This is a genomic window from Thalassospiraceae bacterium LMO-JJ14 (genome assembly GCA_021555105.2).
Classification (GTDB): domain Bacteria; phylum Pseudomonadota; class Alphaproteobacteria; order Rhodospirillales; family Casp-alpha2; genus UBA4479.
Map to the genome: position 1 here is coordinate 1,438,368 of CP134604.1, position 57,671 is coordinate 1,496,038.

Consider the following 57,671-nt stretch of genomic DNA (forward strand, 5'->3'; position numbering starts at 1 on the left):
GTTCGGATACGGGCGGTTCGGTGTCGAATACCGCCCGATAACGGTTGATTGCATTCCGTAGCGCCCCCTTGATCCGGGTTTGCGTGGCTTCCAGGCCGGCAAGCTGGCTTTTTGCCTGCAAAACGTCGGTCGCCAGCCCTGAGCCGCGTTGCACGCGCGCGTCTTCTAGCTGCATCTGACGTTTGACGTTGGCGATCGAGCCCTGATTGAAGCGCAGCAACTTGCGCTGGCGCAGAACGTTCAGATGCGCGTTCAGCGCTTCCAGCGAAAGACCCTGCCGCGTTGATTCCAGCGTATGTGTTGCCTGCGTCACCTCAACGCGGCTGCGGTCGATGGCCGCTTCAGTGGCGCCGAAATCGTAAATCAGCTGGGTCAGTGAAAGTTCAAGAACGCGGGGCGGCATCGCCGTGTCATCGGTGCCCTTGCCTTTATTCTGTTCTTCATAGCCGTAAGACGTGGTCGCGTCCAAAGTTGGATACCAGTCGCCCACGGCTGTTTTCGAACGTTGCTTTGCAGCTTCCAGGTCAGCCGCAGCGGCTGCGATCCGCTTGTGATCGTTCAAAAGTTGCTCAATCGTCGGTTTTAGCTCCGCAGCATGAGTGAACTGCGGCGAAGAAACCAAAGCGGCGATCAAAGCAGCACTGGCAGTTAATCGGAACATTCTAACAGGCCCCCAATTTCTCTGCCCCGCCAAAGAATGTAAAAGCGATTGGAATCGCAATTTTATACTACTGTAGTATGTACAAAATATCACCATCCAAGGCAATACACTAAAGGTTGCATGCGCTGCTTGCGGCACCAAGCGGCCGGCATCAAATATTTGATTCAAGGAAAGCCCGCGATCCAAGGTTACAGCTTTCTTTTAAGTTGGGACGGCGACCCTGACCAATATCCAATGGCTGCAAACGGCTAGAAGCTGACCGGCTAGAGGCCGCGGCATCGCGTTTGTTTATGGTCTTTAAGCAGGCCTTTGGCGAGCGCCGACAAATTGGCAGCCAAGTGCTTGTCGGAGATACTGCCACCACTGCTTGTCACGCCGGAATCCCGGCCTTCCTCAAACCAGAGGGGGAAACCTTCAAGCCTTCTGCTAACCTGATTTTCCGGCCGCGATCAGCAGTGCCGTCATCTCGAACAGAACCAGATTGGCCAGATAACAGGTCAGGTCACGGACGTCATAGGGGGGCGAGACCTCGGTCAGGTCACAGCCGACAATATCGAGTCCCTTCAGGGCGCTGAAGCACGCGAGGGCTTCTGCACTGGTCGGCCCACAGGGTTCCGGGCTGCCCGTTCCCGGCGCATGGGCCTGATCGACGAAGTCCATGTCGAAGGTCACGTATACTTTATAACCTTCCAGGCGTCTTAACTGTTCGCTTAAGCCTGTGGGGCCCATTTCCTGCAAGTCTTCGACGCTGATGACCTGGATGCCGTGTTTGTCCTGAAAATCGAAATCCGTTCGGCTATACGTCTTGCGGATGCCGATCTGAACGAACTTATCCGGATGAATGAGCCCTTCTTCGACGGCATGGCGAAACATCGTGCCATGGGTATAACCGCCTTCAAGGGTGTCTGAATGGGCATCGAAATGCACCACCGCAACTTTTCCGTGGACCCGGTGCATGGCATGCAGGATCGGGTAGGTGATGCCGTGATCGCCACCGACGGCAACAGGGGTAATCCCTGCCGCCAGAAGATCCGTAATTTCGTTGTCGATGGTCTGCAGAGCATCGGATACGCGCATCGGCGAAATCAGCATGTCACCGCAGTCGACAACCGAATTCTGCTCGGACAAGGCAACGTCGAGGTCCGGATGGTATTCGGGCGAACGCCAGCAGGCATTGCGGATACCCCGCGGACCGAAGCGTGTGCCCGGTGTGCGTGCAACCCCGCCATCATAAGGAACGCCGACAATACCGATCGTGGGCTTCTCGACGCTATCGATCAACGGCAGGCGTAAAAATGTCGGAATGCCGACAAACCGTCGCAGATCGTTCGTGGTCACAAGGCCACGTTTTCTATATCGGCCCAGACTGTGGGGGGTATTCAGGTCGCCTGATTTGTCGTCCGAGTACATGGAAATTGCCCCCTGCCTTCGCTGGGGACATCAATCCAAGCTCAGGTTTCCCCAATTAAGATGGATGATGACATTAACAGCGACGCAGATACCCGTCATCCAGATTTCGTCCGCACTATCGACGGGTGTGCGGCCATGCTCAATGTCTGCACATGGCTAGAAGCAGACAAAATCCGCAGTCGTCAAGAACGTCCGCTTGTAGCCATGAGCGGAAACTAAGGTAAAGATTACGAAAACTATTGGTGGCCAAAAAAAGAGTAGGAAAAAGTTCGTTTCCCGCTCTTTCTGGTTCCTATGTTTTAATTGTCAAGCGGTTCGGTGAATGTGACCAGGGTCTCGCTTGGCAAATTGATCCTTCAGATGTTCGGCTACGGCCACTGGATGCGTAATCGGCAGCATGTGTCCGGCATTGGCAATCGTGCGGTGTCGGGCGCACTTCAATTTCTCATTGAGAATTCGACTTATGCACCGGACCGATTTTGGAGACCGCGTGCCCGCGATTATCAAGGTCGGAATATCGATATCCTCAACCGACGTCACAAACGGCGGTTCGGCGCCCAATGCCCCAAACTCCATCGCGACTTTCGTCATGGCAGCGCAAGTTGATTTCTGACGCTCAGTCGGCATTGCATCGAAGGTGCCGGTGCCGTTCCAATAGTCGATAAAGCGTTGTGCCGCTGCGCGGTACAGCCGTGCTTCGACGGCTTCGGTGACGTCTTGGGCAAGGGCAAGTATCTCACTGTGATACTTGTTGTCATCTGCCGTCCCGCTAGCAAGAACGTTAAATGCGCTAGGCTCAATCAGCGTTAAAGTTTGCAGCAAACAAGGATTCGACTTGGCAATATGCATAGCCACGGCACCACCGAAGGAATGTCCCACCAAGTGCGCGCGAATGCCAAGGCGATTGATCAACGCGATAACGTTGCGAGCTTCGTCAGCAATCCGCATGTGACCGGGACCGCTCCATGCAGAGCTGAAGCCATAACCCAATAAATTGGGTGCTATAACGCGATAGGTGTCTGGCAGGTGCTTGAAAACACCGTTCCATTGACCGGCGTTGCTGGCGGAACTGTGCAGAAAGACAATGGGCTCACCTTGTCCATGGTCATACACAGATATGATGGAATTGTTGATGTTAAAATGTCTCATGGCGGCAATCCTCTTTTCTAGTGTCGGTAAAGCAGCCCGGCGCGTCAGGCTCTTCGTTGCTGATGGCGATTGAAATTGCGGGCAAGCAGACGATTTCCTGGATCGGTTCGATATCCCCGGAACCGCTAACAGGCTGCCGGGGATATCTACGGGTATGATGTCGGGTTGCAGAGGCAACCACGCCCATGACCCTGGTGATGTCCGATATCGCCGCCTGTATTAGCTCTCGATCCGTTCGATGACCACGGGAACCGGTCGGCAAACGGTGTTGCAGACCGGCGAATGCTGCTTGGCATAGTTGAGAAGCTCATCAAGCTCCTGATCCGAACAGTTAGCCTGAACATGCAGGCGGATATTAATCTGCTCATATCCAGCCGGCACGGTTTCATCCAGTCCGAGAAGGCCCTGCAGGTCCATGTCACCTTCAAGTTCCGTTGACAATTCTTCGATTTCGATGCCACGGGCCATTGCGTGCAGGATGAAAGTCGTCGTTACGCAACCCGCGAGGGCATGGAGCAGAAATTCCACTGGATTGGCACCCTCATTGTTGCCGAGCAAAACGGGCGGTTCACCGTTGGTGAACTCAAATGGAACGGTGCGCGAGGTGTCTTCTTGCCCGGCACCATAGAAATCGCGGATCGAAGATCGATTCTGCCCACCGTTGATCCAGGTGTTGCGGGCGCGGAACTGAAATTTTGCAAGGCTGGGATCAGCCTTCAGTGCATTGATCGTGTCAGTGGCGGCTTGAATGTCTAAACCGTTCAAATGGGTCGCCTGTTGGGCGAGCGCGTTCTGTGTCGTCATTGTCTTGACTCCGTCTCTTGGGGTGATACTGGGCCGCTGGTCGACCCGGCTAATGGCGAGCAAGCTAAGGGCTGGAGGTGCATAATGTTAGTGTTCTATTTGCCAAAAAAGATCCATTTGTGCCAAAATCGTATTTATGAACAAATTGCTTGAACCGAAGCCCATTGAGGCGGTGATCCTGGCCCTTCCCGAAACGGCTGGTTCGGCTCTATACGGCATGGTCGATGTGCTGGCTTCAACCGGCACGCTCTGGCGGGAACTGGTCGGCGAGGACCCCGGTCCTCGCATGATTGAACCTCGAATTGTCTCGCGTGACCGCAAAACGTTCAAATGCGGGAATGGAATTCCGGTCACCCCCGATTTGACTATTGAGGAGATTCTAGCGCCTAAAATCCTGATCCTGCCGGAATTATGGTTGTTGCCTACGGATGATATGAGGGATCGCTACGCTGACCTGAAAGAGTGGATTCGCGGCTGTTATGAGAACGGCAGCATGATTTATACTGCGTGTTCAGGCTCCGTTCTTCTCGCCGCTACGGGATTGCTGGACGGTCGCGAAGCGACATCGCACTGGGGCTATCAGGATTTGTTCCTCAAGAGTTTTCCTGAAGTCCATTTCAATCCAGTCCCAAACTTAGTTATTGCTGACCAAACGGCGCGGATAGTGACAGCCGGCGGCACGACTTCGTGGCACGATCTGGCACTCCATATAATCGCCCGTCATTGCAGCCCAGGGGAAGCCTTGCGGATCGCTAAGGTTTACCTGCTCAAGTGGCATAGCGAAGGACAGTTGCCATTCCAAAGTCTGATCCGCCATCAGCCTCATGCAGACTCTATTGTGCGCAGTGCAGAAAATTGGCTCGCCGCCAATTTCCGTGAGCCCGATACTGTCTCAAAGGCAATTGCCGCCTTGTCGGTCCCGGAGCGTAGTCTGAAACGCCGTTTCAAAGTTGCGACCGGCTCTACTTTGATTGAACGGGTGCAAAACTTACGTGTTGAGGAAGCAAAGCGTTTGCTCGAAACCTGCAGCATTCCGGTGGACGATGTCGCCGCTGAGGTGGGATACGAAAATCAGGCGTTCTTCCGCCGCATCTTTAAGCGCTCCACTGGGCTGACACCAGCCGCCTACCGTAGAATGTTCAGCCTCCATGAAGGTGCTGAATAGGTACGCTGTATGAGCTCGATAATAGGCAATATTTTAATCTACACTCTTACAGCTAAGACCGCTCTGGGTCAGCAGCGGATAGTTTGCGTAACCAGCCAACTTGTCCGCTTTTGGGGACAAATCAGATGTATTGGGCGAACTCGTCTCGGTTTGCTGGCAGATCCGGCGCGTACGCTATCTGAGATGGCAGGAAACTTGATGCCCCGGTGCGACCTCTTTGAGCTGAGGCACATCTATTTTGCATGAGGCCTTCGCGACCGGGCAACGAGTGTGAAACATGCATCCGGGCGGTGGTGACATAGGGCTGGGTATGTCGCCCTTGAGGATTGTCCTTTGAACTTTCTTTATGCTCGGGTCAGGGACGGGAACGGCAGAAAGCAGCGCTTGCGTATACGGATGCTGTGGGTTCGTAAACAGACTCTTACGGTCAGCAATTTCAACGATGCGACCCAGATACATGACGGCGACTCGGTGGCTTAAGCGTTCGACGACGGAGAGGTCGTGGGCAATGAAAAGGAACGCAATACCAAATTCGTCCTGAAGGTCCATCAACAGGTTAATCACCTGCGCTTGGATCGAGACATCGAGAGCAGATACAGGTTCGTCTGCTATGATGAGCTTCGGTCCCAGGGCGAGCGCCCGGGCGATGCCGATCCTCTGGCGTTGACCGCCAGAAAATTCATGCGGGTATCTGTTGATCTGGTCCTTGCGCAAGCCGACGCGCTCGAATAAATCCGCGACACGGTCCCTGATCTCGGAGCCATTGGCGATGTTATGCACGCGTAACGGCTCGCCGACGATCTGGCCCGCAGTCATGCGCGGGTTGAGCGAGGAATAGGGGTCTTGGAAAATAATCTGCATTTGACGCCGAAACGATCGCAGATCTGCGCGGGGGGCGGCTGAAATATCTTGATTGTCTATAATGATCTGCCCTGCGGTTGGCTCTATGAGGCGCAGAATCGTGCGCCCCACAGTCGATTTCCCACAGCCGGACTCGCCAACGACCCCGAGCGTTTCACCGGTTTCAACATGAAAAGAAACGTCATCGACGGCGTAAACGTAGTCTTTACTGCTGGGCAGAACACCGTTTTTGACCGCGAAATATTTCTTCAAGCCCCTAACATCGAGCAACGGTGTTCTGGACTTGGCTTCGGCCACGGGTGCGGTTGAATCATGCTGTTCCATGCGAATCAACTCCGACCATTGGATGTAGTGTCCGTACTTGTATTCCAGCACGCGGCGCGGTGGCCTGCGGCCTTTTGCTCGAGTGGCGGGCGCTCTGCTTCACACCGTGCTGTTGCGGCGGCGCAACGGGGGCGGAATGCGCAACCGCTCGGCAGGTCCGACAAGGCGGGGACAGTGCCGGGAATGGTGCTCAGCCGTGAGCGGGCCTGACCGGGCAATTCCGCTTCGCCGAGGCGGGGCACTGCTTTCAGCAGGCCTTGAGTATAGGGGTGAAGGGGCGAGCTGAAAATCTCGTGAACCGGGGCTTCCTCGACGATCCGACCGGCATACATGACGACGACCCTGTCGGCCATCTCGGCGATAACCCCCAGATCGTGCGTGATCATGATGATCGCCGCCCCAAGAAGCCGCCGCATTTCCTGCAAAAGATCCATGATCTGCGCCTGGATGGTCACGTCGAGAGCCGTCGTCGGTTCGTCTGCAATCAAAATCTTCGGGTCACATGAAAGCGCCATTGCGATCATGATCCGCTGGCGCATGCCGCCGGACAATTCGTGCGGATAAGTGTCGATGCGTTTTTCCGGGGCAGGAATGTTGACGAGTTTCAACATTTCAAGGGCCCGTGCGCGGGCTTCGTCCTTCGGCAGTTTCTGGTGGATGCGGATAGTTTCAATGATCTGATCCCCAACCGTCATTACGGGGTTCAAGGCTGTCATCGGCTCCTGAAAGATCATGGAAATCTCATTGCCGCGAATATCGCGCAATTCCTTCTCCCCCAGATTGAGCAAATCAACGTTGCCGTATTTGACCGATCCGCCGACGACCTTGCCCGCCCGGGGGGGGATTAGGCGAAGAATGGACAGTGAGGTAACGCTTTTGCCACAACCCGATTCACCGACAAGACCGAGGATCTCACCCCGGCGCAATTCGAAAGAAACGCCGTCGACGGCAGGAAGCGTACCCTGCTGGGTAAAAAAATGTGTCTGTAGATTGTCGACGGTCAGCACAATTTCGTCGGACGAAGGCTGCCGTTCCAATTGTTCGGAATTGTCGGATGACTTGGAAGAATCCATCGGCCTCTGTTTCCTATCGGACGGCGTTTATTTTTTAATTATCAGCGCGGAGGTCATGCCTAGCCGAGCAATATTTACGCATCTTTGTCATTTCAGTTTTCACATCATGATGACAAAGATTGACAGCATCAAGCAAATTGTCACACAATTACCTCGAATAACGGTATCAATATATGGTTCCATTAACTCAATGCCCGGTCACATTTAAGAATGATCGGGCGAACCTTTTGGGAGGTAACATGGTTATGCAGATGCTCAGAGCGGCGTCTGGCATCCTCGTGGTCGCAATATGCGCGTTCGCGAGCGTTGGCCAGGCAGCTGACAAAAATGAAATTGTGGTCGCACAACCGGTTCTGCGTCAGCAATTCGATCCGACGGCTCTTGTCGCAACAACCGACTTTATGCCCCAAGACATGATATATGACGGTCTGTTCAATCTGACCGAAGAGGGCATTACACCCGCGCTCGCCCTTAGTTGGGTCATATCCGATGAGGGTAAGCAGATCGACTTCACCCTTCGCGAGGGAGTCACGTTCCATAATGGCGATCCGTTTACGGCGGAAGACGTCAAATTCACCCTGGATCGTGTGCGGGCAAGTGACAGCAAGCACGCGTATCGCAAGCCGTTCCAGGATGCGATCAAGGACATCGTCGTATTGGCGCCGAACAAGGTCCGCTTTATTCTGACCGGCCCGTGGCCTGGCTACTTCACCGGCGTGCGAAACGCGACTGTCGGCATGGCGCCGAAAAGCTACTACGAAAAAGTTGGTCCCGAAGGTTTCCAGAAAGCTCCGATCGGCACCGGCCCGTTCAAGTTGAAAGGCTCGAAAGCAGGTGAGTGGACGGAGTTTAGTGCATTCGACAATTATTGGGGCGGCCGTCCTAACGTCGACTTGGTCAAGAAGCTCCTCGTCAAGGAAGAGTTCACCCGCTACGCAATGCTGACTCGCGACGAAGCGGATATCGTGATGGGTATTTCCGGTCCGCTGTTGAATAAAATTCGTACCGATAACAAGGCACGGATCATATTCTCGAAGTACAGCGGCACGTCGGGATTTTACTTCAACAAGACGTCATTCCCGGAATCGCAAGATCCCCGGGTGCGCTTGGCTATCGGTCATGCCATAGACCTGAAAGCCATTGCGAATGATATTTTGGGCGGCGTCTGTGAGCCCGCCTCGGGCATTTTCACCCCGGCCACATTCGGCCATCTGCCCGGTCTCGATATTATTTCCTACGACCCGGCCAAGTCGAAGAAGCTTCTTGCCGAAGCAGGCATCAAACCCGGGATGGAACTCTCCGATGCCATTCACACCGCATCCTTCGGATCGCTGCCGAATGCTCCGGCCGTTCAAGAAGCCATCGCCGGTTATCTTGAGGCCGTCGGCTTTAAGATCAAGCGCGAGCCCTATGACACTGGTGCCTGGTTGAAGATGATGCGTGCCGGCAAACAACCGGACGTCTTCTACGGCCCGTCTTCAATTCCAGATGACGGTTCTGCAACGATGGAAAGCTGGTTCCTGAGTACGTCTCCATGGTCTTCGGGAAACATCAGTATTCCTAAGTATGATGAGATCTTCAAAAAGCAGCTGGTTGAAACCGATGTCGAGAAGCGCCGTGCGCTTCTGCAGGAGTTCGCGCGTGACGAACACGAGCGTCATGCCGGTCTGCCTCTATTCTGGTGCAATACGCCGTTTGCTATTGGCCCGCGTGTAAAGGAATGGTCTACCAGTCTTGGCAGCGGTTACCAGATGAACCTCGACAAGTTGACACTCAAATAAGTGTCGACATTAAGCAGAACGAATTGTTGGAAGCGTAATCATTATGTCTAGTCGTTTCTTCTATCAGCGGTTTATTCAAACCGTTCTGACATTGGTTCTGCTAAGTATGGTTGTTTTCGGGTTGGCGCGATTATCAGGTGATCCTGTCCTGATAATGGCGCCCCCGGAGGCGACAGAAGCCCAACTCGAACAAATGCGGGCGGATTATGGATTAGACCGTCCATTGCCGGTCCAGTATTGGCGGTTTGTTTCTCGTGTCGCTCAGGGTGATTTCGGGATGTCGATCAAGTGGAATGTACCGGCCGTCGATATCGTCATTGAGCGGTTCCCCGCGACATTGCTGTTAGCCACGACATCCATGATCTTCGGACTTCTTCTGGCATTGCCGGTCGGCATAATATCCGCGGTCAAACGGGATACATGGGTTGATAATTTCGGCAAGATTGTCGCATTAACCGGACAAAGCATGCCGACATTCTGGTTCGGTATTCTGCTTATTCTTGTATTCGCGGTGTATGCCCGGATGCTGCCGACATCCGGATATGGAACGATTTACCATCTTATATTGCCAAGCATCACATTGGGGGGATTCGTCGCGGCGTCCATCATGCGTGTCACGCGGTCCGCCATGCTTGATGCGCTGGAATCGGATTATATTCGCACAGCTCGCAGCAAGGGTGTCGCCGAATGGCGGGTAATCATGGTGCACGCTTTTAAAAACGGTGCCATCCCGATTCTCACCATCACGGCCTTGCAGGCGGCGACTATTTTGCGCGGCGCTGTCGTAACAGAGACCGTTTTTGTCTGGCCGGGTATCGGAAAGATCGCCGTCGATGCCGTCTATGCGCGGGATTTCCCGCTGGTTCAGGCGTCCGTTCTTGCGATGGGCGGCGTGTTCCTCGTGATCAATCTGCTCGTGGATTTCATCTACGTCTACCTTGATCCTCGTATCAGCTATTTGAAGAAATAATCGGGCAGAAGTCGATCATGAACCTTAAGTCTATTCGTTCGTCCCGGTTGCTGGAATGGCGTGTTGCCGTTCCTGGGTTTTTCTTATTGACGGTTTTGTTCTGTGCGTTGTTCGCGGACTTTATTGCCCCGTATCACCCGACAAAACAGAATCTCAGCATGTTCCTGACGCCGCCGAATGCGGATTACTGGCTTGGTACCGATGCTTTCGGGCGCGATATCCTGACGAGAATTCTGTATGGCGGGCGAGTTTCCTTGCTGGTGGGCATCAGTTCGGTTTCCCTGGCGATGGTAATCGGCGTCCTTCTGGGCATTACCTCGGCGATGATGGAAGGTTGGGTCGGTGAGGCGATTATGCGGCTAACGGATTTGTTCCTGTCGCTGCCCGCGGTTCTCATCGCATTGGCCGTTGCGGCGACGATCGGCCCGAGCCTGCTGAATGTCATCTTTATCATCGGCTTACTGTATTGGGCGCCTTTTGCCCGGATGGTGCGCGCGGAAGCGCTGTCGATCCGTGAACTCGACTATGTGCAAGCGGCGTATGCCATCGGCTGCAATCCGTTCCGGGTTCTTTTCCTGCATATCCTGCCGAATATCATTAATACGGTCATCGTCCTGGCGACCCTGCAAATCGCAGCCGCTATCCTTCTGGAATCCACGCTGTCGTTCCTTGGCGTCGGGGTGCCGCCGCCAACACCGACGTGGGGTATTATGGTGGCAGATGGACGGCAGTATGTTGAGCTTGGATGGTGGACCGTTACCTTCCCAGGTATGGCGATCATGTTGACGGTGTTGTCCATCAATCTGCTCGGCGATGCGCTTCGCGATTTTTTGGATCCGAAGTTTTCCAAGCGCTGATCGGGGGTGGTGCAGATGGCCGCACGCTCTTCCTCATCCCCGCTTGCGCTTGAACTGCGTGAAGGGACACTTCCAAAAACCCTGATGTGGGCGGCATCCAGATACGCACCACAGGTTGCCGTCGTTGATGGTGACAGATCGCTGACGTATGCGGCGTTGCAGCAACGTGTGGCGCGGTTTGCGCATGGTCTGCGGTCGTTAGGTGTTCGGCACGGCGATCACGTTGCGCTGTGGATGACCGATTGCCTCGAATGGATGGTGGCCAGATGGGCCGTGCCGGCGATTGGCGCTATTTTGGTGCCGATCAACACCCGGCTGCGGGCTGAAGATATCAGTTACCTGCTGTCACAGTCGGATACGTCCGTGCTGATCATGGCATCGACCTTCGAATCCGTCAGTTATCTCGATACACTAGAAAAACTGATCCCTGATTATCTGTCGCAGGATCGTCATGCCTGGAGAGCGAAGGACTTTCCCCATCTTAGGAATGTGGTGATTTCCACCGCGGCCCAAGTGCCTGCGTCGATGCATGACTTTGCCGTGATCGAGGATACGGCTGCCCAAGCGGGGATCAACGGTGATGATTTGGCGACACTCAGCGCGGACGTCGGACCGGAAGATGTCGCACAACTGGTCTACACGTCGGGTACGACGTCGTTACCCAAGGGGGCCATGGTCTGCCACGGGGCGCTGGTGGAAAATAACTTCAATGCCGGCGAGATGACTGGGCTGACCCCCGACGACGCATTTCTGCTGACCGTCCCGTCCTTCAGCGCTTCGGGTGTAGCGGCGCATTGCCAGGGACTGACCCATGGATCGAAGCTTGTGCTGATGCCGCGGTTTGATGCGGAGGCCTTCTGCCGTGCCGTTCAAAAAGAACGCATATCGTCGGCGTTTTTTGCGGATTCCATTGTTTACGACCTTCGGCATTTTCCGGACCGGGGCAAGTATGACCTGAGCTCGCTCAGAACCGGTTCAGGTGCGCCACTTTCCGAGGCATCATTCGATTTTCTGTTGAACGAAATGGCCGTGCCGCAGATCGTTCACAGTTATGGTATGTCCGAGACGACAAATGTCGTTTCACGTACCAGTTATCTGGAGCCCATGGAGGTGCGGCGACGCGCTACCGGAAGGCCGCTTCCGGGCGTACAGGTGTCCATTGTTTCGCCGGAGAGCGAAGAGGACCTGCCGGACGGTGAGGCCGGCGAGATCCGGGTTAGTGGCTACACGGTGATGCGGGGCTACTACAACAAACCAGATGAAACGGCTGCTGTCTTCGATGCTGCCGGGCGGTTCCGCACCGGGGATTTGGGATATCTGAACGAATTTGGCGAATTGGTCTATACGGGACGCATCAAGGAGATGCTGAAAGTCGGCGGGTTCAATGTCGCGCCTAGTGAGATTGAATCTTATCTTGCAACTCATGATGGAGTCTTGCGGGCTGCCGTTGTCGGGGTTTCCGATCCGCGTTTGGGCGAAGTGCCGTTCGCATACGTCGTCTGCCGCTCGGGCGAGCGGATACGTGCCGAAGACCTCGTTGGGCACTTCAAAACCGGGATCGCCGGTTACAAGCTACCAAAATATGTGTCATTCGACGGTGACTGGCCAATGACGGGCACACAAAAAGTTCAGAAAAAAAAGCTGCAGGAGCGCGCTCAGGCACTTGTAGATACGGGCGCTGTGCCGCGCCTCGATTGATTGATAGTGTATGACTTGATTGTTTGGGATACAATTTGTATCTCTTATTGTAATAAATAATGTAACAATATGATCCTTAAAAAAGGGGCAAGAAATGGCGCTGGATCCAGATACCTTTAAACAACTGATCGATACGATCAGGCGTTTCGTGGAAACCACCCTGATGCCGGCAGAAGCCTCCGTCGACGAGAACGACGAAGTCCCGGAACACATCATGGAGGGCATGCGCCAGCTTGGCATGTTCGGTCTGACGATCCCCGTCGAATATGGCGGGCTTGGCTTGAACTCCGAGGAAGAAGTTCAGGTCTGGTTTGAATTCAGCCGTGCCGCACCGGCGTTTCGGAGTGTCTGCAGCAGTAACAACGGCATTGGCAGCCAGGGGATTATCATCGATGGTTCCGAAGAACAGAAAAAACGCTATTTGCCGCTGATGGCGACAGGTGAGGTCGTCGGCAGTTTCTGCCTGACCGAACCCGGTTCCGGATCGGATGCGAAGTCCCTGCGGACGATCGCGCGTCGCGATGGCGGCGATTATGTGATCAACGGCTCAAAACGCTTCATCTCGAACGCGCCGTTTGCAAAAGTATTTACCGTCATGGCGCGGACGAACGCCGATGACGGCAGCGATGCCGGCGTTTCCGCCTTTTTTATAGATGCCGATACGCCGGGGATCACCCTCGGCGAACCGTATCGGAAAATGGGCCAAAGGGGCGCCAAGGCATGTGACGTATACTTCGATGACGTTCGCGTACCGGCCAGCACGTTGATTGGCGGGATCGAGGGGAGGGGCTTCAAGACCGCGATGAAGGTTCTCGATCGCGGTCGTCTTGGTATGGCTGCCGGGTGCGTCGGTGTGGCGCAGCGTCTGATTGAGGAATCGGTTCGCTACGCGACCGCAAGAAAACAATTCGGCAGCCCTATTGCTGATTTTCAACTGATCCAGGCGATGATTGCGGATTCCGTGACGGATCAATACGCGGCGCATTCGATGATCATGTCGGCGGCGGCGGCCCGGGATGCGGGGCAGCGGGTCACGAAGCAGGCCTCAATGTGTAAGTACTTCGCGTCGGAAATGGTTGGCAGGATTGCCGATCGCGCCGTGCAGATACACGGCGGGGCGGGATATATCAGCGAAAGCGCAGTGGAGCGCCTGTACAGGGATGTCCGCGTATTTCGTCTCTATGAAGGCACTTCGCAAATCCAGCAGTTGGTAATCGCCCGCGACACCTTGCGTGAAATGGTGGAATACTAAAGCGCGGCAGGGCCACAGGCGTTGCGGTTGCGGCCCGGAAGTTTGGGCAGACTCAGACGAAGATGTCTGGTTCGGAGTGTGATTGAAGCAGATTTTTCAGTCTTGTAAGGCTGGTACGCAGCACACTTTGATCGATGGCGCCATCGGTCACAACCCGCACCGCATTTTCCATTTTAGTCTTGCCAACACGGAAATAATCGCCGTCATTGACCAAGACACCGGCATTCATGGCTGAAGAAACGAACCTATCGGATGACCAGTTCGCCGGTAGTTTTAACCAGCCGAAAAACGATCCCGGCCGCGTGCATAACTCGCTCTCGGTGAAATATTCCTGTGCGATATTGTTGCGAATATTCGTTTCTTCCAGTGTCATCCGGACAATCCGGTCCGCTTCGCCCGATGTGATCAGGACCGACATTATGTCCGGAATGAATGCCGGCGGACACAGAGCCAGGGACTGCAAGGCCCGTTCGACTCGCCCCAGATAAGGTTGCTGTGCAGCGATATACCCCAGCCTGAGAGCGGGACTGATGCACTTCGAGACACTGTTCAAATACACCGTGTTTCTTGGCGCCAAAGAGGCAATGGGCGGCAGCCTGTCATGGATCATCCCGGCGGCGATATCGTCCTCGATGATCACCAGATCATATTTCTCGGCCATTTTCGCGATTTCCATCCGCCGTTCCAGCGGCATGCTCGATGCCGTCGGATTCTGGAGCGTCGGCTGGAGAACGATGATCTGCGAGATGCCCTTGCGCAGCGCCTCATCGAGGGCATCGGGGATGATACCGTGTTCGTCGGTTTCTATCCCCAGCAAGGAAACCCCCTGGCTCATGCCGAGCGCGCGTAATCCCGCATAAGTCAGATCCTCGGTCATCAAAACGCCGTCATCCGGGACGAGGGCCTGTACGATGGCGTTCAGCGCAAGCTGTCCACTGCCGCAAACGAGAACGTTTGCCCCCGCAACTTCGAGTTGATAACGAGACAGCCATTCCGCGCCTTCTTTCCTGTGCGAAAGCAGACCCGCGGTTGGCCGGAATTTTTGCAACGAGAAAACGGCGCCCCGGTTGACGACTTCCGCCGCGGCGTCGCTGATGATCTTGTCTACGCCATTCACCGGGATGCGGAAACAGGCGAGATTGGTCTTGTGGCTATAGGCGTTACGGGTTTCTTCGCGTCCTGTCGCTGGTGTTGATGGATTATTTAAGGCGCGGACGAAGGTTCCCCGGCCCACGGTACTGTCGACCAATTGCCTTTTTTTCAGAAGGTCATAGGCACGATTGATCGTGCCAACGGTCACGCCAAGACGTCGCGCGAGTTCCCGCTGCGGCAGCAACTGCGTGTAGGCCGGCGTTTCTCCGCTTTCGATCAGTTCGGCGAATGCATTGGCAATTGCCAGATAGATCGGCCCATCGACATTCTTCAGGTCAATGTCTAGCGCTACGTCCATTCTCAAGCCCCCTTATCTTTGAACATGCACTCAAAAAGGCGATGACATAAAGCCCTTTGGATTCACTGCAGAGCGGGACGCCATGATCTGGCGTTCTGTCCAGGATTTCCAATTGCAACGGCGGTTCTGTATGCGGCAAGTTCCAGGGTTGGGGCGTTGAGAATATATCATTGTTTTAAAAGCGTTTTTAAGAATTTTCCAGGGTTTGCAGATACCCTGCGCCGCCGGACAGATACCTGCCGCCATCGACGGGAATGACCGTGCCTGTGACGAATGCGCATAATTCTGACGAAAGCGTCAGCGCCATGTTGGCAACATCCTGTTTTGTGCCGAATCGGCCCATGGGAATAACCGAAAGCATGTGTGATTTTGCCTCGGCTGTCGGCGCTATCCGTTCGAGTCCCTCCGTGCCTTCTATCGGCCCCGGCATGATTGAATTCACTCGAAGCCCTTCAGCGCCCCATTCAATTGCCAAAACCCGGGTCAACATATCGACTCCGGCTTTCGCGGCGCAGACATGCGCCTGGTGACTGGTCGGGTTCACTGACTGAGGGGCGGAAACGTTGATGACCGAAGCACCGGGGCGGCGTAAGAAACGATGCGCGAGCCGCAGAACATTGAAGCTGCCGATCAGGTCAATGTCGACAACAGCCTTGAAGGCATTAGTAGACATTCCGGTTGCGGTGGCAAAGAAGTTGCCCGCTGCACCCGATACAAGCACATCGATGTCGCCAAATTCTTTGTGGCTTGCTTGGAGAGCGGCCTCCACTGCCGCTGCATCGCGCACGTCGGCCGCCACGCCGAACGCTTTTCCGCCATGCACCTGAAGTGCGTTGACGGCAGCATCAACCCGATCCTTGTTGCGGCTGATAAGGGCAACGTCGGCACCGCACTTCGCGAACGCCTCGGCGATTCCGAAGTTAATTCCGGTGCTTCCTCCGGAAACAAAAACATGCCGCCCGGTAAAATCGAACAGCTCCTCGGCCGGTTCAGTGATCCTGTTCATTTCATTAATGTCTCCAGATACTTAGTGGCGGAGTACACATTTCAGGTGCCAAATGGCAAATAATGAATACTAGCACTCGGTTCAAAATGTATCACGATATAATATATCAAATTGATACTGTATATTGGCTTTCTACGAAATGCCGATCTTGCAGGGATAGTACTCAGAATTCCTTGTCCAGGTGTCTATAAACAAGAAATATCCGGCTTAATAGCCAAATTGGAGGGGGAAACAGCTAAATTCATGTTCTGTAAAATTGTTCATTAAGCTACAGTACATTAATAATAAATTGATACCATTCGGAGGAAGCAAATGATTGATCCGGTAGACGCGCTCAACAGCGATGAAATTCAAGAATTACACCAGATCGCGGTGCAGGAGTTCCGTCCCCGTGGCAGGGCGTATGATGAAAATGCGGATATGCCGATGGAGAATTTGCAAACCTTGTTTGAGCGGGGCTGGCTGATGGCCGTGGTACCCGAAGAACTGGGCGGCAGGGGCATGAATCTGACTACGGACGACCCTTCGACGTTTCTGCAAGCCGTTCGGGTTGTCGCCCGCGGCTGCAGCGGCACGGCGCATTGTTTTCAATTGCAAAATCATGCGCTGTGGCAGGTCGTTGAATTCGGCACACCCGACCAGATTGATCGATATGTCAGGCCGGGTAAGGACAAGATGATGCTGGTTTCCGCGGTCGGGTCCGAAGCAAAGCGCAGGCACATGTATATGATGAACACGACAGCCAGAAAGGTCGATGGCGGTTTCATCGTGCATGGGGAAAAGAACTACGCGACCAATGGCCCGACCATGTCCTACGCCATTATCTATGCCGCGCTAGAGGGGGTCGATGATTACCTGAAAAACCATCAGATGTTCTTGATCGAACCCGACATGGAAGGGGTGAGCGTCGATCTGGATTGGTATCGTCCGGCTGGCATGCGTTGCGCTTCCAGCCCGATCATTACACTCGATAATGTCTTTATCGAAGACCGCAACGTGCTTGGGGCGCCGGGAGATTATCCGAAGTCCCGGTTGCAGGGAAAATTCCATCTGGGTTTCGCCGCCAATTATCTGGGTACGGCGGAGGGGATGTATCAGTGGTATCTGGAATACGTCGGCGGGCGCGGCAAGGGTAAGGACGGCATTATCCAGATGCGCACAGGGGAAATGGCTATTTCTCTAATGGCGGCTGAGTCGCTGTTCCACGATGCTATCCGTGCGTGGAAAACCAAATCAGTCGCTGAAGCCGAGTTGATCTCCATTGCGGCCAAGTCCATGGCGGCACAAGTGGCATTTGAAATTTCACACAAAATTATCCACGCATCGGGATCGACGGCGATGTTCGACGAGTATCCCTTGAACCGATACATTCGCGATTTGGAAACACATGTTCTGCATGCTGGCCACGACCGTTCCGCACAAATCATCGGTCAGGCTGAATTTGGTGAGTCTTTCGACTCGACGCTACAACGATGACTCGTTGGGACCGACTTATGCCACGAGATGGTACGATACTGGTGGAAACGGTTCGGTCCTGTTCTCGCGACGAAACATCGGGATCGCAAGGCGGCGCTGATGTTTTTGAAGCGCGCTATGAAGCGTTGTTGAAATAAAAAAGATGGAGGTTCGCTGCATATCCGACCAAAGAGCGCTGCTTGGCGAAAGCCCAGTTTGGTCTGCTGCTGATAATGCTGTTTATTGGATTGATATTGTTTGCAAACGCCTTCACCGCACCACTTTTGAGAACGCAGAAACCTCTACATGGGAATTGCCGAGTCACCCAGGAATGATTGCTATGCGCCGTAAGGGCGGGTTGGTAATAGCGCTTGAGGATGGCCTATATGAATTTTCCCCAGAATCCGGGGAATGCCGGCTGATTGTCTCCATTGAGGCCAATATAGACGGCAATCGTCCAAATGACGGAAAATGTGACGTCGCCGGCAGGCTGTGGCTTGGGACCATGAATAAAGTGGATCCAAATCTTGAAACTGGAAGCTTATATCGGATTGATCCAGACTTAACGGTGACCAAAATCGCATCTCAATATCGGGTACCAAACGGCATAGCATGGTCGCCAAATAATGAGATTATGTATCATGCCGACACAAGAAAGAATGTGGTTTGGGCGTATGACTTTGATTTGCGATCGGGCCGGTTGTTAATGCAAAGGGTCCTCTTTCATTTCGACCGGGATTCAGAGGGTGGCGTCGATGGAGCGGCGATTGACAAGGAAGGGGGGTATTGGGCGGCAATGTATGGCGGGGGGCGGGTTATTCGTAGGTTGCCCAACGGAAAAGCTGTACAGGTTATTCATTTGCCAGTTACTCAGCCGACTATGCCCGCATTTGGTGGCCCAGATATGACGACATTATTCATAACTTCGGCACGCCAGAAACTCAGCGATCAAGTGTTATCCGAGCAACCTATGGCAGGGGGTTTGCTGGCCGTTTCGACAGGCATCAAGGGAAGCCCCGTGTATTCTTTCGGCGGCTAATTATAGTCTGCTCAGGGTCATAAGCGGAAAAGTACGGATGGCCAAAGGTTCGGCTAGTTTTCGCGAGAAAGCGGACATTTCCCGAGAACCGTGAGACGAGTTCTCATTTGTTTGCCAGCACTGCCATTTTAACGGCGTCTACTGAACTAGCGTGAAGAACGCGAAGCCATATACAATAAACGCCCAGCCAGTCGCCAGTTGTACCAGCTTCAACCCACGTTGTGACAAGATTTGACGGTGGAACAGTCGGACTATCACAACGATTATCATGTGGGCTAGATAACATAATACTGAAAATGTAAGCCCCATGACGGAGACTTGAGGCAGCATTGGTATGCCAGGGTCCAAGAACGGTGGAAATAGCGCGGCTACCCGACTAGCGTCCCCGGTATTACGGTTAACAGACTTTGCGGTTCCGGTCTCGATGCGGTTGCGACGGCCGCTCGCGGGATTGCTGCCGAGGCCGTGGATCTTGTGATCGCCGGCGGGGTCGAGAGCATGTCGCGCGCACCGTTTGTCATACCGAAAGCATCGGCCGCTTTTGAACGTAGTTGCGAAGTTCACGATACGACAATGGGGTGGCGGTTCGTCAACTCTTTGATGGCTGAACGCTATGGAACAGATGCCATGCCTGAAACCGCGGAAAATGTTGCCGAGGCATATGGAATTTCGAGAGAAGACCAAGATGCATATGCACTGCGCTCGCAACAGCGGGCGGCAGCGGCATATGAGTCCGGTGTACTTCGAGATGAGATTGTCCCGATTCTGGTGTCAAAGGGAAAAGGTGCTCAAGCCACAGTGGAAAATGATGAGCACTGCCGCCCACAAACGACCATAGAAGCCCTTGCCAAGTTGCCAACGCCATTCCGTGAAGGCGGGACAGTGACCGCCGGGAACGCTTCCGGTATGAACGATGGGGCCTGCGCGCTTGTCATTGCATCACAGACCATGATGCAACGCTGCAGGTTGACTCCACGTACTCGCATTGTAGCTGCCACAGTAAGCGGAATAGAGCCACGGGTCATGGGTGTTGGGCCGGTTCCAGCGATCAGAAAGTTGCTCCAAAAAACCGGGCTTAAACTGGATCAAATCGATGTGATCGAGCTCAATGAGGCATTCGCGGCGCAGGTGCTTGCTTCGCTTAGGGAATTGGGGGTTGCTGATGATGCTTCTCACGTAAATCCAAACGGTGGTGCCATTGCTTTAGGGCATCCTTTGGGCATGAGCGGGGCACGCCTTGTTGCTACAGCCACGGCTCAACTTTGCAGGACAAACGGTCGCTTTGCTATTTGCGCGATGTGCATTGGGGTTGGGCAAGGGATCGCACTGTTGCTGGAGCGTGTTTCGTTAAAAGAATTAGCGACCCGGTAGGAGCAGTCGACCTCCAAGGACCGAGAAATATCCTATTCATGAGCCCCCTTTGGTTCGCGCCGTCTGAAAGCCAGTTTGATTTGACTGCGACCATCTGCATTCGGTTCAAAATGATGGGCGGTTTGATGGGGTATGGTTGCGGCAGACCTGCAACTGTTGCTGCCGTGGGAGCTTCCCTTTCACCAGCGCCCTCTTAAGGCGCTGATAGAAAGGATAACCTCTTATCCAGTGGTTTAAAGTTTCTTCTCATACCCGAAAATGGAACACTGAGGAGATAGATGCGCGATAAACCCGGATACGCGGAAATTCGTACAACATGAAATCGGGCAAATTCAATCTTAGTTAGGATGGTCCTTTCATCCCGAAGATGAGCGTTATGCAAAGCTGTTTATCTTGGCCCAATGAGGAGCAGTCGAACGAGATAGACGCAAGATAAAGAGATTCCGGGGGGATTTGCGTTTTGCTCGTTCGATCCCTTGTTCAAAGCCGTATTGGCAGGTGGTCCTGTCCCCGGGCTACCAATCTCAAAGTCTCCGACACTGGCGGAACTGGTCGACGAAAGCCCCAGGGGTGCATAGAGCAGGCCGCTCTATGTGCCGCAGGCAGCTTGCCTCGCGTTCAGATATATTGAAAAGTGCCGCGCTGGATCAAACAGAAATCGGAACGCAATAACATGCCTGAATACCCTGACGTTAAATTGTACATCGCCGGCGAATGGCGCGACGGCAAAGAAGGCCGCACATTACCGGTCATTGATCCGGCGACGGAAGAGGAAATCGGGCGCCTTGCACACGCAACCGCACCCGATCTGGACGACGCGCTCGCCGCTGCCGAGCGGGGGTTCCGGGTGTGGCGGGAAACGCCGGCGTTTGAACGTTACAAGGTGATGCGCCGCGCCGCGGACATCCTGCGTGAGCGCAAGGACGAAATCGCATGGCTGATGACGCGCGAGCAGGGCAAGCCGCTTGCGCAGTCGGCGCTTGAAGTTCTGGCCGGGGCGGATACCGTCGACTGGATTGCCGAAGAAGGCCGCCGGACCTACGGCCGTGTCATTCCGGCGCGCGCCGACGGCGTGACGCAAATGACGTTGAAGTTGCCGGTTGGCCCGGTCGCAGCCTTCTCACCGTGGAATTTTCCGGTCAACCAAATTGTCCGCAAGCTGTGTTCAGCGCTTGCCACCGGATGTTCGATCATCATCAAGGCCCCTGAGGAAACGCCGGCATCCCCGGCGGAACTGGTCCGTGCTTTTGCCGACGCGGGTGTGCCGTCTGACGTGATTAACCTGGTCTATGGCGTGCCGTCGGAGATTTCCGAATACCTGATCCCGCATCCGGTCATCCGCAAGATATCGTTTACCGGCTCAACGCCCGTCGGCAAGCATCTCGCGGCGCTGGCCGGCCGCCATATGAAGCGGGCGACCATGGAACTGGGCGGCCATGCGCCGGTATTGGTATTTGACGATGCCGACATCGACAAGGCGGTCGCGACGATGGCGTCGTTCAAGCTCCGCAATGCCGGGCAAGTCTGCATTTCGCCGACCCGGTTTCTGGTTCAAGACAAGATCGCGGACAAGTTCCTGGAAGGATTTTCCGGCGCGCTGCAAAGCGCCAGGGTCGGGAACGGCCTTGACGCGGACACGGACATGGGGCCGCTGGCGAACGAGCGCCGCATCCCGGCCATCGAAGCCATGATCAACGACGCCACATCAAAGGGCGCACGTCTGGTGAGCGGCGGCGAGCGGGTCGGCAACAAGGGCTATTTCTTTCAGCCGACGGTACTGAGCGATGTGCCTATCGATGCCGAGATTATGAACGAGGAACCTTTTGGACCGGTGGCGGTGGTCAATCGTTTCAAAAGCTACGACGATGCCGTTCAGGAGGCCAACCGCCTGCCGTACGGTTTGGCGGCGTATGCCTTTACGGAGTCCGGCGAGACGGCCGACCGGCTGGGGCGCGAGGTCGAAAGCGGCATGCTCACGATCAACCATCTTGGGCTGGCACTCCCCGAGGTGCCGTTCGGCGGGATCAAGGACTCCGGCTATGGCACCGAAGGTGGGGCAGACGTGCTGGAAGCTTATCTCGAAACCCGGTTTGTCTCGACGCAGATGTAATTCGCGTGCGTGCAGGCCGGCATTCCAGCCGTCCGGATTTCGCACCCGTTCGATAATATCTTTTTCCGGTTCCGCCGGGTCTCTGGCGACGGTGAACACCGCCGTCGCCAGAATGCCCGGTAGCGCCCGGGCAGTGTTTGATCGATGAAAGCAGGGCGCGACGGAACGAGGCGGAGCGATTTGACAGGGACGGGCAGGCGGCAGCGGACCGTCGAATATAGATTAAATGCATGATGATTGAATTTTTTAATATTTGAATGAATGTTTTCAGCCGCGATGATGGAGCCACGTTGAACTTCATTTCGAGAAAACAATGACGACACAACATCAAGACGGATTGCCGGCACGCACAGAAGACGGTGAAACGCCATCGATTCTGGAGATTCTCGGCAAGGGGCTTAAAGAATCCGATTTGATCGATGCGCACTTTCGTGACGCGCTCGCCCGTCAGCGCCAGATCGAGAGCGAACCGCTGCCCGTCAATATCGTACAGGTCCTGGATGACGTCGTGGCGGACGTCCCCGACCAGACGGCCTGGCATTTCTTCGAGGATGGCGTCTGCGAAACGTACCGTCAGATCCACGACAACGTAAACCGCCTGGCGCACGGCCTTCATAAGCTGGGCATCCGCAAAGGCAGCCATGTCGCCGTCATGATCGCCGGCAATGTGCCGGCATTCCCGACAACGTGGTTGGCGCTCGGGCGTCTCGGCGCGGTCATGGTGCCGGTCAACGACCGGTACTCCTCGCGTGAACTCGATTACATACTCAACGACAGCGATGCCGAATGGCTGGTGATCGATATGCAGCTTTTGCCGTGTCTGGAAGGCATGCAGGAGCGCCCGGCAGTTCTGAGCGATCAACGCGTGATTACGGTCGGCGAGAGTGACGGCGACAAGCCGTATCATTGCCATGCGGACATCATGGCCGGCGGCGATGCCGCGTTCGTATACGACGATCCGCCCGGCCCCGAAGACATCATGAACATCCAGTACACATCCGGCACCACGGGGTTCCCCAAGGGCTGTTTGCTGCGGCACAGCTACTGGACCGGCACCGCAAAGGTCGCGGCGCGGCGCGATGGACTGGTCTACAAGAACATCCTCGCATCGACGCCGTACTATTATATGGACCCGCAATGGCTGACGCTCATGGCGTTTTATCAACGCGGTACCCTGTTCGTGGCGCGCCGCCAAAGTTCCAGCCGTTTCATGGAGTGGGTGCGCCGTTACGACATTCATTTTTGCCTGTTCAACGAGATGTTCTATCGCCAGCCGCCCCATCCCGAGGACCGCAACAACGCGCTGCGCCGGGTCAATATTTACGGGCTGCGAAAAGAGATTCATCGCGATCTCCAGGACCGCTTCAACGTTCAGGCGCGCGAAGCCTTCGGCATGACCGAAATCGGCGCTTCCATGTTCATGCCGCTCGAAGCGGTCGAGATGATCGGGTCCGGGTCATGCGGAATGCCGTGCGCGTTCCGCGAATGCAAGGTCGTCGACGAGCAAGGCAATGAAGTGCCCAACGGTGAAATCGGCGAGCTTGTGGTGCGCGGTCCGAATATCCTGCTGGGTTACTACAACAAACCCGAAGCGACACGTGACGCGTTCTTCGGCGAGTGGTTCAGAACCGGCGACCTGTTTCGCCGCGATGCGCGCGGATTTTTCTACATCGTCGGGCGCATCAAGGACATGATCCGCCGCAACAGCGAAAACATCTCGGCCCGCGAGGTCGAGTCCGTCGCGGCGCAGGCGCCGGGCGTGCGCGATGTCGCCGCCGTACCCGTGCCGCATGAAACGCGCGGCGAAGACGTGAAGATATATGTCATTGCCGAGCAGGCGGATGCACCGCCCCGTGCAGAAGACGTCATTGCCTTTTGCGAGAAAACCCTGGCCCCGTTCAAGGTGCCGCGATACGTGGAGTTTGTCGAAAAGTTTCCACGCACGCCTTCGGGCAAGATCTCCAAGAACGTCCTCAAGGCCGCGAAACCGGATCTGCGCGAAGGGTCGTGGGACGGCGAGGAAAAGCGCCAGCGCTAGCCGAACATCCCGTCAGCCCTTCATTTTGCCGGGCAGCTTGTTTGCGCTCAGCTTCCGGCTTAGCTGCTCGCGGGTGTGTTCGACGAACCGATCGCACATCATGGATTTCGGGCGGTTGCGTGGCCGAAGCGTGCGGAGCGGCATGATAATGGCGGGCTCGAACCGGCGTGTGGCGAGAAGCCCGCGTGTTTCCAGTGTCTCGGCCGACAGCGGGTTCACCAGCGAAATGCCGCTACCGTACGAGACCATGGCACACAGGGATTCCGACATATAGGCTTCGACCGGACTGTTTACCGATATCCCGTACCGGTCGAGCATCGTATCGATGTTGTGACGCGTCCGGGTGTCGCGGCTGAAGCTCAGGAACGTCTCGTTTTCCAGGTCCGAAGGTTTGCAGACCTTGCGTTTCGTAAGCGGATGATCGACGGGCATTGCCAGCACCGCTTCCAGTTCGCACAGCGGCTGACTGCTGACCGCCGGATGGTCGATGCTGTTCCATCCGAAACCGACATCCGCCTGCTGTGCGATGATCCACTGAACAACGACACCGGCGTCGTGAACGTGCAGCGAAATATTCGCGTTGGGATGATCGGAACGAAACGATCCGATGCAGTCGGGCAGCAGATTGAACCCCAGAACCGGCGACGCGACGATGCTGACCTGACCGGTGGTGAGGGATTTCAGTTCCCGCGACATGCCGACGATACGCGTCAGGCTCAGGAACATTTTGTCGACTTCACCATAGAGCGTCATCGCTTCCGCCGTCGGATACAGACGGCGCCTGCGGCGTTCGAAAAGCTTCAGGCCAGTGGAGTGCTCGAGGAGCGAAATCGACTTGCTGACGCTTGGTTGCGACAAGCCCAGAGCATCGGCCGCGGCGGTCACGGTGCCGTAATCGATGACGGCGCGGAGTGCCTCTAACTGACGTACGGTAGCCATAACAAACCATAGAATAAGGTTATGAACTTGGCAAATTTGAATATTTGACCGAATGAAGTCTCGCTGTTGTGATAATTCCACCATACGAACGACTGCTTCGCGGAACGGGCAGCACAGGTATCCACAAGCTGAAACAGAGAGGTTTCTGAAAATGATTAGAGCACTAACCATAGGCGCAGGGGCGCTGGCACTGAGCGGTCTTGTCGCGGCATCGCCGTTGCATGCAGCCGAAGTTTGTCCGGGCGAAAAACCGGACTCGATTGTCGTGAATGCATCCGGCGGCGCGATGGCGAACGCCATGCGTAAGGCCTTTAGCGCGGACTTCGAAAAAATCCACGGGATCGAGGTGATTGACACCAGCCCGACCAACTTCGGCAAGCTGAAGGCGATGGTGACGTCGGGTAACGTCGAATGGACGGTCACGGAAATTGGCGGCCAGGACGTGCTGACGGCGGTCGATGAAGGTTTGCTGATGAAGATCGACCCGAAAATCGTCGACCGCTCACGCTTCCCGAAGGAAGCGCAGGAACTTGAAGACTGGTTCGCCAAGAGCGCGTACTCGACGGTGATGGCATATTCGACCAAAGCCTTCCCGAACGGCCACCCCACCACGTGGGCGGAATTCTGGGACGTGAAGAAATTCCCGGGACCGCGGTCGCTGCGCAATCATCCTGTCGACAATCTTGAATACGCATTGATGGCGGACGGTGTGGCGCCGGGGGATTTGTATCCGCTCGACGTTGACCGGGCCTTCAGGAAGATGGACGAAATCGCGCCGAATATTACGGTCTGGTGGAAGTCGGGTCAGCAGCCGGCGCAGCTTCTCCTGGACGGCGAAGTTGTGCTCGCATCCGGTTGGAACGGCCGTTTCTACAATCTGATCAAGGACGATGCGCCGATGGCGATCGAGTGGAACCAGGGCTTGATCAAACTCAGCGCCTACGGCATCCCGAAGGGCTCGCCGCATCCGTGTTGGGCGCAGCAGTATCTGGCGGTCATGACCGACCCGAAACGCCAGGCCGTATACGCCGAGGAAATCGGTTATCCGGGGCTGCATCTCGACTCGCCGAAGTACGTGAACGAGAAGCTGGCGAAGAACCTGCCGACCCATCCGGACAACATCTCCAAGCAGGTCTGGACGGATACGGTCTGGTGGCGCGATCATGGACAGGACGTTCATGAGCGCTGGAACAAGTGGATGCTGAAAAACCAGTAAGCACCCGATTCGTCGACCCGGGGGGCGGCTATCAAGCGTGCCTCCCGGTCGATGACGGCTTTCCATGCCATGAGCACACGCCGCGACCACCTTTGACAGAGATCAGAAATGACCAATGAGACCGATCTTCGCCTTGAACAGGCGCTGAAAACATTCGGCGACGTGACCGCGCTGGACCGGGTCGATTTATCGGTTCGCAATGGCGAGTTGCTGACCATCCTCGGCCCCAGTGGATCGGGCAAAACCACGTTGCTGCGTCTGGTTGCCGGCTTTGCGGAACCGGACGCCGGTCAAATCCTGTTGCAGGGCCGCGATATTACATATCTGCCGCCTGCGAAGCGCGATATCGGCATGGTGTTCCAGAACTATGCGCTGTTTCCGCATATGACGGTTGCCGAGAACGTCGCGTTTCCTCTCCGAATGCGTAAGACAGCCAAGGAGGATGTGGCGAAGCGGGTCAAGTGGGCGCTCGGCATTGTTGAACTTGGCGGGTATGAAGAACGACTGCCCCGCCAGTTATCGGGCGGGCAGCAACAGCGCGTTGCGTTCGCCCGGGCCATCGTCTTCGATCCGCGCATTCTTCTTCTCGATGAGCCGTTCGGCGCACTGGACCGGAAACTGCGCGAACAGATTCAGCTCGAAGTCCGGCGTCTCCAGCAACAACTCAGCCTGACGTCCCTGTTCGTGACTCATGACCAGGAAGAAGCCCTCATCCTGTCGGATCGCATTGCTGTCATGAACAAGGGCCGGATCGAGCAGTTGGGAACCCCGCATGAAATTTACGAGAAACCCGCGAACCGGTTCGTTGCCGACTTTATCGGCATATCCAACCTCTTCTCGGGCCGTGTCGAGGGACGAGACAAACAGATAGCCGCGGTCCGGGACGAAGCGGGCCGGCTATTCCGTGTCGTCGGCGACGATATTCCCGATGCCGGCACCGACGCCGTGGTGCTTGTCCGGCCTGAACGGCTGCAACTCCTTGGGGAAGGCGAAGAGGCGGAGAACAGCATCAGCGGCGAGGTCGCAGAGATCGTGTACCTGGGCCAGTCCGAGAAACTCCGTATCGAGACCGGTGCTGGCGAAGACGTGCTGATGCACCGCCAGACGAGACTCGGCGAAGTGCGCCTGGATGTCGGGTCGCGCATCAATGTCGGGTGGTCGGCGGCGGATGCGCATTTGATTGTCGAGGCGAAGCCGTGAGCACATTGCTGACATGCTTCAGGCGAACCGGCGCGCTCCGCGAGCACGCGGGGCCGATAGCTCTCTCTTTGCCGGCGGTCATATTCCTTTTGATCCTGTTTGCGGTGCCCGTCGTGCAGTTGATGCTGCTGTCCGTGCAGTCGGGCAGTTTCGAGCACTACGAAAAAGCGTTCACCGACGAACTTTACGTCACGGTATTGCTGAACACCTTCGAGATTGCATTGCTGGTCACCGTCATCTCGTTCCTGCTGGCGTACCCGCTCGCCTATTTTCTGACGGTGGCAACGCCCACGTGGCGGGCCATCGGGATGTTCTGCCTGCTGATGCCGTTCTGGACCAGCATACTCGTGCGCACCTACGCGTGGATGGTGATCCTCGGCCGTCGCGGCATCATCAACGAAGCACTGTTGTCGCTCGGGATCATCGATGCACCGGTGAGCCTGCTTTACAATACGCCGGCTGTGCTCGTCGGCATGGTCCACGTGTTAATGCCCTATATGGTGTTTCCGCTGTACGCCGTGATGCGGCGGGTGGATCCGAACCTGATGCAGGCGGCCTTCGGACTGGGGGCGCCGTCGTGGCGGGCGTTCGTGCATGTCTATTTTCCGATGACGATGCCGGGTGTGCTGGCCGGTGCGAGTCTGGTTTTCATCCTTTCGATGGGGTTCTTCATCACGCCTGTTCTGCTTGGCGGCGGCCGCGTAACGATGATTGCCGTCCTGATCGAGCAGTTCGTGACCGAGTTCCTGGCCTGGGGGTTCGCGGGCGCGTTGTCGGTGGCGTTGTTGACGTTCACCCTCATCGTTTACGGCACATTCAAGTGGCTCATGAAGTCGGAGAGGAATCTGGCATGACGCGAACGGATGAAAGGCGGCCACGCCGACGCAACTGGGGACGGATCGTTCTCGGTACGTACTGCGCTTTGGTGCTGATATTCCTGATGCTGCCGATTGTGGTCGTCTTTCCGCTGTCGTTCAGTTCGGCGAGTTATCTGCAGTTCCCGCCGCCGGGGTTTTCGCTGCAGTGGTACGAGGAGTACTTCAAGACGCCGTCCTGGATTAAAGCGACAATCGTCAGCCTGCAGGTGGGCGTGGGAACGACGATCCTGGCCACGACCCTCGGCACGATGGTCGCCTTCAGTCTGGTGCGCGGCACATATCCGGGGAAGGCCTGGGTCGACCGCCTGGTGGCGGCGCCGATCGTCGTCCCCAATATTATCATCGCCGTCGCGATTTACGGTCTGTTCGCGGATCTGAGGCTGATCGGCAGTTGGTACGGCGTCATGGTCGGCCATACGGTGTACGCCATTCCGTTTGTCGTGCTGGTCGTCAGCGCGGCGCTGCGGAACTTCGACGTGTCGCAGGAGCACGCGGCCATGGGCCTCGGCGCCAGCCGCTTGCGCGCCGTGTTCACGGTCACGTTTCCGCAGATCAAGCCGGCCATTATTTCCGGCGCGTTTCTCGCCTTCATCACGTCGTTCGACGAGTTGATCATCGCGCTGTTCCTGAGCGGCTCCAACATGACGCTGCCGAAGAAAATGTTCGAAAACATCATCTCGGAGATCGATCCGACCATTTCGGCGGTTTCGGTTCTGCAAATCGTTTTGGTCGGCGTTGTTCTGTTTCTTGCACACAGACTGGGCGCCGGGGTTTCTCCCTTTAAATCGTAAGGCCGTATCATGGACGACATTTTTCACCCCGACATTTCGACGGATCCCTACTGGTGGCTCGCCGCCTCGCCGACGGCCGACGGATCTTCGCCGGTCCCCGACGAGACGGACGTCGCCATCGTCGGCAGCGGCTACACGGGACTCAACGCGGCGATCGAGCTGGCCGACCGCGGCTTCAAGGTAACCGTGTTGGAAGCGAAGGAATTCGGCCACGGGGCAAGTACGCGAAGCGGGGGTCACGTCAGCAGCGGGCTGAACCTGGGCAAAGGGCCGTCGGCGGCGAAGCCGTCACCGCTGATCTCGACGTTGGGTCAGGAACGTTACAACGGATTGCTCGACGAGGCATCGCAGTCGATGGACCGCATACAGATGATGGTGAAGCGGGAAAACATCGATTGTCATCTGACCATCGGCGGGCGTTTCGTCGCCGCCTTCACGCGCGGCCATTACGACAGCCTCGCCGCCAAGATGCCGGTGCTCGATCACGACGGCAAAGCCGGATGCCGCATGGTCCCGCGCGAGCGCCAGCGCGAAGAAATCGGCACCGACTATTATCACGGCGGCATGGTCGTCGAACGTTCCGGGAAACTGCACCCGGCCCTGTACCACCGGGGTTTGCTCGACGCTTGCCGCCGTCGCCCGGGGATAACGCTCTGCGCGCATGCCCCGGTAACGTCGATCGAGCCGAACGGCAGCGGCTTTCGCGTCACGGCGGGCAAGACGGAACTGCGCGCCGCCGACGTGCTGCTGTCGACCAACGGTTATAGTCAGGAGCCCAGTCCGTGGCTGAAACGCCGGGTCATCCCGCTTGCCAGTTGCATCATCGCCACCGAGGAACTGGACCCGGAGCTGATCAAGCGCCTGATCGTCAACGACCGCAGCATCAACGACACCAAACGGGTGCTTACCTATTACCGGGCGTCGCCGGACGGCAAACGCATCATTTTCGGCGGCCGCGAGACGTTCTTTACGCAAGACCCCCTGGAATCCGGGCGCAGACTGTATGCCCGCATGATCCGGCTGTACCCGGAACTGGCCAAGGTCCGCGTCACGCATTCGTGGACCGGCATGGTGGCCATGACCTTCGATCACCTGCCGCACATCGGCCGGGAAAACGGTATTTACTATGCCGCCGGGTGCAACGGCAGCGGTGTCGCCATGATGTCTTATCTGGGCTACCGGATCGGCGCCGCCATCGCCGGTGCCAACGAGAAAAGCGCGTTCGACGGCCTGCCGTTTCCAACCAAGCCGATGTACACCGGCAAGACCTGGTTCCTGCCGGCGGTTGGCGTGTACTTCAAAACCATGGATAAATGGGACCGGGCGTTCGGCTGACGCCGGTATTTCGGGAAGGGGATCACATGATCGATTACGGCAGTTCACCGCCGCTTGAAGCTTTCAACCCGCCGCAAAAGGCGCATCTGGAAAACTACCGGCGGATTTATGCAAGCAGCGAGAAGCGCGCGGGCCGCCATGATGCGGCACAGGGACCGGAAGCACTGGCCGAGTGGTTCGCCATGTATGACCGCGTCGGCGCGGAACATATCGTTATCAAGGCGCGCGATCTCGAAACCACGTTCGGCCTCAAGATCCGGAACGAAGATGTCGCGGCGTTCTGCGATCAACACGGCCCGCGTGTGATCGGTTTTGCCGGCGTCGATCCGAACAAGGGCATGGCAGCGATCCGCGAGCTGGAGTTTGCCGTCCGCGAGTTGGGGCTGCGGGGACTGAACCTGCAATGCTTCGAGCACAAATTATGTATTAACGACCCCAAGATGTACCCGCTTTACGCCAAGTGTATCGAGCTCGATATACCGGTGAATATCCATGCCAGCATCAATTTCTCGTCGAGTACGGAAATGAAGTACGGCCATCCTATTCATCTCGACGAAGTGATGGTCCATTTCCCGGAACTGCGTGTTGTCGCATCGCCGCCGGGATTCCCGTGGATCAACGAACTGATCGGCGTCGCCTGGCGTCACGCCAATGTCTACATCGGCATCGTCGCGGTCCGGCCGAAATACCTGGGTGTCGCGCATTCGGGTTATGAGCCGTTGCTGCAATACGGGAATACGGTTCTCCAGGACAAGATGATCTTCGGTTCCGCCTATCCCATGCAGCCGGTGGAGCAGGCCGTTGCCGATGTCGATGCGCTGCCGCTCAAGGACGAAGTCCGCAAAAAGTGGATGGGGGGGAATGCGGCCCGCTTGCTGGGTCTGGACTAGAATAGAGAACGGCGGGCAAATCTTCGGTTCAGAAGAAAATCCGGCCGGAAAAACCTGTCAGGCCAGGCGGCCTGTCGGATGGGCGTTGGCGCCTTTTTTAGCCGCGACGACGCAAAGGATGTCATGGGCGATTGTTGCGGCGGCAATGGCGGTGATTTCCGAGACATCGTAGGCCGGCGACACTTCGACGACGTCGGCGCCGACGAGATCGAGACCGTCCAGTCCCCGCACGATGCCCAGGGCCTCCGCCGACGACAACCCGCCGGCCACCGGCGTGCCCGTACCGGGCGCGAAGGCCGGGTCCAGGCAATCGATATCGAATGTCAGATAAACGGGGCCATCGCCGATACGCTCGCGCACGGCCGCGAGGGTGGCGTCGATCCCGTGCCGGTGCACCCAGGGCGCGCTCAGGATCTCAAACCCGTGATCGGAATCGTTGTGCGTGCGGATGCCGACCTGCACGGAGCGCGAAACATCGATCAGGCCCTCGTTCTTGGCGCGCAGAAACATCGAGCCGTGGTCGAAGCGCTCACCGTCGTCGTCCCAGGTATCGCAATGGGCGTCGAAGTGCAGCAGCGCCACCGGACCGTGGGCTTCGGCGATGGCGCGCAGTATCGGATACGTCACGAAATGATCGCCGCCGAGACTGAGGGGCATCGCGCCCGCCGCCAGGATACCGGCGATGTGAGCGGTGATCGTCTCGACCACTGTCTCCGGATGATGCGGGTCGATGAAGCAATCGCCCATGTCGACCACGGCCAGCGTGTCGAAGGGATCGAAACCGAAGGGAAACGCCTTCAACTCGGCCAGTTGCACGGATGCGGCGCGAATAGCGCGCGGACCGAGCCGGGCGCCGGGGCGGTATGTGACGGCGCCGTCGAAAGGAATGCCGCTGACAGCGACGTCGGCGCCTGTTAAATCCCGGGTATAGCGGCGGCGCAGAAAACTGAGCGCACCGGCGTAGGTCATTTCCGCCGTGCGTCCCAACAAGGCGTCCTTGCGGAACGCCTGATCACCGTCGTCACCACTGCCCATCAGAAGCACTCGATCGTGTAAATTTCACTGTTTCGTTATCGCATGCGGCTGGCATTCATACAACGCGCATGGGTATAAAGGGCGAAGCAAAGGGAGATGCCATCCATGACAGATTGGACTTCGGACAACGCCGAGGATCTATACCGGATCCAGCGCTGGAGCGACGGCTATTTCGGGGTCGGTGCCGACGGGCATTTGCGCATTCAGCCGACCGTCAATGACAAGGATGTCTCCATCTCTCTGGCGGACGTGGTCCAGGAATTGCGCGAACAGAACGTCCAGTTCCCTGTCGTCATGCGCTTTCACGACATTCTGCGCAACCGGGTCAGCCAGCTGAATACGGCCTTTTCCGATGCCATCGAGGAAATGGAATACGCTGCGCCGTATCGGGGCGTTTACCCGATAAAGGTTAACCAGATGCGCGAGGTGGTGGACGAAATCGTCGAAGCCGGCCGGCCGTATCATTACGGCCTGGAAGCAGGGTCGAAGCCGGAACTCATGGCGGTGCTGTCTTATGACACCGGGCCCGAGGCCCTGACCATCTGCAACGGATACAAGGATGAAGATTTCCTGCGGCTGGCTCTGCTCGGTCGCAAGCTGGGCCGCAAGGTTGTGGTCGTCATCGAGAAGTTCAGCGAGATCGGTCCCCTGCTTGATCTCGCCGACGAATTGAACGTGGCGCCGATCATCGGCTTGCGGGTGAAGATGCGGGCCAAGGCGGAAGGCCGGTGGAGCGAATCCAGCGGTATGCGCGCCAAGTTCGGCCTGACCATCTCAGAAATCCTCAATGCGGTGAAGGTCATCCAGGAGCGCGGATACGCCGACAATATCGAACTGCTGCATTTCCATGCCGGCAGCCAGTTATCGGATATCCGCTTCGTGCGCGACGCCGTACAGGAAGCGGCGCGCATCTATGCGCGGCTGGTGAAGCGCGGCGTGCCGCTCAGATACCTGGACATCGGCGGCGGGCTTGCGGTGGACTATGACGGCACACGTTCCAGCGGGCATTCATCGATGAACTACACCATGGCGGACTATGCGCGCGGCGTGGTCTTCGCGGTGAAACAAATGTGCGAGCTGGAAGAGGTGGCGGAACCGATCCTGGTCAGTGAAAGCGGGCGCGCCGTTACCGCGCATCATTCCTGCGTCGTCATGCGCGTGGTCGGGGAAATCACCAACGGCTCCAATCCCATCGGCACGGACCCGGTGGAAGGCGAGCACATCCTGATTGAGAACATGCGCGATCTGCTGGCGGACCTGAACGCCGACAAGAACTACCAGGATGTCTATAACGAAGGCGTGGTCCTGATGGACGACATCCTGCACGGCTTTAAACTGGGGGTGCTGCGGCTCGAGGAACTGGCGCGCGGCGAAAGTCTGTATTGGCAGCTCATGCGCGCCGTCGCCGGGGGCATCAAGACCGAGGATTTCGTGTCGGAAGACCTGCGCGATGTGAACGGCATGCTGACGTCGCAGTACCTGTGCAACTTTTCCCTGTTTCAATCGGCGGCCGATAGCTGGGCAATCGAGCAGGTGCTGCCGGTGGCGCCGCTGTCGCGACTGAACGAGGAGCCGACGCGCGCCTGTACGCTGGCGGACATCACGTGTGACAGCGACGGGAAGATCACCCGCTTCATCGGCGATGTCGGCAATCGCGACACGCTGCCCCTGCATACGCTCACGCCGGGCGAAAATTACTACATCGGCCTGTTTCTCACCGGGGCGTACCAGGACGTCATGGGCGATATGCACAACCTGTTCGGCCGCCTGAACGAAGCGCATATCTTCGCCGACCCGGACGATCCTTCCGGCTTTTACATCGAGGAATTCGTGCGCGGCTCGTCCGCGGGTCAGGTCCTGTCCGTCATGCAATACAGCCCGGACGCCATGGCGAAACGGGTCAAAGCCATGGTCGACGCCACCGTGGCGGCGGGCAAGCTGCGCTCGCGCGACGGCGTCAAGCTGGTCGACTTCTACGAAGCCTGTCTCGACAGTTACACGTACCTGCGCCATCCGAAGCCGGGGTCGTCCGCGTAACCCCGCCGCGCGGGGCATGCCCCCGCCGGGGCGTCATGCGGCTGCAAGGGATCAGGCGACCGCCGGCCCTTCGACGGACAAACCGCAACGGAACGCTTCCGTTTCGATGACGTCTGCGGGCATGACGTTGGCCAGGTTCACATCCGGGCCGAATTCGTGCACCAGAAACTTCTTCAGTTCGAAAACATCGTTGGGCGTCACATCCTTGATCCAGGGACCGGTCAGTTCCAGAAGCGTATGTTCCAGGTCCAGACCGCTTTTCAGCGCCGTCATCATGCTTTCGTTGACCTTGCCCCCGGTGACCAGTTCGGCGCCTTCGACGAGCACGATATGGCAGCCGGCGTCGAAACAGACCTTCGTCTGATCGATCAGATCCTCAGGGGACTGATTGACGACCTTGGAGCCGACTTCGCCATGCACTTCCAGTCCTTCGCCAATCGCAAGGCGGATCATCCTTGTGCGCTCCTGATCGTTGAGCGGGATGCAGTTGTCGGAAACCTCAAGGGCATCGAAACCGAGCCGGTTGGCTTCGGCAAAGAAACCCGGCATGGCGTCCCAGCCCTGTGTGGCATAGACATACTCGGAAAACTGCCCGCCAAGGAAAGTCATGACCCCTGCGTCCCTGTACATGGTCAGCTTCTTGATCAAATAGTCTTCGGGATAGAGACGCGCCGTCCCGACAACGATTTTCACCAGATCGACATAAGGGGCCAGCAGCCCCATGTAATCGCTCGCCTGATGAAGCGGCAGGCCCCAATCCATCATCATGGTCAGGCCGGTCTTGCGCGGCTTCTTGGAGCGCGCCTGGGGCAGGGGCACCATGGAGAACGGCACGTTTGTGGTCATTTGTTTCCTCATCGCCAATTGTTTTCGAACCAAGGTAAGGCACCGCAACCCTGTGAGAGACATAGATCGGGGCGGTGACGTGATTGTTCCATCTCGTGTTGCAGGGGGAAAGCATTCATGCGCCACCGGCCCTTGATGATCTGGCCGCTTATCAGAAAGCCGCGATCAGGCCTGAACGCTTCACTTCTCCGCGGCCGGCGGTTTCGGAAAATGCAGGTGCACGATGGTGCCGACGCCGAGACGGCTTTCCAGTTCCAGCCTGCCGCCGCTCAGCTCCATGAGCTGCTTCGACAGGGCAAGCCCGAGGCCGGTTCCCTCGTGGGTAAGGCCGCTGTTCTGACGCGACTGGCCGAACGGCTCAAGTACCAGTTCCATATCCGCCGCGGGGATGCCGATGCCCTGATCCGATACGCGGATATGAATGCCGCCGTCGGCGTTTTGTTCCGCATCCACGGTGATCGTCGTATCGTCGGCGGAATATTTAAGCGCGTTCGAAATAAGGTTGATCATAATCTGGCGCAGCGCGCGCGGGTCGGCGTATAGCTCCTTCAGTTCCTTTGGAATTTTCACGGCGATGCGGGCATGGTCCCCCCGGATGCCCGCCGGATCCACGATGCGCACCGCGTCGGTGATCGCGCTTCGCAGGTTGATGTGGGATTGTTCGACACTGAATTCGCCGGCTTCGATCTTCGACAGATCGAGGATATCGTTGATCAGATTGAGAAGGTGGGTGCCGGAATGTTTGATGTCGCTGGAATATTCCAGGTACTTCTTGTCGCCGATCTGGCCGAATGTCTCGTGGATGATCAGGTCCGAAAAGCCGATGATGGCATTCAGCGGCGTGCGCAGTTCGTGGCTGACCGAAGCCAGGAATTCCGATTTTGTCCTGTTGGCGAGGGACAGCTCTTCGGTGATGTTTTCCAGTTCCTGGTTTTGCCGCATCAATCGTTTCTGGCTGCGCCACAGCAGTAAGGCAAAGATGCTGCCAGCCATGACAAGACCGCCGGTCGACACGATCAGCAACCATGTGGCCTGGGTGATGTCGCTGCGCCGTCCGTCACGGTAGCCCCACATGTTCTGAATGATATGACCGGCCAGCCGGTTTACCTGATCGCGCAGCCTGCCGAGCCTGTCCGCCGTGCCCTGCAAGACATGCGCGCCTTCGCTCGCCGCCGCGTCGAACAGTGGGGTTTCGGCGTCGATGGCTTCGAAAATGCGGTCCAGCCCCCGCAGGTCTTCAGGGAGCAGGGTGACATTGTAGGGCGGGCGTTTCGGCAGGCTTTTCAGGCGGTCGTAAAGGATATCGAACTGCAGCAGCGCCTCGTCAACGGCGGCATCCGGGCTTTCCAGCTCGAGGCCGCGCAGTTCCGACAACAGCAGACTGTAGTGCAGCCTGAGCTGCACGGCCGCGATCCCGCTGTTGTCGTAATTGGTATCGGAAAGCTGGCGCAATGCCGACAATGCACCGACCCCCGATGCCACACTGAGGGTCAGAAACACGAAGGCCAGAAGACTGAATATAACCCGAAGCCGTCGTTTGATCCTGTGTTGCGCCAAGCCGGTGATCCTGAATTCCTGAATGAATGCTATTGAACGACCAGCCGGCCCAGTTGCCAGATGCTGCGGGCGCTATATTTTTCGTCCTTCAGTTCATCGTACCGGTCAAGAGGATAAATCACCCAAATAGGCCCCTTGTTGCGCACGGTCATCTGTTTGCCGTTCCAGACGAGAGCCAGAAGCACTTCGTATTCCCGGGCGTCGCTGGCAGGGATTTCGACGGCGTATCCGTCCAGCGCAAAGGCGATCAGTTTGCTGCCCGTCGCGCCGACTTTGTCCAGCACATCGCGCAGCAAAACGCCTTCGAATTCATGGATGCCGGTCTCGAACGGGTTGGTGGTGCGCAGCTTGTGCATGCCGAGCGATTGCAGCATCGCGCGATCGAAAGCGGCTTCGTCGCCGGTGTTGTGCTGCGTAATGGCACCGCTTACGGTCAGGAGCACCTTTCCGGTCGGCTGTGGCAGTGTGGCGGCCTTTGCATCCGGCAGCATGAAGGCGGCGCTGAGAGCAATAAGAAATACGCTAACAAATTTTTTCAAGCGCGACATGTGGCCTCTTGTCGGAAACGTTCGTCCCTGATTATTACGCTGCTCAGCGTCTCTTTGCCAGCGCAAGGCGCATTTCAGTTCATCGCCAAGCATATTCGTTCGACGGCCCGTTTGCCAGCAGCCTTGATCAAAGACGCCTTGCTGGCGCACCATTGAGCAGGGAAAAGGAGATGTCGGATGCCACCCGTAAAACAGGACGCCCCGGTCAAGCTATCGGGAAAAAAGTATTACAAGGAGCTTCGCCGTCTTCAGGTTGAACTGATCAAGTTGCAGGAATGGGTCAGGCATGAAGGCCTGAAGGTTGCTGTCCTGTTCGAGGGCAGGGACGGCGCCGGCAAGGGCGGCACGATCAAACGCATCACCGAACTGACCAATCCCCGGATTGTCCGGATCGAGGCGCTGGGCAGGCCGACCGAACGCGAGCGCAGCGAATGGTATTTCCAGCGTTATGTGGCGTGCCTGCCGGCGGCGGGCGAAGTCGTCCTGTTCGACCGCTCATGGTATAACCGGGCCGGTGTCGAGCGGGTCATGGGGTTCTGTTCCGATGAGGAATATTGGGAATTTCTTCGTGAAACCCCGCAATTCGAAAGCATGCTGATGCGCTCCGGAATCAAGCTCATCAAGTACTGGTTCTCGGTTTCGGCCGAAGAACAGGAGAGCCGCTTTCAGGCGCGGCGCAAGGATCCGACGAAGTTCTGGAAGCTAAGCCCCATGGACCTCAAGGCGCGCACGATGTGGGGCGAATATTCGATCGCAAAGGATATCATGTTCGAACATACGGACGTCGATGAAAGTCCCTGGTGGGTGGTGCCGTCCGATCATAAAAAGAGCGCCCGCCTGAACTGTATTTCACATTTACTGTCGCAGTTCGATTACGTCGACGTGATTCCGGAACCGCCGCCGCTCGGCAAAAGGCCGAAGCACACCGACCCGCAGCGCCCGCCGATCGAGATGCAACGGATTGTCCCGCTCAGATACGATCGTGACGGTTAAACGGCTTCCTTGATGCTTTGCAGAATGCCGGCGAGCTGTTCCGAATGCAGTGGCTTTGCGAGGGTGTAGTCGGCACCGATGCGCTCCGCCATTTTCAGATAATTGACCTTGCCATCGAGACCTTCGCTCGAGATTGCGAGAATGCAGACATCGTTACGGGCGCGGCGGATTTTGCGGATCGTTTCGATCCCGTCCTGGTTGGGCATGAAGATGTCGGTGACGATCAGATCGAAATCCTTCGATTCCATCACCGTCGAAGCAACGGCCCCGTCTTCCGCTTCGGTGACATCGCACGCCAGATTTTCGAGCATGGCGCGAACGGCGTTGCGGGCAAAGGCATCGTCGTCGATCAGCAGTACATTCGGCATAAGCATTCTTCGTCCCACAATCCCATAAAACGCCCGCAGGCAGGGATGCCAACGTGCGTCGCGATCAAATTCGCAACTCACATAAAAAGGTAGGTTCATCGACCAACCTATTTCGCAATGTGTAAGTTGAAATGGGGGGCAATGCTGTGATTGGAATCACAAGGCGGTAATTCGACAGAAAATTATCCCCGTCAGGCGATGAATCGTCAGATTCTTCGCCATCGGGGCAATGCAAGGATGTTTTATGATCAGGCCGCCTGGCCGTGCGCCGTATTACACCGCGCCGGTGTATTCGCCACGTGCCGGATAGTTCTTTTCGATGGCGAAATCGAGGGCCGAGACCAGTTCCGAAAAGTGCGGACGCACGAACGGCATGGTCTGCACGGAACCATAGTATAGCGTGCCGTCCGGCTGCACCATGAACAGGCCGGGTTCCGAGAATAACGCCGGTTCCTCGATGCCGATCGAGGTCTTGCCGCGGCTGGTGGAAATATATAGCCCCCATTCCCTTGCATTGGCGAGCGTCAGGCCATAACCGAAACGCAGCGCCTCGGCGCCGACTTTTGTCTGCATGGCACGGGTGCGATCTTCGTCGTCGGAACTGACGGCGATGGTCTTGACGCCACGCGCGGCAAAATCGGGGGTGCGCTTTTCAAGCTCGATCAGGTAATTCGCGCAGATCGGGCAGTGCAGGCCGCGATAGAAGCAGACGACCGTGCCTCTTTCCGAACCGTCGTTCAGGACATCGAACTTGCCGTGGTCGAGGGTCTGCAAGGCCAGGGCAGGGACGGGTTGGCGGGGGATCAGCATGTTTAACTCCTGTATGTAGATCTATGTATGTCTGTTTGTCGAAGACAATATCAGGATATATAATCTGAAAATTATTAAATATCTGACCAGGACAACTGTATATGCGATTTGACCGCCTTTCGGCCCTGATTCAGCGATTTACCCTGCATGTCGAGCTGTGTGCCCCCGGCGAGGGGAACATGCGCGTGCTTGGCAGCGAAAGCGACGGCACACCGACCCGTGTCGTGTTCTCGCCGACGGGCCGCGCTGTTGCCCAGCCGGTCGGCGAAAAGGTCCTTCTGGAAGCCGTTGTGGACTGGGGCGGGGCCGACAATCCGTTGCTCGCGGCCTTGCCGTCGACGTTGGCATTGCCCGTCGAAGATGCGGACACGGTGCCGTTGCTGCAGGTGTTTCTGGCCGAGGCCGCCGCCGCCAGGTGCGGTTCCGGTTCGGCATTGAGCCGCCTCGCCGAGGTCCTGGTGATCCGCATTCTGCGCGCCCAGATCGAACGCGGCACGACGGAGCCGGGCCTGATCGCCGGTCTCGCCAACCCGAAGATCAGCCGCGCCATTGTTGCCATGCATGACAACCCGGGCAATGCCTGGCGCAATGACGACCTGGCAGCCATCGCCGGCATGTCACTGAGCCGGTTCTGCGATGTCTTTCGTGAACTGGTCGACCGCACACCGCAATCCTACCTGCGGCACTGGCGCATGACGCTGGCGCGTCAGGATCTGGACCGGGGTGTGCAGGTGCAGGCGGTGGCAAGACGCTACGGTTATACCAGTCCCGAGGCGCTGACCCGGGCTTTTCAACGCCAGTACGGGATCAGCCCGTCCGACCTAAAGCGCGCCGCCCGCGTTCACTGAGCGGCACGGCGCTCCGCGGCGATATTAATGAAAATAGCCATGAAAATGACCGCGGCCCCGGCGAGCACCCAGGGATCCAGCGCTTCGCCGTAGAACACCAGCCCCAGCATCGCCACCAGCGGCAAACGCAGAAAATCCATCGGCACGACGACCATGGCATCGGCATGGGCAAAGGCGCGCGCCATGCAGTAGTGCGCACTGAGCGCCGTTGCACCGACGATAAGCAGCCAGGGCAGCATGCTCATGCTGGGGGTGGTCCAATCGAGGAACGACGGCACCGCGCCCATCGGCAACTGCATGACGGTCATATAGAAGATCACCGCCAGCGGCGTGTCGGTACGGGTGATCTTCTTGGTCAGAGTATGCGACAGGGCATAGCCGATGGCCGCCATCAGGGCGCTGGCGGCACCGATTTCGAGCGGCACCATGCCGGGGCGGAGGATGATCAGGATGCCGGCGAAGCCGATCGCGATGACCACGAGACGCACCGGCGTCAGCCGTTCCGACAGCAGGAACGGCGCCAGTACGGCGGTCCAGATCGGAATCGTGAATTCAATGGCGAAGACCTGCGCCAGCGGAATGACGGAAATCGCAAAGAACCATCCGAACTGCCCGACATAGTGCGCTGTGTTGCGGATCAGATGCAGCCGCCAATCCCGGGTTTTGGCCTGATGCCATCCGAAGCGCCAGAGCAGCAGAGAGATGATCGCAAGCCCGATGAGGCTGCGAAAGAACAGGATCTGGAAGGTGTTCAGTTCCGCCGACAGTTCGCGCCCGGCGATCGCCATCGACAGGAACGAGAAAAGCGCCCCCACCATCCAAAGTGCTGCAATGACGATACCGCTCATGTGGTCCCCCACGGCAAGGCGGCAACGCACCCCGCCGGCCGCTTATTCTCGGCAGGGAGCGTTGCGGATCAGAAACTCAGGGAAATATCCCGGTGGACGGACAGGCAGGACGCAATATCCTTGGCCTGCTCAGGGCTCAGGCGGTCTTGCAGACGCACGCCGATGGTATTGGCAATGGCGGCATCGTATTTCTGCAGGTCGTCGAGCATGTCTGACTTGGCCTGCTGACGCCAGGCGACTTCATTGTCGAAAGCGGGCAGGGCCTTCTCAAGTTCCTTGAGGGCAGCCTGCGGATCCGGGGTGTCGCCGCGCAGCTTGCGCCGGGCTTTGGAAACAGGGGATTTCACCTTGCTGGCACCCGGCACATTGCCGATTTTCTTTTCCACGATCTCGATCATGTCCATGGCTTTCTCAGGCGGATTGCCGGTGATGACGCCGCTAAGCGCAGCGATTTCGTCCCTGAGCGGAATCAGTTGGTCGACGCTCACGATGATCTCGCGGATTTTCGGTAACTGCTCGTAGGCAGTGTCGACATTGCGCTGATACATACGCTCGGCGGTTTTGGCCGCTTTCTCAAGGTCCTGGTATTTTTTGCGAGCATCTTTCCAACCCACAGGGGTCTGACCCTCAAGCTCTTCCTTTTCGCGAACGAGAATTTCCATCTCGGCTTTCAGGTCTTCGGTATCCTGCGGATCGGCATTTTCAACGAATCGTAGCTCGTCGATTTCATCCTGTACTTTTTTGATGTCGCGCACGTGCGCCTCAAGCTCGACGCGGATCGCGCGGGCCTCGGCATGTTGCGGCAGGTACTGCGGTACGAAATCAAGGCGTGCCTGTTCTGCGGCGCGAACCTTGGCAATGTGGTCGAATGTCGCCGCCGCCGCATCGATGGAACTGACCAGCGAGGTCTTCAGATTGTCGGGCAGGGCCGACATGTTCATGTTGCGGGCCTCGTTGATGGACGCCATCAGCTCGTCCTTGCGCGCGTCATAGACCGGGAACAGGTAATCCTGCAGACATGCCTGAAGACGCGGGTTGGCCGGTGGCGGTGCGGTTTCCGATGTCAGGTAGATACGCGACGGCAGATAGTTCACCAGCGGCGGATAGAAGCCGACGATGGCGAGGCCCATAAGCTGCAGCAGAATGAACGGTATCACGCCCTTGTACATGGAAATGGTGCGCACCTGAACCGGTGCGACGCCACGCAGATAGAAAAGCGCAAACCCGAACGGCGGTGTCAGGAACGAGGTCTGCATGTTGACGCCGATCATGACCCCGAGCCACACCGCGGTTACGTTGGCGGTCGGGTCGGCAAGCAGAAGCGGCGCGATGATCGGCACCACGACGACAGCGATTTCAATGAAGTCGAGGAAGAAACCGAGCACGAAAATCACCGTCATGACGACAACGAACTTGGTAACGAAGCCGCCCGGCAGGCCGGACAGGAAATCCTTGACGATTTCCTCGCCGCCGAAGGCGCGGAACGATGCCGTCAGCATCGCGGCGCCCAGCAGAATGATGAACACCAGGGACGTCGTTTTCGCGGTTTCGATCATCACACCGGTCAGGGTGCTGTCGATCTTGTTAACACGGACGGCGCTCCAGACGATCGAGCCGGTCATGCCGAGCGCGCCGATACTGGCGATCCAGATGGCCAGAACGTCTTCGCTGGTCTGGATGTTCTTGACGTTGATGTCATAAGAGTTGACGGCAAATATCAGGACGCAGAACGAAACGATGGCCAGCATCGCCGGCAGGTACTGGTCCTTGCGGCCTTCGCACAACCGGTATCCGGCCATGATCAACGCACCGGCGGCACCGATGGCGCCGGCCTGGTTGACGGTGGCGATCCCCATGATGATCGAACCCAGCACGGCGAAAATCAGCGCCAGCGGCGGCACCAGAACCAGCGCCACTTTGACCCAGAACTGGCGGTTGTATTCGCCCAGGTGCGGCGCCGGCGGCGCCATTTTCGGCCGGAAGAAGGCAATCACGAGGATGTAGACAATATAAAGTCCGACAAGGACGAGCCCCGGCAGAAACGCGCCCAGGAACATGTCGCCGGCGCTGGTCGAGGTAATGCCGAATTCGGACGGCAGGGTGAACTGCCCGGTGCCGGCCTTGTAGTCGGCGGTACGTATCGCCAGTGCCTGATCGGTGGCGTTCGACAACTGGTCGGCAAGAATGATGAGCACGATCGACGGCGGAATGATCTGACCCAGGGTCCCCGACGCGGCAATGGTACCGGTTGCCAGTGCGTGGCTGTAATTGGCGCGCAGCATGACCGGCAGCGAGATCAGGCCCATGGCGACGACGGTCGCGCCGACAATACCGGTGGTTGCCGCCAGCAGGGCGCCGACGATGACCACCGAAATGCCGATGCCGCCCGGGATCGGGCCGAACAACTGGCCCATGGTGACGAGCAGGTCTTCGGCGATCTTCGAGCGTTCGAGCATGATGCCCATGAAGATGAACAGCGGAATGGCGATCAGCGTGTCGCGTTCAGGTTCCCAGTAAATGCCCCTGAAGTTGGTGACGCCGGCGGTCAGCCATTGGCCCGGGTCGCCGTGCGCGAAATACGCGGCGACGTTGCCTTCAAAAAGATAGCCTGAGGCCGCCGCGAGCGAGATGGTGACGATCGCCGATCCGGGCAGCGCGAACGCCACGGGGAAGCCCGAACCGAGCGCCGAGATCATGATGATGATCAGAATTAAGAGAAAGAGCAGTTCCATGCCGGGTAATCCGCCTTGTTTCTATATCGCTGCGTGCTCTTCCAGGTCCTGTTCGTGACCCGGTTCGTGCAGCAGTGTGGCAACGTTGCTGAGCAGATAACTCATGAACTGCACCAGCATGGAGAGTGCAAAGATCAGCAGGAAGCCGGCCAACAGGTACTTGATGTAAAGCCCGTAGCCGCTTTGCGTGACCTCGAATGAAAGAAGCGGGCCATTGATGGTGTTGGCCTTGCCCCACATGCCCATGGTCAGGATCACCCAGCACAGAGGCATGCCGAGGAATATACAGCCGATTGTGTTGGCAAGCGCTTTACCCTGACGTGAAAACCCGGTGTAGAGGATATCGACCCGGACGTGGCCTTCCTTGATCAGCGTGTACGGGCTGGCGAACAGGAACAGCGCGCCATACCAGAACCGGACAAGGTCGGCCATGAAGGCCTGCTCATAGGAAAACACGAATCTGGCGATAACGATCAGCAGCTCTGCGGCGACGATCAGCACAGCCAGCCAGTGAAAGCCCAGGTTGCGGTTGAATTTTGCGATAATCAGCGACAAGACCATGATCGGGTAGTGAACCATCTGGCCGCGATAGCTCGACCTGCCGAGATCCTCGGCCAGCTGTTCACCGAGCACGTTGCCGATAAAGCCCTCGACCCTGAGAAATGAAATGAACCCGTCGACGATGCCGATCAGCAGCACCGACCAGAAAGCGGCACGTATGATGTATCCGGCGATTCCGCCGAGCATCTCGGAATCCGCGTGTAGCGTCCGGGTAGAGCTTTTCAGCACGAAGAACGCAATCAGCAACAGCGATCCCGCATAGCTCATGAGCTGCAGCCATGCGCGCGGGTCGATGCCGTCGGCGGGGGCTGTGTTGCCGAACAGGCCCATGCTGCCATAAATGACGAGCGTGCTGGGCCAGTCGAACCAGAAATTCAGAATATTGTTGGCGATAAAGATTAAAGCCCATATCGCAATCACCAGTGCGAAGATGCGCGTGGCGGTGACGATCAATCCGTGCGATTCGGCGTTAACCTGTATCTCAGCGCTATTGCTTCCGCTTACCTGCGTCCCGTGTGACATCTGTCCCCCAGAAGCCAGTCGTTACTGCCCCGCGATACTTTTTTCTGTATCTTGAAGGGCAAACATCCTCCCAACGAACCAGATGTGCGGGGCAATTGCCCCGCACATCACAGTGTCGTTTAACGCAACGAAATCAGGCGCCGAGCACCCGGTTCCGCTGTGCCAGATAGGCTTGGTCGGAAATCTTCGTCCAACCGGACAGATCCTTCCGCGCAGCAACAAAGCTGGCGTCGACGCGTTTCGCGAGGTCGGAGTGCGCACGCACACCGGCGAATACGTCCTCGGCGGCTTCGCCGAAGCTGTCGTAGATTTCGTCGGAGAACTGACGCAACTGCACGCCCTGTTCCTTGACGAGCTTGGTCAGCGCCGCACCGGACTTCATGTTGAACTCGGCCATCATCATGTCGTTTTCGAGACCGGCAGCGGACTCGATAATGACCTGATCGTTCTTGGACAGGCCGTCCCAGAACTTCTTGTTCATGCCGAGAGCAAGCATCGAACCCGGCTCGTGCATGCCCGGATAGTAGTAGTACTTGGCGGCTTCATAGAACTTCATGAAGCTGTCGTTCCACGGGCCAACCCATTCGGTCGCATCGATGGCGCCGGAAACGAGGTTTTCGTAAATCTGACCGCCCGGGATCGAAACCGGCGAGGCGCCGAGTTTGGCCATGACGTCGCCGCCGAGGCCCGGAATACGCATTTTCAGACCTTTGAGGTCGTCAGCGGTGTTGATTTCCTTGCGGAACCAACCACCCATCTGGCAACCGGTCGATCCTGACATGACGCACTTGAGACCGAATTCGCCTGCCAGTTCGTCCCACAGTGCCTGACCGCCACCAAAGCGGATCCATGCGTTCATTTCGGTATAGGTGAAGCCGAACGGAACGGCCGTGAAGTATGCCCAGGCCGGGTGCTTGCCTTTCCAGTAGTAATCGGCGGCGTGATAAGCCTGGGCATTGCCCGATGCGACTTCATCGAAGGAGTCGAAGGCACCGACACGTTCGCCGGCGGCGAAGTATTCAACGCTGATACGGCCGTCGGTGGCGTCGTTGATGCGCTGTGCAACACGCTGTGCGCCGGTCCCCAGACCCGGGAAGTCACGTGGCCACGTCGAGACGACGACCATCTTCTTGAGGCCCTGAGAAATGGCCGGTGTCGAGAAAGTCGAAGCGACGGCTGCTGCACCGGCACCCGCGACGGCGGATTTTTTCAGAAAATCACGTCTTTTCATTATGTATCTCCCTGTACTCTTTCTTGAAAGACTGTAGCTATTCACGCATGACTCTAGCTTTTTGAGGCTACAGTCATTTTCGAAACAATAGGATGCTGTCAATTTCAGCGAGATCAAGGAAAATCCTCTGTTTCAGGCACAACTTTCTTTACCAAAATGCATAGATGAAGGACGGGCTTTGAAGCAAAAACGGCCAAAAAACTCGTCTGAAGTGTTATTCGATATGGTTAGACTGACATATTCGTGCATAGGAATGTAGGCTTGAGTATAAAGCGGGCGTCGTCGTTCTGTATTATTCGAAAGCAGTTTCAGAATGAAGATCAAGAGATCAGGGCCGTGGACGTATCGTGCCTATCCTGCCGACAAGCCTGGTTGCGATTTTGGCCCTCTTGCCTCATTCGTTGAGGTGTGGCGTGAAAAAAGCCCCGCACCGGGGGTGTTCCCCGCGTGGTCCGATTTCGACCTGATGGATTTCCAGGACTGGTGGGGAAAAATCTCGTTGGCCGAGTTGCACCACGAGCCGTTTAATCTGCGCTGGGTGCTTTGGGGGACCATCATCACCAATTGGTGGGGGGCCGATTACACCAATAAGTTCATCACCGATATTCCGGCGGTTCACGATGTCTGGGAAAATTATGAACGCGGCTATCTCGAACGCCTGGTACGTGAGCGGTTGATCGGGTTCGTGATGGGCTCCCTGTCGCCGCAAGGGCGTAAATTCTATTATGTTTGCGGGGTCGATCTGCCGCTTGAAAAGAACGGCACCATAACGCACGTGTTGAGCGCGTATATGCTGTGCGAACCATCGGAAATGTTCCTGCCGGAAGGCAAGCCGGTTTTCAAGATATGAAATAAGTCCACAAGCTGAAGGCCGGTAGACGCGCGGTTTTAGTTTGGGTAGCAACATATTTTTTGATATCGATAATATCTTATCGATATCAAAAATAACTTACCTCATATAGCTTTAATGAAATGCTATATGGATTTGCGCTAGCCGCCCTTCGGCTTCGGAAAATCCAGATACATTGTTCTACGTATTTGGTGCCTGTAAATGCCGGTTCCCGTTTTGGGGCCGCTTTTTGCAGTTTGGTTTTCTGCGCTATTTATTATAGGACAGCAGTTGGTCAAGCGTAAACGTTGGGCAAAAGCAAAGAACAACAATAAAAAGCGTCCCGAAGGACTGCGCCGGGACGTAGAAGGCTTATCTGTAACTAATGCGTCCAAGACGGATGTGGCGCGTGCCCTGGACCTTGCTGTTCGTTACCATCAGGCGAAAAACCTGGAGCAGGCTGGCAACCTTTACGAACAAATCCTCGACGATTACCCGAACCAGGCTGATGCTTTGCATTTGCTGGGCATGGTTAGCTACCAGCGCGGTGATTTTAAGTCGGCTCTGGCCTTGCTTGAAAAGGCCGTTGCTGCGAATCCCGATAATGATGACGCATGGCGTAATATGGGGACAGTAAAACTGGATGCCGGGGACGCCGCCGGCGCGGTCGCGTGCTGCCGCAAATCGATTGAACTCAACGCTGCGTCTTTCGAGTCATTCAACAATTATGGGAATGCTCTTGCCGGCACAGGCGACCATGCTGCGGCCGAGGTGGCTTACAGGCAGTCTTTGTCCATTGAGCCCAGGGCCTTTGAGGTTCTAAACAATCTCGCGGTGGCTCTGTGCGATCAAGTACGGCCCGAGGAAGCCATTTCGGCGTGCCAAAAAGCAGTCGAAATCAATCCACGTTACCCTGTCGTTTACAACACTTGGGGCAATGCTCTCGATATGCTCGGCAGGCTGGACGAAGCGGTTGAGAAATACCGGCAGGCAATTTCGATCCATCCGGATTTTGCCGAGCCACGATGGCACATCGCCCGCAGCAAGAAGTTTAGCGAACGAGATGAAGATATCGAGGCGATGGAAAGGCTGGTGGACCGGCGTGAAAGCACACCGGCACAGCGTATGCATCTGTCGTTCAGCCTGGCCAAGGCGTACGAGGATATTGGCGCTTATGACGACGCCTTTTGCAGTCTCGAAACAGCCAACCGGCTCAAACGCGGAACCTTTGAATACGATATCGAGACAAGCGAAAAAAACTTCCAGGGCATAATGTCCAGATTTACCGAGCCGCTCTTCGAGCGGTTGCATGGAAGCGGACTGAAAGATCCGACGCCGATATTCATCGTCGGCATGCCGCGTTCCGGCACGACACTCATCGAACAAATCCTCTCGTCGCATCCCGATGTTCATGGCGCCGGTGAACTCGACAACTTAGGCAAGATCGTCAACAAGCACTTTGGGGGGGCGGCCGGCAATATGCCGGACGGTGCAAACCACCCGATTACGGCCGAAAAGATCACCGAAGCAGCGCAGGAATATCTTGACGTACTGCGCAGCCATTCTGCCGATGCCCGCTACATTACGGACAAGATGCCGCACAATTTTGAAAACATTGGAATGATCCGGTTGATGTTCCCAAATGCGAAAGTCGTCTTTTGCCGCCGCAACCCGATCGATAACTGCCTGTCGATTTACAAAATGCACTTCTCGTCAGGCGCATTGCAGTACGCCTATGACCAGATCGAAGTTGCCAGGTTTTACAAGCTGCACGATGAACTGATGGCACATTGGGAACGGTTGTGGCCTGGGTCCATTATGGAAAACGAGTATGAGTACGTCGTCGAAAATCAGCGTGCTGCGACGGAAAAGCTCCTCGATTTCTGCGGTCTTGAGTGGGACGACGCCTGCATTGCTTTTAACAAGAACAAACGCGCGGTCAAAACTGCCAGCTTCGCCCAGGTCCGAGTACCGATCTTTCGGACTTCCGTCGAGCTGTGGCGGTCATATGAGGATCATCTGCGCGGAATGATTGCCGAATTGCATAAATAGGCGGCGGAAGCCGCGCTGGTTGTTCAGCCTGCGTCCTTTTGAAACGTCTTGGACCGTTTGAGGCGCGGGGCATAAGGGGCAACGCCCTCGTTCGGGCGGGCGATGGTGTATGAAATCACGCCGCCGGTGATGCGCGCCAGATCGTTGAACGAGACCGCGAACACGCAGTGCGGATGCCCGGCGGCGGCATACACCGTCTCGAAACGCTTCAGCGATGCATCGATGACCAGCGGCAGCGGGTGCGACAGGCCGACCGGTGCGACGCCGCCGATGGTGAAGCCGGTGACGCCTTTGACCTCGGAAGCCTGCGGCCGGCGCACCGCGCCTCTGAGCTTGAACGCGGTTGGAAGATTATCCTCGATACAGCTGTGATCGCCGGCGACCAGCGCCATGACGAAGCGGTTGCCGACGCTGAACGCCAGCGATTTGACGATGGCGCCCAATTCGCAGCCGACGGCGGCGGCGGCGTCTTCGGCGGTGCGAGCGGTATCGGACAGTTCGACCACTGTATCCGCAAGCCCGGCATCAAGCAGGGCATCGCGGACCCGTTTAACAGCCGGACGGTCGAGATTGCTCATATCGGTATCGCCTTTCTGTCGCTTTGCTCAATTCACGAACGGCACCGCCATACCGCGTTCGACCGCCGGGCGAGCTGACAACTGATCGAACCAGCGTTTGACGTTGGGAAAATCGTTGAGGTCGACCTGATGACGCTCGAACCGCGAAATCCATGGATAGCAGGCAATATCGGCGATCGAATATTCATTGCCGGCGATATATTCGTTGTTCGCGAGCTGGCGGTCCATCACGCCGTAAAGGCGTAGGGTCTCGTCGTGATAACGCTTCTGACCATATGGGACGACTTCCTTCGGGTTGAACAGGAAGTGGTGGGCCTGTCCGACCATCGGGCCAAGACCGCCCATCTGCCACATCAGCCACTGCATGACCTTGGCGCGCTTGACCGGGTCGCTCGGATACAGATCGGAGCCGGTTTTCTCCGCCAGATAAACCATGATGGCGCCGGTCTCGAACAAGCTCAGCGGCTCGCCGCCGGGACCGTCCTCGTCGACGATGGCGGGAATCCGGTTGTTGGGGGCGATGGCCAGGAAGTCGGGGTTGAACTGTTCGCCCTTGCCGATATTGACCTGATGCGCCTGATATTCGAGGCCCAGTTCCTCAAGCATGATCGACACTTTGCGTCCGTTCGGCGTTCCCCATGTATAAAGTTGTATCATTTTTATTTTTCTCCTGCCGCGAAAGTAACGTCAGCGAAGCATAAGTGAATAACAATGGCGTGCAAGACCCGCGCTCTTGACGCAGAGTTCTGTGCGGCAATACTTAACCGCATATTGCTAATATTTACTGCGTACGCCTTTGACATATGACTGTCTGATTTTATGACCGAGTACAATATTGAGCGGCTGAATGTTCTTGTCGTCGATGATAACCGCCACATGCGGTTTCTGGTGCGGATGATTCTGAAATCGCTCGGTGTGCGCGACATCATGGAAGCGGAAGAAGGCGAATCCGCGCTCAAGACCCTGAGTAACTTCGACGCCGACATCGTGATCTGCGACTGGAACATGCAGCCGATGGACGGTATCGAGTTCACCAAGATGATCCGCACCAGCGATGACAGCCCGAATGCGTATGTCCCGATCATCATGCTGACCGGCCATACCGAGGTCAGCCGGGTCGTGACGGCACGCGACGCCGGGGTGAACGAGTTCCTCGCCAAGCCTGTATCGGCACGGAAAATCTATCAGCGCATCAAGGTCATTCTTGACAATCCGCGGCAGTATATTCGCACGCCGACCTACTTCGGCCCTGACCGCCGCCGCCGTCATGATCCTGAGTACACGGGTGGGGAGCGCCGCAAACCGGCGACGGGCGACGGCAGCGAAGAAAATCCAACCGCCGCGCACTAACAGGGTCAGGACACCCAGAAGCCACGGGTGTCGATGACATCCTTGCCGCTCAGATCTTCATCCCGGACAGCCGAAAACGCCCTGTGATCCGTCAACAGGACCAGACAGGCGGCCGTTTTCAATGCGGCTTCGATGCTTGAGATACTGACCGCCGGCAGGCCCGCCAGGCTTTCGGGCAGCGCCTCGATGTGCGGCTCGATGACCAGGATCGGGTTTGCCAGCCGTTTGCGCAGTTCCTCGACCACGTGGATCGACGGACTTTCGCGCAGATCGTCGATATCCGCTTTGTAGCTCAGACCGAAGCAGGCAATCGTCGCGCCGCCCTGTACGGACGCGAGCGCCGATATCTGTTCGGCGATGGCGGCAGGGCGGGCATCGTTGACGCGCCGCGCCGTCTGGATCAGCGGTGTGCGGTCCGGCGCCGTCGACGCGATGAACCACGGATCGACGGCAATGCAGTGCCCGCCGACACCGGGGCCGGGATTGAGGATGTTGACGCGCGGATGATAGTTGGCGAGCTTCACCACTTCGCGGACATTGATCCCCAGCGGACCGGCGACATTGGCCAGTTCATTGGCGAAGGCAATATTGACGTCGCGGTAGGCGTTTTCGGACAGCTTGACCAGTTCCGCCGTCGCCGCCGTCGTCAGATGCATTTCTCCTTCGACGGCAATGCTATAGAGCGCCTTGGTGCATGCCGCGCAATCGTGTCCAAGGCCGCCGATGACACGGTCATTGCGGACAAGCTCCAGTAGCACACGCCCGGGCAGCACGCGTTCGGGGCTATGCGCGATGCAGACATCGTGGGCGTCGTCCGGACGGTCCGGATCGGGAAAGCTCAGATCGCTACGCAGCCCCGCCAGCCAATTGCGGACCTGAAGCGTGGCGCCGACCGGCACCGTGGACTCGACGACCACGAGGTCATCCTTTTTAAGCCCAGGCGCGATGGCTTCGGTTGCGCTCTGCAGATAGCTGAGGTCGGGTTTATGGCCGTCGGCGAACGGGGTCGGGACGGCGATGATAAAGGCATCGGCTTCGACCGGTTCGGTGCGCGCCGTCAGTTGCCCCTTCGAGACGGCGCCGTGCACCACCATGTCGAGGTCCGGTTCGATGATGTGCGGCTTGCCGGCGTTGATGCTGCCGACGGTTTTCGGATTGACGTCGACGCCGGTGACGCGAATGCCCCGGCTCGCCAGCACGGCGGCGGTCGGCAAGCCGACATAGCCGAGCCCGATGACACAGACATGTTCAACCGCCATAACCGAGAACCTCCGTCGCGATGCGCCGGGCAGCCTTGCCGTCGCCATAGGGATTGTGCGCCCGGCTCATATTCTCATAGGCCGTGCCGCTATCCAACAACGCGCTTGCTTCGGCGACGATTTTCGCACGGTCCGTGCCGACCAGCTTCACGGTGCCGGCGTCGACGGCTTCCGGGCGTTCGGTGACATCGCGCATGACCAGCACCGGCTTGCCCAGCGACGGGGCTTCTTCCTGAATGCCGCCAGAATCCGTAATCACCATGTGCGCCTTGCTCATCAGATAGACGAACTTCGGATAATCGACGGGCTCAAGAAGGTGCACATTGTCCATGCCGCCGAGAATATCGTTGACCGGTTGCTGCACGTTCGGGTTCAGGTGCACGGGGTAAACGATGTCGACGTCGCCGCGGCCGGCCAGTTCGCCAAGGGCCAGGCAGATGTTTTTGAAGCCATCGCCGAAATTTTCGCGCCGGTGGCCGGTCACCAGGACCATGCGCCGGCCCGGTGTCGGAAAAGGCAGGGCGCTGGCGATCGATTCCCCAAGGGCCGTATCGGTGCTCAGGCGATCGCGGATCATGAACAGCGCATCGATGACGGTGTTTCCGGTGACGTGTATCCCTGCGTTGTCGATACCTTCGCCCAGCAGGTTGTTCCTGGCGTTTTCAGTCGGGGCGAAATGCAGGCTCGAAATGCCGTCGGTCAGCCGCCGGTTCACTTCTTCGGGGAACGGCGCATAAATATCGCCGGTCCGTAAACCGGCTTCGACGTGGCCGACCGGAATGCGTTTATAGAATGCCGCCAGCGCAGCGCAGAAGGTCGTCGTGGTATCGCCGTGCACCAGCACCATGTCGGGCCTGGATTCGTCGAGAACGCGGCTTACCCCTTCAATGACAGCCGCCGTCAGGCCTTCCAGGGTCTGGTTCGGGCGCATCAGATCAAGGTCGAAATCCGGCTGGACATCGAAGAGCGCCAACACCTGATCGAGCATGCCGCGATGTTGCGCACTGACGCAGACGCGGCTTTCTGCCCCGGCATCCTTGAGCGCATGTAGCACCGGCGCCATCTTGATTGCCTCGGGTCGTGTGCCGAATATGGACAGGACGTGCACGGTTAACCTTTCAGGTTACGCAGGTTTTCAATTTGCATTGGCCGGACGATCGGCCATTCAAGCGCCTTTGGATATATCCTGGCCCGGTTGATGGCAAGTTTGCCTTTAACAGTTTCAACGCTTTTCATAAGCTTCTACAGGTCCAAACACATGGCGGAGAATTTCATGAAACGGCATACATGCCTGACAGCCCGCATTGCTTTTCTTGGTGCGTGCACATTCATATGGCTTGCCGTTGCCGTGCCGGTCCAGGCCAACATTACGCCGCATCAGGCGATATACAAAATGTCGTTGTCGTCAAGCAGCCCGGCGTCACGCTTCAACGGCGCCTCGGGGGCGGCGGTGTCGCTGATCGAGCGCACCTGCGAGGGGTGGGTCATCAACGAACAGACCGTGATGACCATGCTGACGGTCGCCGGCGGCGAGATACAGCGGGAAATGAACTTCAAGGCACGGGAAAGCCTGAACGGACGCAATTATGTCTTCGAAAGCCATAGCGTTACCAATGGCGTGCCGGAAAAGTTTTCAGGAACCGCACGCTACAAAAAAGACGGCAGTGTCGAAGCAGAGTTCGTAACGCCGCAGCCATTTGAAATGCCGCTGCCCAATGGAACGCGGTTTTATATCGCCACGACGCGCTGGCTATTGGAACTGGCGGCATCGAACAAGCGCACCGGCGAGACGTATGCTTTTGACGGCACCGATGACGAAGGGGCGAAGAAAGTCTCGGCCTTCATCCTGCCCGACAACATCGGCGGCAAGGGAATATCCGGTGACGAGACGCTGCTGGACAAGAAGGCATGGCAGGTGCGTCTGGCTTTTTTCAAGACCGGCACCCAGGTTGCCGTGCCTGAATTCGAGGTATCTCTCAGGCTTTTGGAAAACGGCATCATCACGCACTTCGAACTGATCTTCGACGATCTGGTTGTCGACCAGATTTTGCAAGATGTATTGCCGGCCAAGAACGAACGCTGCAGTTAACCATGTTGGCATATCTTTGTTGTGGCAAATCATTGGAATCGTTAGATTATATATGGTGATTTTCACCGTGGGAGGCGACAAGGGAGGCGACGTCCATGACTGAAACAGCAACGAACCGTCGTGCCTGCGGGGTTTTCTTTGCGCTGAGCGTCGTCATTTTCTTTTTCGTGAGCGAGCGCGCGTTCAGTGCCGAGCGTGGCTTTCTCGGCATGCAGGTGCAGGGCAATTCACCGAAAATTGCCGCCGCACTGGGCATCGACATCGCCAATGGTGTTCTGGTGCGCGACATCAGCGTCGACGGCCCCGCGTCCAATGCCGGCATCGCGCGCGGCGACATCATCATGACCATGCACGGAACCGCGATCGACACCTTCGAACGGCTGGTGCAGGTTGCGGGCAGCCTGAAGCCCGGCGACAAAATCGATGTCGAAGTTTACCGCCTCGGCAAGAAGATCAACCTCAAGATGGATGTGGCGGGATGGCCTGACGGTTGGGAAATCACCCAATCAGCGTTCGCGGCGCAGCCGGACCTTGGCGTCACCTTCGCCGCGCTGACCCCGAAATTGCGCAGCCACATGGGGGTCCGCTGGGGCTCGACGGGGATCGTCGTCTCGGTCTTCAATGACATGTTCGCCGGCGTTACGTCGCTCCGGCGCGGCGATGTGGTCACGCAGATCAATCAAAAACCGGTCTGGGAGCCGCAGCAGTTTCTGCAAGCTTATGCCAAGGCAAAGGAAGACGGCAGGCCAGCCCTGCTGCTGCTGGTCGAGCGGGCGGACGGCTACAAGTATATCCTGCAGCCGATCGTGCAGCCGAAGGAAAATGCTTTACCGCCGCTTTTGAAGCTTCCGGGTCAGAAATAGGCCGCCGGGCTGTAAGCCTCAGCCGCCGCGGGCGTCCTTGATCAATCTTTGCAGCGTATCGCGGTCCAGTGCGCCCGGCACCAACGTGTTGTTGACGACGAAGGCCGGTGTGCCGTTGATGCCGAGGGCTTCCGCCAGTGCCATGTTGTGGCGCAGTTCGGTGTCGATGCGCGGATCGGACATGTGCTTTTTGACGGCATCCTTGTCGAGCCCGATGGAGCCGGCGATATCGAGGATCTTTTCTTCGTTCAGACCGCCCTTGGCGCGCATCAGCGCATCGTTGAAGGGGACGTATTTTTCGCGGATGTTTAAAAACACGCCGAGCGCGGCACGCGACGCGATCAGGGATTCCGGTCCGAGGATTGGAAATTCCTTGTACACCAGGCGCACGTTGCCGTCGCTGCCGACGGTATCCATGACGGTATCGTGGACCCGCTTGCAGTAACCGCAACGGTAATCGAAAAACTCGACGACGGTGACATCGCCCTTGGCATTGCCGCCGACCGGCGAGTGTTTCGCATTCTCGAGCTGTTCGCGCATATCGATAAGGCGTTTCTGCTGGGCGACCTTTTCCGCTTCCGCCTGGGCTTCCTGATGCATGCGCACGGAATCCAGGATGACCTGCGGGTTCTTCATGATGTAGTCGTGGATGAGCTTGTTTATTTCCGATTTCTGCAGGTCGGAAAATGCCTTGTCTTCGGCCAGAACCGGCGCCGAAAGTACAAGTGCCGCAAGCACGGCCGGAACGCAGAAAGCTAAGGCAAGTCGTCGGAACATAGGTACATCCATCCACTGTTTGAGAACGCCCGATGATGGGCGAGCAGGGCGTTGAGGGCAAGCCATTGTGCTCGGCTACAGTGGATGTTCACGGTGTTGTGACGCATTGCTGGCCCATCAGGCCGTCAGGGCCCCGGGACTCAGCGCGTCAGGCGGATTGCGGCGATGTTCATTTCCCCCGGCAACTGCCCGCCGCGGCTTTTCGCCGCCGCCTGCACGGCGACACCGATATAGCGGATGTCCATCTTCGCGGGGTCGTCTTCGGGCCACACCTGGCGGTGGATGAGCGACAGATCGACGGTATCGACCCACCAGCGGTTGGCCTGCTCAGGGCCGCCGCGAGCGATATAACGCGCACTTTCCGGACGGTCCTCGTCGATCCTTGGGCCGACGACGCTGCCGCGCCCGAGCGCGGTTCCGTTCCAGACCATCTGGATAATGCGCGTCACCTTGCCGTCGCCGCCGAAGGACCACCATGATTTGCCGGCTTTCTTACCGGGACCGACGAGGCCGACAATGATGCGCACCGGGTGTGCGCTCCCCCCTGCGATATGCCCGGGGGGCTGCATGTGCCATGCCCAGCTCAGATACGGTGTCGCCAGCAACGAGGCGTTGGTATGGCGCAGTAAGGCAAACGGCGTGCTGGCGGGTTTGACGCCGAGGGCGCGGAAGCGATCGATCTGATGAATGGCCAGCGCGCCCGGCGGCATTTCGCCGGATATTTCCCAGCCGGGCGGGATTTCGCCCTGGCTGACGGCTTCGATAAAGCGCTGATCCGGGCCAAGGACGCTCAACGTGCCGCCGAGTGGCACGGCGTCGCGGGGCGGTGTGCAGCCGGCGGCGGACAATATCACCAGCAACAAAACAAGCATAAAGGATCGCCACGTGTGAACCGGCGTGGCCCGGCGACCGCCGGCGCGGGCTTTCACGGCGGACATTATTTCCGGTTCTTCAGGGCCAGAAGCAGGTCTTCAGCCTGCAGCCATTCCGGCGATCCGCGCGGGAACATTTCGGCGGCACGCCCGGCATGAAACCGAACTTCCGATTCCTCGCCCCGGCGGATGGCGGATTCCGCCAGCGCCAGCGAACTGCGGCCGATATCGCCGAGTTTGCCATAGGCAATGCCGAGATACCGCCATGCGGCAGCTGATTCCTTGTTCCGCGACAGGCCGAATTTAAGATGCTCGACGGCTTCTTCCAGGTCTTCCTTGCGCT

Annotated in this window: 50 protein-coding genes and 1 pseudogene (2 of these 51 cut by a window edge); 25 read left to right on the forward strand and 26 right to left on the reverse strand. The window is 57.3% G+C overall.

Features of this window, described 5'->3' with window-relative positions; translation table 11 throughout:
* The 4 genes from L2D14_06995 to L2D14_07010 form a co-directional block, all read right to left on the reverse strand.
* On the reverse strand, positions 1–661 hold the 5' portion of the coding sequence (locus tag L2D14_06995; protein WNK01167.1) for a TolC family protein. The gene continues 641 nt to the left of window position 1, outside the view; the window shows 661 of its 1,302 coding nt (coding positions 1–661); its start codon is at positions 659–661; the stop codon falls past the left edge of the window.
* A gap of 426 nt (positions 662–1,087) precedes the next feature.
* Complete coding sequence (gene speB / locus L2D14_07000) at positions 1,088–1,999, reverse strand: agmatinase (GenBank protein WNK01168.1); 912 nt, start codon at positions 1,997–1,999, stop codon at positions 1,088–1,090.
* A 378-nt stretch (positions 2,000–2,377) separates the two neighbouring features.
* The gene (locus tag L2D14_07005) at positions 2,378–3,220 is read right to left on the reverse strand and encodes an alpha/beta hydrolase (protein ID WNK01169.1); all 843 of its coding nucleotides are present in this window, start codon (positions 3,218–3,220) and stop codon (positions 2,378–2,380) included.
* A gap of 219 nt (positions 3,221–3,439) precedes the next feature.
* Complete coding sequence (locus L2D14_07010; protein WNK01170.1) at positions 3,440–4,024, reverse strand: OsmC family protein; 585 nt, start codon at positions 4,022–4,024, stop codon at positions 3,440–3,442.
* A gap of 136 nt (positions 4,025–4,160) precedes the next feature.
* Here L2D14_07010 and L2D14_07015 point away from each other — a divergent pair, with 136 nt between their 5' ends.
* Positions 4,161–5,189: a helix-turn-helix domain-containing protein gene (locus L2D14_07015; GenBank protein WNK01171.1), complete on the forward strand. Its 1,029-nt coding sequence runs from the start codon at positions 4,161–4,163 to the stop codon at positions 5,187–5,189.
* 174 nt (positions 5,190–5,363) lie between these two features.
* Here the strand turns inward: L2D14_07015 and L2D14_07020 are convergent, their stop codons facing one another.
* A complete protein-coding gene (locus L2D14_07020) occupies positions 5,364–6,374 on the reverse strand; it encodes a dipeptide ABC transporter ATP-binding protein (GenBank protein ID WNK01172.1) in 1,011 nt (336 codons plus the stop codon).
* Between the two features lie 5 nt (positions 6,375–6,379).
* The gene (locus L2D14_07025; protein ID WNK01173.1) at positions 6,380–7,447 is read right to left on the reverse strand and encodes an ABC transporter ATP-binding protein; all 1,068 of its coding nucleotides are present in this window, start codon (positions 7,445–7,447) and stop codon (positions 6,380–6,382) included.
* Positions 7,448–7,686: 239 nt separating this feature from the next.
* Here L2D14_07025 and L2D14_07030 point away from each other — a divergent pair, with 239 nt between their 5' ends.
* The 5 genes from L2D14_07030 (at position 7,687) to L2D14_07050 (ending at position 14,005) form a co-directional block, all read left to right on the forward strand.
* Positions 7,687–9,228 carry an ABC transporter substrate-binding protein gene (locus tag L2D14_07030; GenBank protein WNK01174.1) on the forward strand — a complete coding sequence of 514 codons (1,542 nt, stop codon included), beginning with the start codon at positions 7,687–7,689 and terminating at the stop codon, positions 9,226–9,228.
* Positions 9,229–9,271: 43 nt separating this feature from the next.
* A complete protein-coding gene (locus L2D14_07035) occupies positions 9,272–10,198 on the forward strand; it encodes an ABC transporter permease (protein WNK01175.1) in 927 nt (308 codons plus the stop codon).
* 17 nt (positions 10,199–10,215) lie between these two features.
* A complete protein-coding gene (locus L2D14_07040) occupies positions 10,216–11,055 on the forward strand; it encodes an ABC transporter permease (GenBank protein WNK01176.1) in 840 nt (279 codons plus the stop codon).
* Positions 11,056–11,070: 15 nt separating this feature from the next.
* Positions 11,071–12,753: an AMP-binding protein gene (locus L2D14_07045; GenBank protein WNK01177.1), complete on the forward strand. Its 1,683-nt coding sequence runs from the start codon at positions 11,071–11,073 to the stop codon at positions 12,751–12,753.
* Positions 12,754–12,847: 94 nt separating this feature from the next.
* Positions 12,848–14,005, forward strand: a complete 1,158-nt coding sequence (locus L2D14_07050) for an acyl-CoA dehydrogenase family protein (GenBank protein WNK01178.1) — start codon at positions 12,848–12,850, stop codon at positions 14,003–14,005.
* A gap of 52 nt (positions 14,006–14,057) precedes the next feature.
* Here the strand turns inward: L2D14_07050 and L2D14_07055 are convergent, their stop codons facing one another.
* Both L2D14_07055 and L2D14_07060 read right to left on the reverse strand, forming a co-directional pair.
* Entirely contained in the window at positions 14,058–15,455 is a 1,398-nt protein-coding gene (locus L2D14_07055) for a PLP-dependent aminotransferase family protein (GenBank protein WNK01179.1), read from the reverse strand.
* Positions 15,456–15,642: 187 nt separating this feature from the next.
* The gene (locus L2D14_07060) at positions 15,643–16,461 is read right to left on the reverse strand and encodes an SDR family oxidoreductase (GenBank protein ID WNK01180.1); all 819 of its coding nucleotides are present in this window, start codon (positions 16,459–16,461) and stop codon (positions 15,643–15,645) included.
* Between the two features lie 312 nt (positions 16,462–16,773).
* Here L2D14_07060 and L2D14_07065 point away from each other — a divergent pair, with 312 nt between their 5' ends.
* The 5 genes and pseudogenes from L2D14_07065 (at position 16,774) to L2D14_07085 (ending at position 24,474) form a co-directional block, all read left to right on the forward strand.
* Positions 16,774–17,937 carry an acyl-CoA dehydrogenase family protein gene (locus L2D14_07065; GenBank protein ID WNK01181.1) on the forward strand — a complete coding sequence of 388 codons (1,164 nt, stop codon included), beginning with the start codon at positions 16,774–16,776 and terminating at the stop codon, positions 17,935–17,937.
* A gap of 142 nt (positions 17,938–18,079) precedes the next feature.
* Entirely contained in the window at positions 18,080–18,955 is an 876-nt protein-coding gene (locus L2D14_07070) for an SMP-30/gluconolactonase/LRE family protein (GenBank protein ID WNK01182.1), read from the forward strand.
* 366 nt (positions 18,956–19,321) lie between these two features.
* Positions 19,322–20,326 (forward strand): annotated as a pseudogene (locus L2D14_07075) (acetyl-CoA C-acyltransferase).
* 673 nt (positions 20,327–20,999) lie between these two features.
* Positions 21,000–22,436: an NAD-dependent succinate-semialdehyde dehydrogenase gene (locus L2D14_07080; protein WNK01183.1), complete on the forward strand. Its 1,437-nt coding sequence runs from the start codon at positions 21,000–21,002 to the stop codon at positions 22,434–22,436.
* A 313-nt stretch (positions 22,437–22,749) separates the two neighbouring features.
* Complete coding sequence (locus L2D14_07085; GenBank protein WNK01184.1) at positions 22,750–24,474, forward strand: AMP-binding protein; 1,725 nt, start codon at positions 22,750–22,752, stop codon at positions 24,472–24,474.
* A gap of 12 nt (positions 24,475–24,486) precedes the next feature.
* On the opposite strand, the gene L2D14_07090 is transcribed toward L2D14_07085, so the two are convergent.
* The gene (locus L2D14_07090; GenBank protein ID WNK01185.1) at positions 24,487–25,413 is read right to left on the reverse strand and encodes a LysR substrate-binding domain-containing protein; all 927 of its coding nucleotides are present in this window, start codon (positions 25,411–25,413) and stop codon (positions 24,487–24,489) included.
* A 151-nt stretch (positions 25,414–25,564) separates the two neighbouring features.
* Here L2D14_07090 and L2D14_07095 point away from each other — a divergent pair, with 151 nt between their 5' ends.
* The 6 genes from L2D14_07095 to L2D14_07120 all read left to right on the forward strand — a co-directional run bounded on the left by L2D14_07095 (position 25,565) and on the right by L2D14_07120 (position 31,723).
* Positions 25,565–26,629 (forward strand): ABC transporter substrate-binding protein, encoded by a 1,065-nt coding sequence (locus L2D14_07095; protein ID WNK01186.1) that lies wholly within the window; start codon positions 25,565–25,567, stop codon positions 26,627–26,629.
* A 108-nt stretch (positions 26,630–26,737) separates the two neighbouring features.
* Entirely contained in the window at positions 26,738–27,829 is a 1,092-nt protein-coding gene (locus L2D14_07100; GenBank protein WNK01187.1) for an ABC transporter ATP-binding protein, read from the forward strand.
* Positions 27,826–28,683 (forward strand): ABC transporter permease, encoded by an 858-nt coding sequence (locus tag L2D14_07105; GenBank protein WNK01188.1) that lies wholly within the window; start codon positions 27,826–27,828, stop codon positions 28,681–28,683. Before L2D14_07100 ends, L2D14_07105 begins: the two co-directional genes overlap by 4 nt.
* Complete coding sequence (locus L2D14_07110) at positions 28,680–29,498, forward strand: ABC transporter permease (GenBank protein WNK01189.1); 819 nt, start codon at positions 28,680–28,682, stop codon at positions 29,496–29,498. The genes L2D14_07105 and L2D14_07110 overlap by 4 nt, the downstream gene beginning before the upstream one ends.
* A 9-nt stretch (positions 29,499–29,507) precedes the next feature.
* A complete protein-coding gene (locus L2D14_07115) occupies positions 29,508–30,833 on the forward strand; it encodes an FAD-dependent oxidoreductase (protein WNK01190.1) in 1,326 nt (441 codons plus the stop codon).
* Between the two features lie 26 nt (positions 30,834–30,859).
* Positions 30,860–31,723 (forward strand): amidohydrolase family protein, encoded by an 864-nt coding sequence (locus L2D14_07120; GenBank protein WNK01191.1) that lies wholly within the window; start codon positions 30,860–30,862, stop codon positions 31,721–31,723.
* Positions 31,724–31,780: 57 nt separating this feature from the next.
* Here the strand turns inward: L2D14_07120 and speB (L2D14_07125) are convergent, their stop codons facing one another.
* On the reverse strand, positions 31,781–32,758 hold the full coding sequence (gene speB / locus L2D14_07125) for an agmatinase (GenBank protein ID WNK01192.1): 978 nt from the start codon (positions 32,756–32,758) through the stop codon (positions 31,781–31,783).
* Between the two features lie 105 nt (positions 32,759–32,863).
* On the opposite strand from speB (L2D14_07125), the gene speA reads away from it, so the two are divergent.
* Positions 32,864–34,795 carry a biosynthetic arginine decarboxylase gene (gene speA, locus L2D14_07130; GenBank protein WNK01193.1) on the forward strand — a complete coding sequence of 644 codons (1,932 nt, stop codon included), beginning with the start codon at positions 32,864–32,866 and terminating at the stop codon, positions 34,793–34,795.
* A gap of 51 nt (positions 34,796–34,846) precedes the next feature.
* Here the strand turns inward: speA and L2D14_07135 are convergent, their stop codons facing one another.
* The 3 genes from L2D14_07135 to L2D14_07145 form a co-directional block, all read right to left on the reverse strand.
* Positions 34,847–35,641 carry a phosphosulfolactate synthase gene (locus L2D14_07135; protein ID WNK01194.1) on the reverse strand — a complete coding sequence of 265 codons (795 nt, stop codon included), beginning with the start codon at positions 35,639–35,641 and terminating at the stop codon, positions 34,847–34,849.
* 180 nt (positions 35,642–35,821) lie between these two features.
* A complete protein-coding gene (locus L2D14_07140; GenBank protein ID WNK01195.1) occupies positions 35,822–37,198 on the reverse strand; it encodes a HAMP domain-containing sensor histidine kinase in 1,377 nt (458 codons plus the stop codon).
* A 29-nt stretch (positions 37,199–37,227) separates the two neighbouring features.
* Positions 37,228–37,839: a molybdopterin-dependent oxidoreductase gene (locus L2D14_07145; GenBank protein ID WNK01196.1), complete on the reverse strand. Its 612-nt coding sequence runs from the start codon at positions 37,837–37,839 to the stop codon at positions 37,228–37,230.
* Between the two features lie 84 nt (positions 37,840–37,923).
* Between L2D14_07145 and ppk2 the strand changes: the two genes are divergently transcribed.
* Positions 37,924–38,739, forward strand: a complete 816-nt coding sequence (gene ppk2, locus L2D14_07150) for a polyphosphate kinase 2 (protein WNK01197.1) — start codon at positions 37,924–37,926, stop codon at positions 38,737–38,739.
* Here the strand turns inward: ppk2 and L2D14_07155 are convergent.
* On the reverse strand, positions 38,736–39,107 hold the full coding sequence (locus tag L2D14_07155; GenBank protein ID WNK01198.1) for a response regulator: 372 nt from the start codon (positions 39,105–39,107) through the stop codon (positions 38,736–38,738). The two genes, ppk2 and L2D14_07155, sit on opposite strands and share 4 nt — an antisense overlap.
* Positions 39,108–39,380: 273 nt before the next feature.
* A complete protein-coding gene (locus L2D14_07160; GenBank protein WNK01199.1) occupies positions 39,381–39,917 on the reverse strand; it encodes a peroxiredoxin-like family protein in 537 nt (178 codons plus the stop codon).
* A gap of 101 nt (positions 39,918–40,018) precedes the next feature.
* Between L2D14_07160 and L2D14_07165 the strand changes: the two genes are divergently transcribed.
* On the forward strand, positions 40,019–40,765 hold the full coding sequence (locus L2D14_07165; protein ID WNK01200.1) for an AraC family transcriptional regulator: 747 nt from the start codon (positions 40,019–40,021) through the stop codon (positions 40,763–40,765).
* Here L2D14_07165 and L2D14_07170 read toward each other — a convergent pair.
* The 4 genes from L2D14_07170 to L2D14_07185 all read right to left on the reverse strand — a co-directional run bounded on the left by L2D14_07170 (position 40,759) and on the right by L2D14_07185 (position 46,659).
* Positions 40,759–41,613 carry a DMT family transporter gene (locus L2D14_07170; protein WNK01201.1) on the reverse strand — a complete coding sequence of 285 codons (855 nt, stop codon included), beginning with the start codon at positions 41,611–41,613 and terminating at the stop codon, positions 40,759–40,761. The two genes, L2D14_07165 and L2D14_07170, sit on opposite strands and share 7 nt — an antisense overlap.
* 68 nt (positions 41,614–41,681) lie before the next feature.
* Positions 41,682–44,345: a TRAP transporter large permease subunit gene (locus tag L2D14_07175; protein ID WNK01202.1), complete on the reverse strand. Its 2,664-nt coding sequence runs from the start codon at positions 44,343–44,345 to the stop codon at positions 41,682–41,684.
* 21 nt (positions 44,346–44,366) lie between these two features.
* Entirely contained in the window at positions 44,367–45,428 is a 1,062-nt protein-coding gene (locus L2D14_07180; GenBank protein ID WNK01203.1) for a TRAP transporter small permease subunit, read from the reverse strand.
* Positions 45,429–45,561: 133 nt separating this feature from the next.
* The gene (locus L2D14_07185; protein WNK01204.1) at positions 45,562–46,659 is read right to left on the reverse strand and encodes a TRAP transporter substrate-binding protein; all 1,098 of its coding nucleotides are present in this window, start codon (positions 46,657–46,659) and stop codon (positions 45,562–45,564) included.
* A gap of 313 nt (positions 46,660–46,972) precedes the next feature.
* Between L2D14_07185 and L2D14_07190 the strand changes: the two genes are divergently transcribed.
* Both L2D14_07190 and L2D14_07195 read left to right on the forward strand, forming a co-directional pair.
* Positions 46,973–47,509, forward strand: coding sequence for a hypothetical protein (locus tag L2D14_07190; protein ID WNK01205.1), 537 nt, complete (start codon positions 46,973–46,975; stop codon positions 47,507–47,509).
* 201 nt (positions 47,510–47,710) lie between these two features.
* Positions 47,711–49,540 (forward strand): sulfotransferase, encoded by a 1,830-nt coding sequence (locus L2D14_07195; protein ID WNK01206.1) that lies wholly within the window; start codon positions 47,711–47,713, stop codon positions 49,538–49,540.
* 23 nt (positions 49,541–49,563) lie between these two features.
* Here L2D14_07195 and L2D14_07200 read toward each other — a convergent pair whose 3' ends face one another.
* The gene (locus L2D14_07200; GenBank protein ID WNK01207.1) at positions 49,564–50,118 is read right to left on the reverse strand and encodes a YbaK/EbsC family protein; all 555 of its coding nucleotides are present in this window, start codon (positions 50,116–50,118) and stop codon (positions 49,564–49,566) included.
* 27 nt (positions 50,119–50,145) lie between these two features.
* Positions 50,146–50,775, reverse strand: coding sequence for a glutathione binding-like protein (locus tag L2D14_07205; GenBank protein WNK01208.1), 630 nt, complete (start codon positions 50,773–50,775; stop codon positions 50,146–50,148).
* A 162-nt stretch (positions 50,776–50,937) separates the two neighbouring features.
* On the opposite strand from L2D14_07205, the gene L2D14_07210 reads away from it, so the two are divergent.
* The gene (locus tag L2D14_07210; GenBank protein ID WNK01209.1) at positions 50,938–51,468 is read left to right on the forward strand and encodes a response regulator; all 531 of its coding nucleotides are present in this window, start codon (positions 50,938–50,940) and stop codon (positions 51,466–51,468) included.
* Between the two features lie 5 nt (positions 51,469–51,473).
* Here L2D14_07210 and wecC read toward each other — a convergent pair whose 3' ends face one another.
* Together wecC and wecB are read right to left on the reverse strand one after the other, a co-directional pair.
* Positions 51,474–52,727 (reverse strand): UDP-N-acetyl-D-mannosamine dehydrogenase, encoded by a 1,254-nt coding sequence (wecC, locus tag L2D14_07215; protein WNK01210.1) that lies wholly within the window; start codon positions 52,725–52,727, stop codon positions 51,474–51,476.
* Positions 52,717–53,835: a UDP-N-acetylglucosamine 2-epimerase (non-hydrolyzing) gene (wecB, locus tag L2D14_07220; GenBank protein WNK01211.1), complete on the reverse strand. Its 1,119-nt coding sequence runs from the start codon at positions 53,833–53,835 to the stop codon at positions 52,717–52,719. Before wecB ends, wecC begins: the two co-directional genes overlap by 11 nt.
* A gap of 165 nt (positions 53,836–54,000) precedes the next feature.
* On the opposite strand from wecB, the gene L2D14_07225 reads away from it, so the two are divergent.
* Positions 54,001–54,816, forward strand: a complete 816-nt coding sequence (locus L2D14_07225) for a DUF1849 family protein (protein WNK01212.1) — start codon at positions 54,001–54,003, stop codon at positions 54,814–54,816.
* A 95-nt stretch (positions 54,817–54,911) separates the two neighbouring features.
* Positions 54,912–55,679, forward strand: a complete 768-nt coding sequence (locus tag L2D14_07230) for a PDZ domain-containing protein (GenBank protein ID WNK01213.1) — start codon at positions 54,912–54,914, stop codon at positions 55,677–55,679.
* A gap of 18 nt (positions 55,680–55,697) precedes the next feature.
* Here L2D14_07230 and L2D14_07235 read toward each other — a convergent pair whose 3' ends face one another.
* The 3 genes from L2D14_07235 to L2D14_07245 all read right to left on the reverse strand — a co-directional run.
* Positions 55,698–56,456: a DsbA family protein gene (locus tag L2D14_07235; GenBank protein WNK01214.1), complete on the reverse strand. Its 759-nt coding sequence runs from the start codon at positions 56,454–56,456 to the stop codon at positions 55,698–55,700.
* A gap of 140 nt (positions 56,457–56,596) precedes the next feature.
* Complete coding sequence (locus L2D14_07240) at positions 56,597–57,328, reverse strand: hypothetical protein (protein WNK01215.1); 732 nt, start codon at positions 57,326–57,328, stop codon at positions 56,597–56,599.
* A gap of 65 nt (positions 57,329–57,393) precedes the next feature.
* On the reverse strand, positions 57,394–57,671 hold the end of the coding sequence (locus L2D14_07245; GenBank protein ID WNK01216.1) for a M48 family metalloprotease. Its footprint extends 982 nt past the window's final position; 278 of the gene's 1,260 nt are visible here — the last part of the coding sequence; the start codon falls outside the window, past its right edge; the stop codon is at positions 57,394–57,396.

Excerpts from the sequence above, each read along its gene's own strand:
- L2D14_07005 (WNK01169.1), bottom strand. The coding sequence starts at position 3,220 with ATGAGACATTTTAACATCAACAATTCCATCATATCTGTGTATGACCAT.
- L2D14_07010 (WNK01170.1), bottom strand. The coding sequence starts at position 4,024 with ATGACGACACAGAACGCGCTCGCCCAACAGGCGACCCATTTGAACGGT.
- L2D14_07015 (WNK01171.1), top strand. The coding sequence starts at position 4,161 with ATGAACAAATTGCTTGAACCGAAGCCCATTGAGGCGGTGATCCTGGCC.
- L2D14_07020 (WNK01172.1), bottom strand. The coding sequence starts at position 6,374 with ATGGAACAGCATGATTCAACCGCACCCGTGGCCGAAGCCAAGTCCAGA.
- L2D14_07025 (WNK01173.1), bottom strand. The coding sequence starts at position 7,447 with ATGGATTCTTCCAAGTCATCCGACAATTCCGAACAATTGGAACGGCAG.
- L2D14_07030 (WNK01174.1), top strand. The coding sequence starts at position 7,687 with ATGGTTATGCAGATGCTCAGAGCGGCGTCTGGCATCCTCGTGGTCGCA.
- L2D14_07035 (WNK01175.1), top strand. The coding sequence starts at position 9,272 with ATGTCTAGTCGTTTCTTCTATCAGCGGTTTATTCAAACCGTTCTGACA.
- L2D14_07040 (WNK01176.1), top strand. The coding sequence starts at position 10,216 with ATGAACCTTAAGTCTATTCGTTCGTCCCGGTTGCTGGAATGGCGTGTT.
- L2D14_07045 (WNK01177.1), top strand. The coding sequence starts at position 11,071 with ATGGCCGCACGCTCTTCCTCATCCCCGCTTGCGCTTGAACTGCGTGAA.
- L2D14_07050 (WNK01178.1), top strand. The coding sequence starts at position 12,848 with ATGGCGCTGGATCCAGATACCTTTAAACAACTGATCGATACGATCAGG.
- L2D14_07055 (WNK01179.1), bottom strand. The coding sequence starts at position 15,455 with ATGGACGTAGCGCTAGACATTGACCTGAAGAATGTCGATGGGCCGATC.
- L2D14_07060 (WNK01180.1), bottom strand. The coding sequence starts at position 16,461 with ATGAACAGGATCACTGAACCGGCCGAGGAGCTGTTCGATTTTACCGGG.
- L2D14_07065 (WNK01181.1), top strand. The coding sequence starts at position 16,774 with ATGATTGATCCGGTAGACGCGCTCAACAGCGATGAAATTCAAGAATTA.
- L2D14_07070 (WNK01182.1), top strand. The coding sequence starts at position 18,080 with ATGGAGGTTCGCTGCATATCCGACCAAAGAGCGCTGCTTGGCGAAAGC.
- L2D14_07080 (WNK01183.1), top strand. The coding sequence starts at position 21,000 with ATGCCTGAATACCCTGACGTTAAATTGTACATCGCCGGCGAATGGCGC.
- L2D14_07085 (WNK01184.1), top strand. The coding sequence starts at position 22,750 with ATGACGACACAACATCAAGACGGATTGCCGGCACGCACAGAAGACGGT.
- L2D14_07090 (WNK01185.1), bottom strand. The coding sequence starts at position 25,413 with ATGGCTACCGTACGTCAGTTAGAGGCACTCCGCGCCGTCATCGATTAC.
- L2D14_07095 (WNK01186.1), top strand. The coding sequence starts at position 25,565 with ATGATTAGAGCACTAACCATAGGCGCAGGGGCGCTGGCACTGAGCGGT.
- L2D14_07100 (WNK01187.1), top strand. The coding sequence starts at position 26,738 with ATGACCAATGAGACCGATCTTCGCCTTGAACAGGCGCTGAAAACATTC.
- L2D14_07110 (WNK01189.1), top strand. The coding sequence starts at position 28,680 with ATGACGCGAACGGATGAAAGGCGGCCACGCCGACGCAACTGGGGACGG.
- L2D14_07115 (WNK01190.1), top strand. The coding sequence starts at position 29,508 with ATGGACGACATTTTTCACCCCGACATTTCGACGGATCCCTACTGGTGG.
- L2D14_07120 (WNK01191.1), top strand. The coding sequence starts at position 30,860 with ATGATCGATTACGGCAGTTCACCGCCGCTTGAAGCTTTCAACCCGCCG.
- speB (WNK01192.1), bottom strand. The coding sequence starts at position 32,758 with ATGGGCAGTGGTGACGACGGTGATCAGGCGTTCCGCAAGGACGCCTTG.
- speA (WNK01193.1), top strand. The coding sequence starts at position 32,864 with ATGACAGATTGGACTTCGGACAACGCCGAGGATCTATACCGGATCCAG.
- L2D14_07135 (WNK01194.1), bottom strand. The coding sequence starts at position 35,641 with ATGACCACAAACGTGCCGTTCTCCATGGTGCCCCTGCCCCAGGCGCGC.
- L2D14_07145 (WNK01196.1), bottom strand. The coding sequence starts at position 37,839 with ATGCTTGGCGATGAACTGAAATGCGCCTTGCGCTGGCAAAGAGACGCT.
- ppk2 (WNK01197.1), top strand. The coding sequence starts at position 37,924 with ATGCCACCCGTAAAACAGGACGCCCCGGTCAAGCTATCGGGAAAAAAG.
- L2D14_07155 (WNK01198.1), bottom strand. The coding sequence starts at position 39,107 with ATGCCGAATGTACTGCTGATCGACGACGATGCCTTTGCCCGCAACGCC.
- L2D14_07160 (WNK01199.1), bottom strand. The coding sequence starts at position 39,917 with ATGCTGATCCCCCGCCAACCCGTCCCTGCCCTGGCCTTGCAGACCCTC.
- L2D14_07165 (WNK01200.1), top strand. The coding sequence starts at position 40,019 with ATGCGATTTGACCGCCTTTCGGCCCTGATTCAGCGATTTACCCTGCAT.
- L2D14_07170 (WNK01201.1), bottom strand. The coding sequence starts at position 41,613 with ATGAGCGGTATCGTCATTGCAGCACTTTGGATGGTGGGGGCGCTTTTC.
- L2D14_07175 (WNK01202.1), bottom strand. The coding sequence starts at position 44,345 with ATGGAACTGCTCTTTCTCTTAATTCTGATCATCATCATGATCTCGGCG.
- L2D14_07180 (WNK01203.1), bottom strand. The coding sequence starts at position 45,428 with ATGTCACACGGGACGCAGGTAAGCGGAAGCAATAGCGCTGAGATACAG.
- L2D14_07185 (WNK01204.1), bottom strand. The coding sequence starts at position 46,659 with ATGAAAAGACGTGATTTTCTGAAAAAATCCGCCGTCGCGGGTGCCGGT.
- L2D14_07190 (WNK01205.1), top strand. The coding sequence starts at position 46,973 with ATGAAGATCAAGAGATCAGGGCCGTGGACGTATCGTGCCTATCCTGCC.
- L2D14_07195 (WNK01206.1), top strand. The coding sequence starts at position 47,711 with ATGCCGGTTCCCGTTTTGGGGCCGCTTTTTGCAGTTTGGTTTTCTGCG.
- L2D14_07200 (WNK01207.1), bottom strand. The coding sequence starts at position 50,118 with ATGAGCAATCTCGACCGTCCGGCTGTTAAACGGGTCCGCGATGCCCTG.
- L2D14_07205 (WNK01208.1), bottom strand. The coding sequence starts at position 50,775 with ATGATACAACTTTATACATGGGGAACGCCGAACGGACGCAAAGTGTCG.
- L2D14_07210 (WNK01209.1), top strand. The coding sequence starts at position 50,938 with ATGACCGAGTACAATATTGAGCGGCTGAATGTTCTTGTCGTCGATGAT.
- wecC (WNK01210.1), bottom strand. The coding sequence starts at position 52,727 with ATGGCGGTTGAACATGTCTGTGTCATCGGGCTCGGCTATGTCGGCTTG.
- L2D14_07225 (WNK01212.1), top strand. The coding sequence starts at position 54,001 with ATGAAACGGCATACATGCCTGACAGCCCGCATTGCTTTTCTTGGTGCG.
- L2D14_07230 (WNK01213.1), top strand. The coding sequence starts at position 54,912 with ATGACTGAAACAGCAACGAACCGTCGTGCCTGCGGGGTTTTCTTTGCG.
- L2D14_07235 (WNK01214.1), bottom strand. The coding sequence starts at position 56,456 with ATGTTCCGACGACTTGCCTTAGCTTTCTGCGTTCCGGCCGTGCTTGCG.
- L2D14_07240 (WNK01215.1), bottom strand. The coding sequence starts at position 57,328 with ATGCTTGTTTTGTTGCTGGTGATATTGTCCGCCGCCGGCTGCACACCG.